The organism is Streptomyces sp. NPDC002032 (genome assembly GCF_042890765.1).
Taxonomy (GTDB): Bacteria; Actinomycetota; Actinomycetes; order Streptomycetales; family Streptomycetaceae; genus Streptomyces.
On the sequence record NZ_JBIASM010000030.1, the window covers coordinates 1 to 56,997 of the forward strand.

The following is a 56,997-nucleotide window of genomic DNA, read 5'->3' on the forward strand; positions in this document are numbered from 1 at the left end:
ATGTCGGTGCCGGGGATGAGCACGGCGTTCTGGATGGCGGACGACAAGGATCTGCCGGGCTGGATCCGGGATTCGCGGACGGCGGTGAAGGAGACCGGCAAGGCGCTGGTCGCGTGGGACGAGTGGGGCAAGAACCCGGCGCGGGCGGCGGGCGCGGTCACCTTCAACGTCCTGACCACCGTTTTCACGGGTGGCGCGGGGACGGCGGCGAAGGCGGGCACGGTCGCGAAGGTCATCAGCGTCGCGGGCAAGGCCGGCCGCCTCATCGACCCGATGACGTACATCGGCAAGGCCGGATCGCTGGCGAAGGTCAAGATCGGTGACCTGTTCGCGAACCTCGGCAAGGCCGACGGGGCCTTCCCCAAGCTCGATGACGTGGTGTGGAAGGACCTCCCCAAGGCGGACGCCCCCGGGATCACCTTCCCGCACCCGGACGACACGGTCCGGCTCCCGGACGACGCGCTGGGCCGGCCGCAGTACTTCGACAAGACCTCGAACCAGCTCCTGGACCACAACGGCGTCCCCAAGCAGGACCTGAGCTCGGTCCCCAAGGGCCCCGACCACCCCCTGGCCGAAATCCCCAAGCACGAACCGGTCCCGGCCACCGTCGGCGCCCACACGGCGGACGCCACCGCCCACACCCCGGGCCACACCCCGGGCGGCATCGCCGAACACACCCCGGGCGGAGTGGCCGACCACGGCGCCCACAACACCCACACCGAACCCGGCGGCGGAGGCACCACCCACCACGGCGGCACGGACACCACCCACACCGGCGCCAGCCACGACACCCCCACCACAGGCGGCGGCGGCCACGACGGCCCCACCACAGGCGGCGGCCACACGGACACCCCCTCCACGGGCGGCCACGGCGACGAACCGGGCGTCCCACACCAGGGTGGCGAGCCCGGTCACGGGGACGGTCATGGTTCTGACGACAGCCCCCGCGTCCCTCGTGAGGATGGCGGCACTCCGTCGGTCGGCGGCGACGGTTCGAGCCCCTCGCACGAGCTTTCTCCGGATGAGAAGGTCGCACTCAACGAGCATCACAGCGATTTGGAACAGCGGTACGCCGACGACTTCGACGAGTTGAAGCACGACCCTGATCACAAGGGCAAAGTGGCACCCTCTGAGATGGATGAGGCACGAGTGGCTCTCGATCTCCGTGAGAGAGGGGCGCTTCCTGCGGACATTCAGCGCCCTCCGGGGAACAATCAGGGCGACCTCTATGCTCCGGGAACGGGGGAGTTCTACGACATCAAGGGCGTGCACTCCGACTGGCCGCCTCTGAACGACGCGCGCAACAAATCCATGCCCTTCAAGAACGCGTACGATCCTGCGAACAATCAGCGATGGGTGGATACGCTCAACAAGCAGATCGTGACGAGGAAGCGCATCGTCATCCTTGATATGAGAAATGCCAATCAAGCAGCCATTGACGACCTGAAGGCGATCGTCGATCGGCACGGGTGGAGTGATCGAGTTGTCTGGTATCCGTAACGAGGGCCGAGTCGTGAGGAGCTGGCCCGCTGATGCGGAAGCAGTGGCGGTATTGAGGGACTGGGTTGCGGAGGACGTTGGCCTGCTCGATGCTGCCGGGCTTGACCTGTCTCATGTCGACTTGTCCCATGCAGACTTGGCCGACAGTCTCCTCACCGAGACCGCCCTCCAAGGAGCCCGTCTCGTCCGTGTGGATCTCTATCGCGCGCACCTTGAGGGTGCCAATCTGGACGAAGCGGACCTCTCGGGTGCGTCGTTGGTGAAAGCTGAGCTGGACCAGGCCTCGCTGCGCGGCGCGGTGCTGAACGGAGCCGATCTCGGGAGTGTCGAAATGCGCGACGTGGATGGCAGGGGGGCCTCCTTTCGGCAGGCATCGCTGCACGGTGCGTCACTGACCAATGTCGACCTGCGGAGTGCTGACCTGACCGACGTGTCCGTGTCGGAGACGTTCATGCAGACGGTCTTCGATGACCAGACAGTGGTATCCGGCCTCTCGGGCACGATCTTCGGTCCTGCCGAAGTGGTGGCGGGTGAGGGGCGAAACACGCTGGCCGGGGTCGCATTGGAGTCATGGCTGAACAGCCGAGGCGCGAGGGTTCGAGTCCTCCCCTCTTGATCGGGCCGCTCCCCGAGTTCACCGGTGATTGCTCCATGCAGGCAGTACCACCCATCGTTGCCTGTGTGCTCGCGGAGGCCTTCCGCCGTCTTCCGAGGACCGCTCCGGTCGGCCGCGCACAGGAGAGAAGTCGGTGATCACGTCCGAGCCCGTCGGTGAATGGTTCTGGGAGCCCGTCCCGCCGGCGGATCCTGCCGACGGCTGTGCCTGGAGGGCTCGCGGCGGGGGGACATGGGCGGGCCGTTGTTCGCCCGCAGTGGCATTCCGCCGGGAACGCCCCGCGCCTCGCCGCCGCGGATCTCCGGGGTGACGGGGGCCCCGGTCGACCCCGGCGACCCGACCCGGTACGCGGATCCCACCGCCGAGGGGTTCGCAGAGCCGGGGGAGGCGGGCGCGGAACACGACGACGTGTGGGGCATGTTCGAGGTACCGACGCGGTGGCGGCGGCTGACGGCCCTGCTTCCCGGTGGCCCCGACCGCCGAGACTACGGGAGCACCACCGAACTGCCGGTCCGCTACGCCCGAGTACGGTGCGGGGAGCAGGTGCTCGGCTGCCTCATGGCATCGGCCGACGGGGCGGCGGGCTATGAACCCCGGAGCGCGGCCGGTGACGCGGCCTTCGAGGCCGGGGCTGTGCGGCTGGCGCGCCTGCGTTCCGCCCGCCTGCGGGGCCTCGGCGCGCCGGAGGCGCTGGACGGACTGCTCGGCGCGTCGGCGGACGGGGGCCCGGACGGCTCCGCCGTCGGGACCGTGGCGCGGGAGACGGCTTCCCTGGACGCGTTGGAGGAACTGTCGGGACGGTACCGCGGCGGAAGGCTTCCAGAAGGCGGGCATGTCGTTGCAGACGGAGCTGCCGGAGGCGGCCAAGCACGCCGGCACGGTCACTCCGGGCGGCGGCACGGGCGGTGAAGGCGGGGGAATGGGTCCGATCGCCGGCGCGCTGGGTGAGCTCATGAACTCCCACCAGTACCGGCTCGCGTACATCTCGGCGCGTACGGAGGCCTCGCTCGACGGCGCGATCAAGGCGACGACGGCGTACGTGCAGGGCAACCTGGAGCAGGCGGCGAACGCGCAGGCCGAGGCGCTGAAGGAGCCGAAGGTCGACCTCCCGGGGGCGGGGCAGAAGTGACTGATCACGTACCGATCAATCCCGGACGACGCGCTGGGCCGGCCGCAGTACTTCGACAAGACCTCGAACCAGCTCCTGGACCACAACGGCGTCCCCAAGCAGGACCTCACCTCGGTCCCCAAGGGCCCCGACCACCCCCTGGCCGAAGTCCCCAAGCACGAACCGGTCCCGGCCACCGTCGGCGCCCACACGGCGGACGTCACCGCCCACACCCCGGGCCACACCCCCGGCGGCATCGCCGAACACACCCCGGGCGGCATCGCGGACAACGGCGCCCACAACGCCCACACCGAACCCGGCGGCGGAGGCACCACCCACCACGGCGGCACGGACACCACCCACACCGGCGCCAGCCACGACACCCCCACCACAGGCGGCGGCGGCCACGACGGCCCGACCATCCCCCACCAGGGCGATCACGGACCCGGCGGCGGAACCCCGGGGGCTGGTGCTGAAAACGCCGAGCCCCCCGCCAAGGTGAGGAAGCCCGAGGAGTCCTGGCCGGCCAAGGAAGACATCGTCGGCACCGCCAGGGGCAAGGACCTGATGTACCCCAACTCCCGCCACAACCTGAGCGGCATCAGGGGCGGGCAGGTGGACACGAAGAACACCATCATCCTGCCGGAAACGAAGGAGCTGGTTAAGCAGGACATCTCGGAGATCGCGGCCGGGCGCGCCGAGTACGACCCTCTGACCCAGAAGTACACGGTCAACGGTCGTACCTACGGTGTAGAGCACACCGGCCGTACATTTCCCGTCTCGGGTCCCGAGTGAATTCGATGACCGGAACTGGGACGCGACCGTCACCTGTGACTACGAGATCCTCGCGGGCCAGCTGAGCGTGTACGGCGCCGAGGAAGTGCCGGATCAGCCCTCTGAGGAGGACCTCGCCGGCGCGCTGGCGCGAGCGCTGGACACATCCGTCCTCGCATCCTGGGGAAGCGTTCCGTCGATTCACCGGGTGGTGACGCCCGGAGGCCTCATCACCTTCGCCCGGGTCGAGGAGCTGGAGGACGAGGAAGCAGGCTGCACGGTGTCCGCCACGCAGGTGGCGGTACCGGACTTTCCCGGCGCGACGGTGGAGGGACTCCCCGAGGTTCCCCGGGAGGTTCCTGTGCCCACTCCGGTGACGGACGCGCTCCTGCCTGACGTGGACCGGCACAGTGCGGCCGGTGAGGCCCGTACGCTCGTTTGGCTGTGGGAGACGTTCATCGCGCGGATGACGGCAGGGTGGCCGCCCGTGGGGTGGTACGGGGCCTCCATGTACCGGGAGGGGCTGGAAGACCGCGATCGGCTGAGCGCGGCGATCGAGGCGCTCACCGCCGATGAGCGGGTAGTCGTAGCCGCGTCGCTGGAGTTGCTGGATACCGCGTATCGAGAGCACACGGTGGAGGACGGCGGCCAGGCGCTGGCGGCGGCGCTCGAAAAGGATGCCGCGGACATGGCCCCTGCGGCTTGGTACTGGCACCGCCGCCCGGCGACCCTTCCGTGGGGCTGAGCCGCTGCGGCTGATGCGAGGGTTCGAGACCTCGCAAGAGCCGTGGCTGGTGCAGCTGCGGGCGGCCCGTCGGCGCGGCTCCGGCGCCCCGGCGGCGCTGTCCGGTGCTCCTCGGCCGGACGCATCCGGGCCCGGCCGGGGTCGACCGTGGAGGTCGTGGTGTACGGGTCTCCTACGCTGGACGCGCCGAGCGAGCAGTCTGGCCGTTGCTGAGGGCGTAGGAGAGGTGTGCAGCGTTGGAACCCGAAGTCCCGACCGTGCTGGAGCGGTTGCGTTTATGAAGGACAGGGTGACGGGCGAAATCGGCGGTGGCGCCCCCTTCTCGGTGCGACGTGTCGATGCTGACGATCCCGATGTCGACATTGATATGGGGAACCGGATGCTCTATCGAGACGAGTTGTTCACGGGGGAGGTGGCCGAGTATCAGGATGGACAAATCGCCTGCCTTGACGTCTATCTTGACGGAGTCCGGAACGGCTTGTCTCGGATGTGGCACCTGGGCGGCGCGCTGAAGCTTCAGGGAACCGTTGTCAACGGGGCTGCGGTGGGTGAATTCTTGGAGTGGCATCCCAACGGTGTTCTCAAATCGCGAAAGTTCTTCGACGACGACATTTTCTCCCTCAAGGAGGAGAGCGTCTGGGACGAACAGGGCAACCTCGTCCGCGAATGGCGTCGCGAAGCCGGGTGAGCCACAGGCCCTGCGGGGCGGTACGTCCACGGCGTTCAAGCGTGCCGCCGGGTGAGCGGAGAGGGCCGGCATTCTGTGGCGACTGCCTACCGGAGGGGGATCTGATGCTGATGCGCGCGCCGAAGGAGAGCGGCTCGTGGTTCTGGGACCTGGACGAGGTGAGTGAGCCCGGGCTGGAGCCGGCGCTGGCGACGGCCGCGCGGATGACCGCCGTGCTGTCCGCGCACGGTCTGCTGGAACCGCACGCCCTGAAGTGGAGCTGGTTCGAAGTCGGCAAGGGGGGCCTGGGCATCGACAGCGGGCTCAGCCTCCTGCGGAGGTCCCTCACCGACGAGAAGACGGCGGACGAGATCCGGGCCTGCCGGCCGGTGGGGCACCCGGGTGCGGAGATGACGGGCTTCGTCGTCATCGGTTCGGGGACGTGGTTCGACGCCGAAGGCGTCGCCCGCACGGAGGAACGGCTGGTGGAGCTGCTGGTGTCGCCCGACTCCATCGGACCGTCCGCGGAGCTGTCCGTGCACCACGACGTGTGGGGCACCTGCGACTTCCGCGGCAATCCGCACCCCGCCGTGTACGCCCGCAACGCCCCGCGCCTCGCCGCGGCGCTGCGGGAGCTGGACGCGCTGCTGGGCGTCGAGGCCGAGCCCGGGGAGCCCACCTACTTCGGTGTCTCCCAGGCCTACGGGGTGCAGGAAGCGGAACTGGTCGACGGCCGGGGCCCGGATCTCACCGACCTCATGTGATGGGGGGCGGGAACGTACCGCTGCCCGTGGCAGGCCGCGGACGAGGCGCCGCTCCACGGGATGAGGGCGCCCGGAGCTCTGGACGGACTGTAGGGAAGGTGCTGAGGATGCCGCAGTCGGCGGCCGCGCGGAGGCTGGAGCGGTTGCGCGGGGTGGAGTGGGACATGCGGTGGGATCTGGCGTTCGCGCGCGTAGGGTCCCGGCGGGTGCTGATGTGGGAGTACCTGCGGCGGGCCGCCGTGTGGGCGTCGGCCTGCGGGGCCGAGGAGGCGTGGCCCTTCTACGACGTCACGGCTTACCTGGCCCCGGAGTTCGGGCTGGGGCGGGAGCAGGAGGAGCGGCTCGCCGGGCTGTTGCGCGCCGTGCCCGGCGAGGAGCTGCGGCGCACCTGCGCGGGCGCCGTGCGGCTGGCGGACCTCGGGGAGCGCGCTCCGGCAGTGGTGGCCGGGCTGCCGGACCCGTACGAGCCCCTCGTCCTGTTCTACGAGCGCGGCGGCTCGTTCACCCGCGACTGCTCGGGAAGCTTCCTCGACCTGGTCGGCGCGCTGTACAAGCCCGGCCCGCTGCGGGGTTTCCTCGGCGCCCGGCCCGTCGGCCCGCTCGGCGCGGCCGTGCTCGACGCGCTGGACGCCGACGGGCGGGTCACGTACTACATGTCGGAGGACGGTCAGGGCCCCCTTCTGCGGCGGCGGGTGTTGCGGGACGAGCACACGGACGAGTTGTTCGGCCGTCACCTGCGCTGGGAGCCGACGGATCTGGTCCCCGGCTCCGAGCAGGAGGCCAAGGCGGCGGGCCTGGCCGAGCTCGACGAGCTCAAGGCGGCCAACCTCATCGGGACGATCGTGGCCGCCGCCCCGGGCTCCGGCCGCTGACCACCCGGCCACACGGGCAAGGAACAGGACGGCGCACGGACCTGTCTATGGGAGAGCCGGCCCGTTCGTCGCTCGGGGGCGAGGGCAGCGGAGGTGCTGGGGGCACGGATCGAGGAGGGCATCACGGCCGATGAAGATCGACATCGGCGATCCGGACGTGGACATGGACGATGCGCAGCGACTCCTCTATAAGAGCCAGCTGTATGCCGGAGAGGTGGTCGAGTACGCGGGCGGATCCCTGGTGAGTCAGGACAGCTATGTGTCCGGCCGCCAGGACGGCATTTCGCGGGAATGGTACAAGAATGGCGTCCTGCGGTCCGAGGGGGTCGTGCGTGCGGGGAAGCCGCAAGGAGAGTTTCGCGAGTGGCATTCAAGCGGGACGCTGAAATCGCGGCAGGTGTTCGACGACACCGGACTCCTCCGGGAAGAGGAGCTCTGGAACGAAGCAGGACACCGGACAAGGTCTTGGCGGCTGGCCGAGGACTGAGTGCTGCGCGCGCCGAGGGGGAGGGCTCGTGGTTGCGGGGACGGGGGCCGAGGTGCTCGGGGCCGGGCCGTGCCGGCTGCCCTCCGACCGCGGCCCCGGGGCCGCGGCGGGCTGGTGCGGATCGACGAGTTGGAGGCCGCCCGGCGGATCGGGCGCCGGGGTGCAACCGGGACCGCCGGTTTCGGCGTGGTGAGGGGGCGTACTAGCGTGCGGGGCGCAAGGGACGGGAAGGGAGGCCGGGATGGCGGCTGAGGATTACGACAGCCAGTTGCTGGAGTCCGTCGCGGTACGGCGGCGGCGGATGCGCGACGCCGTGCTGTTCGGGGCGCAGCGCGGGCGGCGGGTGGCCGACGAGCGGATCGGGAAGGCCGTCGCCGGGCTGGTCATCGCGGCCGTGCTGTGCGCGGGCTGCGTCGGCTGGTCGTTCATCTCGCACCGGCTGATCGGCAAGGTCGGGACGCCCGGACAGGTCCGTACTCGGTGATAGGTTCGGGCGCGTGGTGAGCATGGGGGCGGGAAGCGGGACGGCACTGAGCCGGGTCACCCTGGTCGGTGAGCGGCGGCGGATGGATCTCGTACTGCCTTCGCTGGAACCCGTCGGGCGGTTGCTGCCCGATGTCATACGGATGCTGGACGACCGGGTCGCCGCGCAGCCGATGCTGCGGCATCTGGTCACCGGTGACGGGTCGGTCATCGAACACGACACCTGCCTCGCGGACGCCGGCATCGCCGACGGCGCGGTGCTGCGGCTCGTGCGGGTGCAGGACGTACCGTCCGCGCCCGTCGTGCACGACGTGACGGACGAAGCCGCCGAGGACCTCGACGTACGCGCCTGGCGCTGGCGGCCGTCCGCGCGGCGGATCACCGCCGGGGCCGGACTCGTCGGATGGGCGCTGCTCGCCGGGTGGTTCGCGCGGCGGGAGTTCGCGCCGGGGGCCGTGGCCGGGGTGCTGCTCGCGGCCGCCGCCGTCTGCGGGGTCCTCGGGGCGCTCGCCGGGCGGCTGAAGCGGTCCGGGCTCGCGGCGGCGCTGCTGGCGAGCACCGGGGCCGTCGGGGTGCTCGGGGCGTGGACCCTGGGCGACGCGCAGCACTGGGGTCCGATGGGACGGCTCGCCGCCGTGGCGGGCGCCCTCGCGGTGGCGCTGGCCCTGCTGGGGTGGTTCACGCCGCTCGGGCGGGGCGGGTTCGTCGGGGCCGTCGCCGTGGTGGCGCTGACCGGGGGCTGGGAGGCCGTCGCCGTCGCGCAGGGCGGCTCGGGGGCCCGTACCGGAGCCGTGCTCGCCGTCGCGTCGGTGGTGCTGCTCGGGGTGCTGCCGCGGCTCGCGCTGGCCGCGGCCGGGCTGACCGGACTGGACGACCAGCGGGCGCGCGGGGCTTCGGTCAGCCGGTACAAGGTCGCGACCGCCCTCGGCGCCACCCACCGGGGCATGGCGCTGGCCACCCTCGCCACCGCCGTCTCGGCGGGCACGGCCGGGGTGCTCGCGCTGCGGGAGCCCGACGTCTGGACGGTGTCGCTGGCCGTCGCCGTCGCCGTCGTACTGTGGCTGCGCGCGCGGGCGTTCCCGCTCGTCGCGGAGGTGGTCGCGCTGCTGCTGGCCGGGGCCGCCGTCACCGTCGCCGCGCTGCTGGTGTGGGCGGACCGGGCCGGGGCGGCCGGCCCGCTGGCGACGCTGCTGGCGCTGGCGCTGGCGGCGCTCGGGGTGCTGGCCGTACAGCCGCCCGAGCACGTACGGGTCCGGCTGCGTCGATTCGGGGACACCGCCGAGTCGATCGGCGTCATCGTGCTGTTCCCGCTGCTCATCGGGGTGTTCGGCGTGTACGGGCGGCTGCTCGGCACCTTCGCGTAAGGGTTGCGACTCAGACATGTCAGACATGAGCCAGAGCCGGCGTGACGACTGGCAGGCCGGGGTCCTCGGCGAGCTGACGGGCACGGGGCGGCCCGCGGAGTCCCGCGGGGCGGCCCCCGCCCCGGGCCCGGCCCCCGCCGATCCCGGACCGCCCTCCATACCGGCGCCGGCCCCGCACCACCCCAGCGGCTCCGTCACGGCCGGGCGCCCCCAGCCGCGACCCCAGCCCCAGCCCCAGCCCCAGCCGTACCCCTACGCCGCCGCCCCCCAGGGCCGGCGGCTCGCGCCCGAGACCGTGCCGGTCCCCGGGACCGAGGCCGCCGGGCGGCCCCGGCACGGGGACCCCGCCGGGCGGCGGGTGCTGCGCGTGCTGCGCGGGGCGCTCGGCGGCTCCGCCGCGCGGGCCGTCGCCACCGAGAGCGGGCTCGCCGCCCAGGTGCAGCAGCCCGTCACCACCGGCCGCCACATCGTCGTCACCAGCATCCGCGGCGGCTCCGGCAAGACCACCGTCACCGCCCTCCTCAGCCGCACCTACAACCACTTCCGCCACGACCCGGTGCTCACCCTGGAGGCCGACGCCGCCCTCGGCACCCTGCCCGTCCGGCTCGGCGTCGAGGCCCTGCGCTGGACCTGCGGCGACCTCGCCCAGATCGTCCGCCCCTCCATGCAGCTCACCGACGTCACCGGCTACCTCGTCCCGCTCGCCGACGGCGGCTGGCTGCTGCCCGGCAGCCAGGGCCGCATCGGCGCCCAGGTCGACGTCGCCACCTACCGGACGGTGACCGTCGCCCTGCGCCGCTACTTCGGCGTCACCGTCGTCGACTGCGAGACCCTGCCCGGCGAGGTGGCCCGTACCGCCCTCGACACCGCGCACGCCCGCGTCCTGACCACGCCCGCCACCGCCGAGGGCCTCGTCTCCACCCACGCCGTCCTCGACTGGCTCGCCACCCTCCCCGTGCCCGTGCTGCCGCGCACCACCGTCGTGCTGACCTGCCAGTCCCCGCACCCCGCCATCGACCTCGGCAAGGCCGCCGAGAAGCTGGCCGCGACCGGCGCCGGGGTCGTCGTCCTCCCGTACGACCGCCACCTCGCCTCCGGCGGCGCCGTCCGCACCGAACTCCTCGGCGCCCAGACCCGGCAGGCCTCCGTACGCCTCGCCGCGGACGTGCTCCAGCGGGCCCTCGCGCTCCCGGCGGCGGGTGCGGCCCGGTGACCCAGCAACTCGTCCACCGGCCCGCCCGGGGCACCCTGCCCCCCGCCCCCGCCGAGGCGCGCAGCGTGGAGGCCCCGCCCAACCTGCCCGAAGGCAAGATCGGCAGCCCGGCCACCGCGCTCCTGCCGATGGCGGGCGTGATGGGCTCGGTCGTGATGATGACCGTCATACGCAACAGCCAGTTCGCCGCCGTCGGCGCGATCGTGCTGGTCTTCGCGCTGATCGGCGCCGTCGCCCTGTTCTGGTCCCAGCGCGGCAAGGCCCAGCGCACCCGCCGCTCCCAGCGCGAGCGCTACCTGGAGTACCTGGAGGAGCAGCGCGAGGAACTCGGCGCCCGCGAGAAGGAGCTCCGCGAGGAGGCCCGCCGGCTCAACCCGCCCCCCGAGGCCCTCTACGACCTCGTGCGCGACCCGGCCCGGCTGTGGGAACGCCGCCGCGCCGACCCCGACTTCCTGCGCCCCCGCCTCGGCACCGGCGAGGTCGCCGTCCAGCCGCTCGCCCTCGGCTCGGGCGGCGGCGGCGTCCTCACCCCGCCCGACCGGTTCATGCTCAACGAAGCGGGCGCGCTCATGTCCCGGTTCGCCCGCGCCAGCGACTTCCCGCTGACCGTGCCCCTGGACCGGGCCGGGAACATCAGCGTCGTCGGCGACCGCGAGGGCGTCCTGCGCGTCGCCCGCGCCCTGCTCGTGCACACCGCCGTCCTGCACGCCCCCGACGACGTCGCCATCGCCCTCGGCGTCCCCGGCGACCGGCTCGAAGCGGACTGGGAGTGGGCCAAGTGGCTCCCGCACGTCCTCGACCCGCAGGAACAGGACGGCCCGGTCGCCGCCCGCCGCATCGCCCCCAGCCTGCCCCAGCTCGCCGACGTCCTCGCCCCCGAGCTGCGCCGCCGCGCCTCCTACGCGGCCGAGGTCCGCCGCGGCCTGTCCGACCGGCGCGCGCTGGCCCTCGCCGCCCGGCTCCTCGTCGTCAGCGACGAGTACGGCGAGAACGCCGTCGAACTGCCCCGCCCCGACACCGCGGTGGGCCTGGCCGACATGAACACCACCGTGCTCCACCTGCTCGCCGAGCAGGTCCACGAGCCCGACGAGGTGACGATACGGATCACCGTGGACGGCCCGCGCGTCACCGTCAGGGACCTGCGCACCCCGCAGGCCCCCGCCGCCGAGGGCCTCTGCGACGACCTCGGCCCCGCCACCGCCGAGGGCCTGGCCCGGATGCTCGCCCCGCTGCGGCTGTCCGCCGAATCCGTCGCCGAGGGCACCCCCGTCTCCGGGCCCGTCGACTTCATGGGCCTGCTCGGCATCACCGACCCCGCCGCCCTCGACGTCCGGCGGATGTGGGCGCCGCGCGGGGAACGGGACTTCCTGCGCGTCCCCATCGGCATCGACGACCGCCACGGCCCCGTCCTGCTGGACCTCAAGGAGTCCTCGCAGCTCGGCATGGGCCCGCACGGGCTGTGCGTCGGCGCCACCGGCTCGGGCAAGAGCGAGCTCCTGCGCACGCTCGTCCTGGCCCTGGTCACCACGCACGCGCCCGAGGACCTCGCCATGGTCCTCGTCGACTACAAGGGCGGCGCCACCTTCGCCCCCTTCGAGAAGCTCCCGCACGTCGCCGGCGTCATCACCAACCTGGAGAACCAGGCCGGACTCGTCGAACGCGTCCACACCAGCCTCGCGGGCGAGGTCAAGCGTCGCCAACAGGTCCTCAAGGACGCCGGACACGTCGCCGACATCGGCCACTACGCCGTCCTGCGCGCCGAGAACCCCGAACTGGAGCCGCTGCCCCACCTCTTCGTCGTCATCGACGAGTTCGGCGAACTCCTCACCGCCAAGCCCGACTTCATCGACCTCTTCCTGTCCATCGGCCGCATCGGCCGCTCCATCGGCGTGCACCTGCTGCTCTCCAGCCAGCGCATCGAGGGCGGCAAGCTCAAGGGCCTGGACACCTACCTCTCCTACCGGCTCGGCCTGCGCACCTTCTCCGCCGACGAGTCCCGCACCGTCCTCGACACCACCGACGCCTTCCAGCTGCCGCCGCTGCCCGGCTTCGGCTACCTCAAGGTGGACACCTCCACCTACACCCGCTTCAAGGCCGGTTACGTCTCCGGCCGCTACCGGGGCCCCGCCACCGACCGCGACCCCGCCGCACAGGGCCCCCTCGCCCTGCCCTACCCGGCCTTCAACACCCTCCGCGACAGCGCCGGTTCCCCCGAGGACACCGAGGAGAAGCCCACCGCCACCGCCCGCGAGAGCGGCCCCAGCGTCCTCGGGGTCATCGTCGACCAGCTCGCCGCGGCCGCCCCGCCCGTACGCCGCATCTGGCTCCCGCCGCTGCCCGACGCGATCCCCCTCGACGCCGCCGCCGGACCGCTCTCCGTCACCGGACGCGGACTCCAGCTCGCCGCCGACCGCCGCCCGCCCCTGCGGGTACCGCTCGGGGTCCTCGACGACCCCGCCCGCCAGTGGCGCGGCCCCTGGGAACTGGACCTGAAGGTCGCCGGCGGGCACACCGCCGTCACCGGCGGCCCCCAGTCCGGCAAGACCACCCTGCTGCGCACCCTCGCCCTGTCCCTCGCGCTCACCCACACCCCGCAGGAAGTCGCCGTCTACGGCCTCGACCTCGCCGGGGGCGGCCTCGCCGCGCTCGCCGGACTCCCGCACGTCGGCGGGATCGCCGGACGCGCCGACCGCGAGCGGGCCGCCCGTACCGTCGCCGAGGTACGGGGCATGCTCGCCGCCCGTGAGGCCCTCTTCCGCGAGCACTCCGTCGACTCCGTCGAGCAGCTGCGCCGGCTCCGCGCCGACGGCGCGCTGCCCGAACTGGCCTCCACCGACATCGTGCTCCTCGTCGACGGGTACGGAGCCTTGCGCGAGGAGTTCTCCGACCTGGACGAGGCCGTCACCGACCTCCTCAAGCGCGGCGGCGGCTACGGCATCCACGTCGTCGCGGGCATGCTCCGCTGGAACGACGTGCGCATCGCCAACCAGTCCCTCTTCGGCAGCCGGATCGAACTGCGCCTCGGCGACCCCTCCGACTCCGCCATCGACCGCAAGCTCTCCGAGACCATCTCCCCCGACACCCCCGGCCGGGTCCTCACCGACGGCAAGCTCTTCGCGCAGACCGCCCTGCCCCGCATCGACTCCCGCAGCGGCACCACCGACCTCGCCGCCGCCCTGGAGGAAGCCGCCGGCACCGTCCTCGCCACCTGGCACGGCGACCTCGCCTCGCCGGTACGGGTCCTGCCCGCCCGGCTGCCCGCCGCCCGGCTGCCCTCCGCCGCCGAGGAGCCCCACCGCGTCCCCATCGGCGTGGACCAGGACGTCCTCGCGCCCGTCCTGCTGGACCTCTTCGGCCAGGACCAGCACCTGCTGATCCTCGGCGACACCGAATGCGGCAAGACCAACCTGCTCTCCCTGATCGCCCGCCAGCTCATCGCCCGGCACGGCGAGGAGGACCTCGTCTTCGCCGTCTACGACCCCCGCCGCGGCCTGCGCGGAGTCGTCCCCGAGCCCTATCGCGGCGGCTACGCGCACAACGCGAAGCTGGCCGCCGCGCTGTCGGCGGGCATCGTCGGGGAACTCGACAAGCGGCTCCCCGAGGACGGCTTCGACCCCGACGCCGAACCCGGCGACGGCCCCGGCTTCGCGGGCCCGCGCATCGTGGTCCTCGTCGACGACTACGACATCCTCACCACCGCCGGACAGCAGCCGCTCCAGGCGTTCGTGCCCTACCTGCCGTCCGCCCAGGACATCGGCCTGCACTTCGTCATCGCCCGGCGGGTGGCCGGCTCCTCCCGGGCCCTGTACGAACCGCTGCTGACCACCCTGCGCGAATCCGGCACCACCGCCCTCGTCATGAACGGCGAACGCTCCGAGGGCCAGCTCTTCCCGCAGCTCTACGCGAGCGCCCAGCCGCCGGGCCGCGGCACCCTCGTCCGGCGCGGGCGCCCGCACCAGATCGTGCAGACCGCGCTGGCCGCCCCCCTCACCCAGGAAGCTCCGTGACACCGTGACCAAGGACGTCATCGCCCTCACCCCGAACATGCCCGACACGGCCGCGCTGCTCGTGGCCCTCGCGGCGGGCGGCACCGACCTGGACGCCACGGCCGTCGCCGACGGGGCCGTCATCCAGCTGCTGGGCGCGGGCGGCAGGCCGCTGGTCTCGGTGGAGGCGCCCGTCCTGGTCCAGGTGCCCGGCGAGGTGGAACGGCTCCTCGGCACCCCCGCGCGCACCCCCGTCTGGTGGACGGAGACCCGCGCCTCCACCGCCGTCCCCGAGGCGGCCGACCTGGCCGGAGGCGTGGCCGGGCGGCTCGCCGAAGTCCTGGGCGGCACGGTCTGGCCCCCCGGCGCCGGACGGATCACCGAGGTCCCGGTCGGCTCCGAGGCCGCGGCGGCGCCCGCGCCGGTGGGGGCCCTGCCCACCGTCGACGTGGTCACCGAGTCCACCGCCGTCGTCCTCGCCGACCGGCCCGTGGTCCCGCTGACGGCCTGGCTGTCGGACGTCCTGCGCACCACGGCCGGCTTCGGCGCGGCCCTGCACATCGTCACCCCCGCCCACTGCCGGCTCAGCCTGCCGCTGCGCGCCGCGCTGACCGGCGCGCCCAACCGGTGGGTCGTCCAGGACCCCGACTGCGGCTACTACGACGGCCTCTCCGGGGCGGTCCTGAGCTGGCAGGAGGGCACCTTCGCGCCCGTCCGCGACGCAGCCGGCCAGACCCGGGCCGCGGCCGCCTTCACGCGGGCCGACGCCGACGCGGCGGGGGAACGCCGGCTGACCGTCTCGTTCCGTACGGAGCACCCCGCCGAGGAGGAGACCCTGCTCGGCCGCTCCGTCGAAGCCGCCTGGCGGGCCCTGACCGGGGAGGCGCCGGCGGGCTGGGGCACCGCCGAGCCGGTGAACCTGCCCTGGTCGCCGCGCCAGCTCACCGGGCTGGCCCGGGGGCGGGCGCCGGAGCCGACCCTGCTCACGGTGGTGGGGCCGGACGCGCTGGCCGTCGTACGGGTGAGCCGCACGGCCGGCGGGGTCGAGGAGGACGTCACCCTGACCCTGGGCCGGGGCCCCGCCGACCCGCTGCCGCTGGACGCCCTCGCGGGACTCGCCGGGACGCTGGTCGCCGAACACGGCCTGGTCAGCATGCTGGCCTCCGTCGGGCCGGGCCGCCGCGACCTCGCGGTGGTGCCGAGGTTCGGCGCGGCGCCGCTGCCGGTGTCGTTCACCCTGGGCGGGGCGGGCGTCGCCGGGGCCACGCTGACCCACGCCCGTCGCCCGCCGCTGGCCCTGCGGCCGTCCACGGTCGGCCCCGCCCACCGGCCGGGCCTGCACTACCCCCTCGGCGACGGCACCGACCCGGCCGCCTGGGACACCCTCTCCACGCTGCTGGCCCACCTGCGCACGACGGTCTGACGGCGGCCCGCTGCGGCCCTCCGCGCTGGCCCGCCGCCCCGGCCCGCCGCCCGGCCGGCGGCCGCGCGCTACAGACCGCCCGCGCGGACCAGGCCCGTCTCGTAGGCCAGGACCACGACCTGGACCCGGTCCCGCAGGTCCAGCTTGGTCAGGATGCGGCCCACGTGCGTCTTCACCGTGGCCTCGGAGAGGACCAGCCGGGCCGCGATCTCGCCGTTCGACAGGCCCTGGGCCACCAGCAGCATGACCTCGCGCTCCCGGTCCGTCAGCCGCTCGACCTGCTTGTTCTGCGGCTCCTCCGTCGTCGACGGCAGCAGCGGCGCGAACCGGTCCAGCAGCCGCCGCGTCGTCGACGGCGCCACGACCGCGTCCCCGCTGTGCACGGACCGGATCGCGGCCAGCAGCTCGGCCGGCGGCACGTCCTTCAGCATGAACCCGCTCGCTCCCGCCTTCAGCCCGGAGAAGGCGTACTCGTCCAGGTCGAAGGTGGTCAGGATGATCACCTTCGGGTGCTCCTCCGGCTCACAGATCCGCCGCGTCGCCTCCACCCCGTCGAGCTTCGGCATGCGCACGTCCATCAGCACCACGTCCACCTTCGTGGCCCGCAGCACCTCCAGCGCCTCCAGGCCGTTCCCCGCCTCGGCGACGACCTCCATGTCCGGCTGGGCGGCGAGCACCATACGGAAGCCCGTGCGCAGCAGCACCTGGTCGTCGACGAGCATCACGCGAATGGACATCAGTTACCTCGACCTCGTCATCTCTTCTTGAGCGGGAGCAGCGCGCTGATGCGGAAGCCGCCTCCCGGCCGCGGGCCCGCGTCCAGGGTTCCCCCGACCATACCGATGCGCTCGCGCATGCCGATCAGGCCGTGGCCGGCGCCGTCGGCGCCGCCGTCCTCGTACAGTTCGTGCGCCGCGCCCCGGCCGTCGTCCTCGACCAACAGGCCGAGCCCGTCGTCGAAGTAGACCAGGCGGACGCTCGCCCGGGCCTTCGGGCCCCCGTGCTTGCGGGTGTTCGTCAGGGCTTCCTGCACGATCCGGTACGCGGTCAGCTCGACCCCGCTCGGCAGCTTGCGGGGGGCGCCCTCGACCTCGAAGTCCACCGTCAGCCCGGCCGCCCGCACCTGCTCGACCAGCACCTCGATCTGCTCGACGTCGGGCTGCGGCACGTAGTCCTCGGACTCCTGCGGCTCGCCCGTGCGCAGCACGCCCAGCAGCCGCCGCATCTCCGCGAGCGCCTGCCGGCCCGTCCCCGAGATCGTCTGGAGGGCCTCCTTGGCCTGCTCGGGCGCCACGTCCATGACGTACGCGGCCCCGTCGGCCTGGACCACCATCACCGACACGTTGTGCGCGACGACGTCGTGCAGCTCGCGGGCGATCCGGGCGCGCTCGGCGGCCACCGCCACCTTGGCCTGCGCCTCGCGCTCCTTCTCCAGCCGCTGGTTGCGCTCGACGAGCTGCGCGTAATAGGCGCGGCGGGTGCGCAGGGAATCGCCCATCACCCAGGCCAGGGCGAAGGGGACCATCATGAACAGGGTGAACAGGACGACCTCGGACGTACTGGTGCCGGGGCCCTTGTCCACGCCGTGGCGCGCGAAGTACAGCGGCGAGGCCAGCAGCCCGACGCCCAGCGCGGTCCGGGAAACCCATCGCGGGACGTCCCCGGCGGCCACGGTGAACAGGACCACCAGCATCGCGAAGTCGAAGAGGTTGGCCTCCGGGCCCAGCACCAGCTGGCAGACGCCCGCCCCGACCGTCAGCCAGAACATCGGCACGGTCCACTTGCGGCGCAGCGCGACGGCGGTGCACAGCGCGACCACGACCGGCACGGCCAGCAGCCGGTGCAGGGTATCCGCGCCGGTCGCGCCCGAGTCGCTCGCGACGATCAGCATGGACAGCCCGAAGAGGAGGACAGCCCAGAAGCTGTCGACGCCCGTCGGGTGTCTGCGGATGAAGTCGTAGAGGCGCTGCACGTAACCCAGAGTAGGGAAAGGAGATAGGTGCTGGAGTCAACCACAGGTGCGATCCCTGGGGCGGGGGAGTACTCCCCAAGGTGGAGGGTGACCTTAGCCTTTGTCGGATGAGCGCTGAGGATGCAGTCAGGGGGCCGGTCCGCTGGCGGGCAGCGATGGAGGCCGCGCTGTACGGTCCGGGCGGTTTCTACGTGCGCCCCGGCGGCCCCGGGCCCGCCGGGCACTTCCGCACCTCCGTGCACGCCTCGCCCCTCTACGCGGGAGCCGTGGCCCGGCTGCTGCGCACGGTGGACGAGGCCCTCGGGCACCCGGCGCGGCTGGACCTGGTCGACGTCGGGGCCGGGCGCGGCGAGCTGCTGACCGGGGTGCTGGCGGCGCTGGAGCCCGGGGTGGCGGCGCGGGTGCGCCCGTACGCCGTGGAGCGCGCGGCGCGGCCGGCCGGGCTGGACCCGCGGATCCGCTGGGTGGCCGAGCCCCCGGCGGGGTCGGTGGGGCTGCTGTTCGCGAACGAGTGGCTGGACAACGTACCCCTCGACGTCGTGGAGGACGGCCGCTACGTCCTGGTCGCCCCCGACGGTACGGAGACCCCCGGCGGCCCCCCGGATCCGGCGGACCGGGCCTGGCTGGAGCGGTGGTGGCCCGGCGCGGCGGCCGGGGAGGGCCGGGCGGAGGTCGGCCGGACCCGCGACGAGGCCTGGGCGGCGGCCGTCGCCACCCTGGAGCGGGGCCTGGCGGTGGCGGTGGACTACGCCCACACCCGCGCGGCCCGGCCCCCGTACGGCACCCTGACGGGGTTCCGGGCGGGCCGGGAGGTGGCGGCGGTCCCGGACGGCGCCCGCGACGTCACCGCGCACGTCGCGCTCGACGCCTGCGCGGGGCCGGGCGCCGCCCTGCTCACCCAGCGCGAGGCGCTGACCGCGCTCGGCGTCTTCGGCGGCCGCCCCCCGCTGGCCCTGGCCTCCACCAACCCGGCGGCGTACGTCCGGGCCCTGTCGGCGGCGGGCGAGGCGGCGGAACTCACGGCCCGCGGGGGCCTCGGCGACTTCGGCTGGCTGGTCCAGCCGGTCGGCGTCCCGCCCTGGCCGCCGGCGTAGGCCGGGGACGGCGGGGGGCCGCCACCCCGGCGGGATGACGGCCCCTGCGACGGCTGTCGCGTGCGCATGTGTGCGCGCGGCGTACGACTACTGCGAGACGGTGTGGTCGTGGTCGTGACCCGGGCGCAGACCGCCGCCGTTGCCCGAACCGGTGGTCGGCTTGGAGACGACCGGCTGCGTCAGCGGGGCCAGGTCGTAGGCGTAGTGGCCGACCGCGTTCGCGATGACGTCGACATTGATGTCGAGCGCCTTCTGGTCGATGTTGGTGATGTCGTCGCCCTTGCCGTGGTAGTTCACGTCGTAGGCGACACCCGCCTGGCCACCGAACTTCGCCGCCTGCTCGGGCGTCTTGATGCCCTCGGCGCCGGTGTCCGTACCACCGGACGGGATGCCCGCCTCGATGAACGGGCCGTAGTCCGAGCGGCCGGTGAAGTCACTGCCCTCGTGCGGGATCTTCTGCGCGTCGAGGAAGTCGGTGATCTGCTTCTCCAGCTGCGCCGAGCCCTCGGGGCCGGGGCCCGAGCCGACCTTGTCGGAGTCGTCGCCGTCGTAGACGAAGTACGCGGCGTTCGGCGAGGCGATCATGTCGAAGTTGAGGTAGAGCTTGATCTGCTTCTTCTGCTCCGGGGTCAGCGAGGCGACGTATGCCTCGGAACCGAGCAGGCCGAACTCCTCAGCCGACCACCAGGCGAACTTGACCTTGTTCTTGACCTTCGTCTGGCTGCTCGCCAGGCGCTGCGCGACCTGGAGGATGCCCGCCGAGCCGGAGCCGTTGTCGTTGATGCCGGGACCGGCCGCGACCGAGTCCAGGTGCGCGCCGAGGAAGACGGTGTTGTTCTCGTCGCCGCCCTTGGTCTCCGCGACCACGTTGAAGGTCTTGCGGTTCTCGCGCAGCTCCCGGATGTCGAGGGTGAGCTCGACCGGGCCGGCGGCCGCCTCGGCGGCCAGCTTCTCGCCCTCCGCCTGGGAGACGCCGCCGGTGGGGACCTTGCCCGCGGCGGGGTCGCCGAGGGTGCCATTGAGGGTGCCCGCCGTGTTGTTGTAGATGACCGCGCCCACCGCGCCGGCCGCCGCCGCGTTCTGCTGCTTCACCGCGAAGGTGCAGCCGCCCCGCTTGACCAGCGCGATCTTGCCGGTGAAGGTGCCGGGCGCGAAGTCGCCGGGCTCGCAGCCGTTGGAGCCGTCGGCGTCGACCGGGGCGACCGCGAGCTGCGCGGTGACGCCGTCCGCGGGGCCGCTGGCCGTGTACGTCATCAGGTTGATCGGGACGTCGCGCTCGTTGGCGCCGTTGACCTTCAGCGTTTCCGCGACGGTCTCGACGTACACGAACTCGAACTCGTTGCGCGTGACCTTGTACCCGGCCGCCTTCAGCACGCCCTCGACGTACGTGGCGGACTGGACGTGGCCCTTGGAGCCGGCGACGCGCGTGCCCTTGTTGTAGTCGGCGATCGACTGGAAGACCTTCAGGTGGTTGTTGGCACCCTTGCCGGTCGACTCCCGGACCAGCTTCCTGGCCAGCGCGTCACCCTTCGCGGCGTCGCTCTCGGGGCTTGCGGTGGCGCCCGCCGGGCCGGCGAGGAGGAGCGGGGAGACGAGGGCCGCGGCCGCCAGAGCGGCGGTGGCTGCGGCTATACGGCGAGAGGGCATGAAGGTCCTTTCACGGCACGCGGGCAGTGGGGTGGGGCAGGTGAGTGGTGGACGCACGTTAGGCATCAACAGACCGCTCTCGCCAGACTTTTAACTGCTTCCGGTTTGTGAAATCCGCATATCGGTGAGTCTGCGCCGATCGAATTCGGCCACCGTCCGCAGAAGGGTCACCGCGGAAGTCACCGCGGAAGTCACCGCCGAAGTACCGCGGAAGTCACCGCAGGATCCCCTCGATGAAATCGGAACCTATGCGGGCCACCACCGCCAGATCCAACTGATGCTGGACATAACGCCCTTGGCGGCGCGTGTGCAGCAGCCCCGCCTTCTTCAGCACCGCCAGGTGCCGGGACACCTCCGGCGGCGTGATCCCGTACACCCGCGCCAGCTCGCTCGTCGTGTACGGGGCCCGCGCCAGGCTCCGGCACAGCATCATCCGCATCGGGTGCGCCAGTGCCTCCATCCGGCGGGTGAGCAGCTCCACCGAGCCCGGCGGGGAGCCCAGCTCGGGCGAATCCAGCGGGTAGTGCACCACCGGACGCCAGCCGGGAGCGTGCAGTACGAGCAGGTGCGGCCAGCCGAAGTTCGTCGGTACGAAGAGCAGCCCGGCCCCGATCCGCGGATCGGTGGCCGTCGCCTGGCCGTTGACCATCTTGTCGGCGGTGATCGTGGTGAGCCCCTCGTCCACGCTCAGCGCCGCCGACACCTCCCGCAGCACCGCGGGCAGCCCCTTGCGGCGCAGCACCTCCGTCTTGTGCCGGGTGTCCGCCGTCTGCCGGGACTCCAGGCGCCCCCAGGTCTCGGCGAAGAAGGCCTCCTCGCAGTCCTCCAGCATCCGGCGCAGCCAGACGCGGACCGCGTCGGTGTCGTCGAGCAGCCGGACCGAGAACGCCAGCTGGCGGGGGCCGCGCGCGGCGGCCGTCTCCAGCGCCTTGGCCCGGGCCCCCGCGTCCTTCAGCGGGGAGGGCCCGCCGCCCTCGTTGTAGAGCGAGAGCCAGCAGTGCTCCAGGGCGGCCATCACGAACCGCTCGTCGTCCATCCGGTCGAGCGTGTCCAGGTCCTCGGCCAGGGTCGCCCCGGGACGGCCGCTGCCGCCGGGGATCCCGGCGAAGGGCATGAAGATGTCCGAGAAGGAGCTGCGCCACATGAAGTCGGCGTCCAGCAGCCGGTCCGCCAGGCAGGGGTCCAGCGCGGCCCGGGTGGCCGTCGTCCAGGACTGCAGGCGGGGATGGTGGGTGGGCTGCGACAGCGCGTGCAGCGCCATGCAGAGCTCGGCCAGCGGGGCCGGCGCGAAGCCGATCCGCTCCGCGGGGAGCCCGGCGATGTCGATGGTGACGCTCATCGCCCCATTCTGGCCGGTGAGCGCCCTCCGCCGATGCCCGGGGTACGCCATCCGGCCCGGCCCCCGCGCCCCTGCGGCGGGGGGCTCCGGTGCAGGTGGGAGGCCACGATTGACGGGGAGCGTCAATCGTCGCGCGGGTTGCCGCCGACGGGGTGAGGGTGGATGCATGAGCGCCATCGAGCAGTACCTCCTCGACACCTACAGGGCCGCCCAGCACGGCACCCCGCCGCCCCCGCCGCCCGGCCGGGACGACGTGGCCGTCCTGCGCGAGGCCCGTACGCGGGCCCAGTTCAACGCCGTCCTCGACGGCCGCCCCGCCACCCACCCCTGGCTCCACACCCTCCGCCGCCTGCGGCGCTGGGGCGCGGGGGCGGGGGCGGGCGCGGGGACGTGCTGAGGGGGGCGGGAAGGGGGAGCGGGGTCTGGGGGGCGGGGTTCCAGCTGGGCGGTGTCAGGGAGGGTTTGGTGGTCTCCCGTCAGTCTCATCGTCCTTCCGTGTCGTGCCGGTCCCTCAAGGGCGCTCCTTCGTCGCGTCGCTTCGCGATGGCCTTCGGCCACCCTTGACCGACCGTCCCGCCACGGAAAAACGAAGACTGCCGGGAAACCCCCAAAAGAACGTTCACGGGGCAGTGAGCCTGGCCGATCCTTCTCAGGGAGCCAAGACCCCTCCCGCCGAGGGACCAGGTGGGCCCGACATCCGGCCCTCCCAGACCAGATTCCGGGCCGGGGGCGGCCAGACCACACGAGACAGCGATACGACGAGCCTGCGGCTCCAGCAGAGGCCCCCGCGCATCAGATCGCTACGCGCTTCGCCCGGCATAGCGTCCGCCGGCCGTCTGTGGCTGGACATAAGCCGCCCAAGGCGAAGAAATGGCCTTACTTGACGGGCGACCGCCCCCCGGCGGACGGAGAGCGGCGGACGGAGATCGGCAGATGACGATCCCCAGCCGACGATCGGCAGACGACGATCGTCAGATGGCGCTCGGCAGGCGACGATCGCCCTCAACCCGCATCGATCGCCCTCAACCCGCATGAAAAGTCACTCTGGTCGCTCTCTCACTCCATCACGGCCGCAGACGCCTGACTGCCCGCCCTCAATCGCCCCTTGGGCGGCTTATTCCCAGCCACAGACGGCCGGCGGACGCTATGCCGGGAGAAGCGCGTAGCGATCTGATGCGCCGGATGTTCCGCCCGGTTGTTCTGGTCGCTGTTTGGTGTGGTCTGGCTGCCCCGGGCCCGGAGTGGCAGCACGCGGGCCTGACGGCGGGCCCACCTGGGGTCCCTTGCGGTGGGGGTCTCGGCTCCCTGATGAGGACAGGACTGTCAGTCGTGCCCCGTGAACGTTCTTTTGGGGGTTTCCCGGCAGTCTTCGTTTTTCCGTGGCGGGACGGTCGGTCAAGGGTGGCCGAAGGCCATCGCGAAGCGACGCGACGAAGGAGCGCCCTTGAGGGACCGGCCCGACGCGGAAGGACGATGAGACTGACGGGAAACCCCCAAACCCTCCCTGATGCCGATCAACTGACACCCCGCCCCCCGGACCCCGACCCGCCCCGACCCGCCCCCACCCCCCTACAGCCGCTCCAGGAACCCCTTCACCGCCGTCGCGATGTCGTCCCGCGTCCACGTCAGCGCCGGCTCCGTGATCTCCAGTTCCGTCATCGACAGGCCCGGCGGGCTCTGGTCCGTCCAGCGGCGGAACAGGACCGTTCCCGTCTCCTCCGCCAGGCGGACCCCCGCCTCCGTCAGCCGGTCCGCCCCGTACGGGAGCCAGACCTGGAACTGGTGCGTGTGCGGCGCCTCCGGGTGGATGCGGAACCACGGCAGGCCGGCCCCGGCGAAGCCCTCCCGCAGGGCCTCGGCGACGACCTTCGCCCGGTCCACGTACGAAGGCAGCCGGGGCAGCTCGCGGTCCAGGCCGGCCAGGGCCGCCAGGGCCTGTGGGAACTGCCGGAACACCTGGCCCCCGTAGCGGTGGCGCCAGACGCGGGTCTCCTCCACGAAGCTCCGGGTCCCGGCCAGGCAGGCCCCGCTCAGCCCGCCGAGGGACTTGTAGAAGGAGACGTAGACGGAGTCCGCGAGGGCGGCGACCTCCGCGAGGGGCCGGCCGAAGTGGGCGGTGGACTCCCACAGCCGGGCCCCGTCGAAGTGCACCACCGCGTCCCGCTCCCGGGCGGCGTCCACCAGTTCCTCCAACTCCTCCCAGGTCGGCAGCAGGAAGCCCGCGTCGCGCAGCGGCAGCTCCACCATCAGCGTGCCGAAGGGTTCCGGGAGGGCGGCGACCTCGTCGCCGGTGGGCTGGCGCGGTTCCGTGGTCGGGTGGACCGTGCGCAGCCCCGACACCGCCGACAGCGCGCCGCCCTCCCAGCGCTCCGGGTGGCTCAGCGGGTGCAGGGCGACCACGGGGCTGCCGGTGCGGCCGGCCCAGCAGCGCAGGGCGATCTGCTGGGCCATCGTCCCGGTCGGGAAGAACGCCGCGTCCTCGGTGCCGAGCAGGTCGGCGACGCGCCGTTCCAGCTCGGCGACGACCCCGTCGCCGTACACGTCGGCCGGCTCGTCCAGGTCGTAGGGGGCCTGCGGCAGGTCGGCGAGGAGCTCGCGGACCGTCATTTCGTGGGCGGCCCGCGTGAGCACCCGCCCGGCCCCCCGCCAGGCCGCCAGCTGCCGCTCCGTCCGTTCCGTCTCCTCGTCGGGGCCGTCCGCCGCGCCCTGCCCCGGGCCCTGCCCCGCGGCCTGCCCCGAGCCGTCCGCCCAGCCGTCCGCCGCGTCACCCGTCGTGTGATCCGTCATGGGCCGATCATGCCCGCTGCCGCCGCCGACCGGCCCGTCCCCCAGGGGCTAGCATGGCGGCGTATCGTCCGGTACCCCCCGCGGACTGGAACGGAAGGCCTTCCCCGCGTGAACGCACCCCATCAGACGGAGCCCCGGGATCCGTCCGACCGCCCTGCCCGGCTCACGGTCGGAGTCGTCGGCGCGGGCCGGGTCGGCCCCGCACTGGCCCGTGCCCTGCGGCAGGCCGGGCACCGCCCCGTCGCCGTCTCCGGCGTCTCCGACGCCTCCCGGCGGCGCGCCGCGCGGATGCTGCCCGACGTGCCGCTGGTCAGCCCGGCGCAGGTGATGGAGCGCGCCGAGCTGGTGCTGCTGACCGTCCCCGACGACGCGCTGCCCGGTCTGGTCGAGGGCCTCGCCGAGACGGGCGCCGTCCGCCCCGGACAGCTCCTCGTGCACACCTCCGGGCGCTACGGGACCTCCGTGCTCGACCCCGCGCGCCGCGCGGGCGCCCTGCCGCTGGCCCTGCACCCCGCGATGACCTTCACCGGCACCGAGGTGGACGTGCAGCGCCTGGGCGGCTGCTCCTTCGGCGTGACGGCCCCCGAGGAGCTGCGGCTGGCCGCGGAGGCGCTGGTCATCGAGATGGGCGGGGAGCCCGAGTGGATCGCGGAGGACAGCCGTCCGCTCTACCACGCCGCCCTCGCGCTGGGGGCGAACCACCTGGTCACCCTGGTCGCCCAGTCGATGGAGCTGCTCCGTACGGCCGGCGTCGAGCACCCCGACCGGATGCTCGGCCCGCTGCTGGGCGCGGCCCTCGACAACGCCCTGCGCTCCGGCGACGCCGCGCTGACGGGGCCGGTGGCCCGCGGTGACGCCGGTACGGTCGCCGCGCACGTGTCGGAGCTGCGCAAGCACGCCCCGGCTGCGGTGGCCGGGTACCTCGCGATGGCCCGCACCACCGCCGACCGCGCCCTGGCGCACGGCCTGCTCAAGCCCGAACTCGCCGCGGACCTGCTGGACGTTCTGGCGGACGGCGCCGAACCGACCGCCGAACCGGAGGGTGGCGAGCGATGACCGGCCCGCTCCTGCTGCTGAACACCGCCGCCGAGCTGCACGGGCTGCCGCGCTCCGGGCGCCGCGCCGTCGTGATGACGATGGGCGCCCTGCACGAGGGCCACGCCACCCTCGTGCGCACGGCCCGCGCCCAGGCCGGCCCGGACGGGCAGGTCGTGGTCACCGTCTTCGTCAACCCCCTCCAGTTCGGGGAGAACGAGGACCTCGACCGCTACCCGCGCACCCTGGAAGCCGATCTGCGCATCGCCGCGGAGGCGGGCGCCGACGCCGTGTTCGCCCCGGCCGCCGACGAGGTCTACCCCGGCGGCGCCCCCCAGGTGCGGATCACCGCCGGCCCGATGGGCGGCCGCCTCGAAGGCGCCACCCGGCCCGGTCACTTCGACGGGATGCTCACCGTCGTCGCGAAGCTGCTCCACCTGACCCGCCCCGACCTGGCGCTGTTCGGGCAGAAGGACGCCCAGCAGCTGGCCCTGATCCGGCGCATGGTGACCGACCTCAACTTCCCCGTCGAGGTGGCCGGCGTCCCGACGGTCCGGGAGGACGACGGGCTCGCCCTGTCCTCCCGCAACCGCTATCTGGACCCGGCCGAGCGGCGCACCGCCCTCGCCCTGTCCCGCGCCCTGTTCGCGGGCCGGGACCGGCTCGCCGCCCAGGCGGCCCTGCGCGCCCGCGCCGAGGCCGCCCCCGCCAGCGACGAGCGCGCGGCGGGCCTGGCCCGGCTCGGCGAGATCCGCGCCTCCGCCGACGCGCACGCCGTCTCCGCGGCCGGCGCGGGCCTGCCGGAGGCCGTACGGTCCGCCGCCCGGCACGTCCTGGAGGAGGCGGCCCGCCACGATCCGCCGCTGGCCCTGGACTACCTGGCCCTGGTGGACCCGAAGGACTTCACCGAGGTGGGCCCCGACTTCACCGGGGAGGCCGTCCTGGCCGTCGCGGCGAAGGTCGGCGCGACCCGGCTGATCGACAACATCCCATTGGAGTTCGGAGCACACGCGTGAGCACCACAGGCAGAGCCATCCCGGCGGGCGGTACCGGAGGCACCGGCATACGGCTGCACGCCCCCGCCCCCGGCTGGGCCGTCGACGCGGACGTCGTGGTCGTGGGATCGGGCGTCGCGGGCCTGACCGCCGCGCTGCGCTGCGCCGCCGCGGGCCGCCGTACGGTCGTGGTCACCAAGGCGCGCCTCGACGACGGCTCCACCCGCTGGGCGCAGGGCGGCATCGCCGCGGCCCTGGGCGACGGCGACACCCCCGAGCAGCACCTGGACGACACGCTCGTCGCGGGCGCGGGCCTGTGCGACGAGGCGGCCGTCCGGCTCCTGGTCACCGAGGGCCCCGGCGCGGTCCGCCGGCTGATCGCCACCGGCGCCGTCTTCGACACCTCCGCGGACACCGGCGAGATAGAGCTGACCCGGGAGGGCGGCCACCACCGCCGCCGCATCGCGCACGCGGGCGGTGACGCCACGGGCGCCGAGATCTCCCGCGCCCTGGTGGAGGCCGTCCACGAGGCGGGCATCGAGACGGTCGAGAACGCGCTGGTCCTGGACCTCCTCCAGGACGCCGAGGGCCGTACCGCGGGCGTCACCCTGCACGTCATGGGCGAGGGCCAGCACGACGGGGTCGGCGCCGTCCACGCGCCCGCCGTGATCCTCGCGACCGGCGGCATGGGCCAGGTCTTCTCCGCCACCACCAACCCGTCGGTGTCCACCGGCGACGGCGTGGCCCTGGCCCTGCGCGCCGGGGCGGAGGTCTCCGACCTGGAGTTCGTCCAGTTCCACCCCACCGTCCTCTTCCTCGGGCCCGACGCCGAGGGCCAGCAGCCGCTGGTGTCGGAGGCGGTCCGCGGCGAGGGCGCGCACCTGGTCGACGCGGACGGGGTCCGCTTCATGGTGGGCCAGCACGAGCTCGCCGAGCTGGCCCCGCGGGACATCGTCGCCAAGGGCATCATGCGCCGCATGCAGGAGCAGGGCGCGCGGCACATGTACCTGGACGCCCGGCACTTCGGCGCCGAGATGTGGGAGAGCCGCTTCCCGACGATCCTCGCCGCCTGCCGCTCCCACGGCATCGACCCGGTGACCGAGCCGATTCCGGTCGCGCCGGCCGCGCACTACGCCTCCGGCGGCGTCCGTACGGACCTGCTGGGCCGTACCACCGTCCCCGGCCTGTACGCCTGCGGGGAGGTGGCCTGCACCGGCGTGCACGGCGCGAACCGGCTCGCGTCCAACTCCCTGCTGGAGGGCCTGGTCTTCGCCGAGCGCATCGCGGACCACATCGTCGCCCACGCCCCCGCGGGCGGCGGCCCGGGCATCCCCGTCCCCGCGACGGGCCCCCTCCAGCCCGCCGAGGCGCGCTACGAGATCCAGCGCATCATGACGGACGGCGCGGGCGTGCTCCGCTCCGCCCGCTCGCTGGACACGGCCGCCGCCGCGCTGGAGACCCTCTACGCGACGGCCCTGGGCGAGCTGGAGGCCCACGGCAAGACCGCCGTCCCGGGCGTGGAGACCTGGGAGGCGACCAACCTGCTGTGCGTGGCCCGCGTCCTGGTGGCCGCCGCCCAGCGGCGCGCCGAGACCCGCGGCTGCCACTGGCGCGAGGACCACCCCGACCGGGACGACGCCGCCTGGCGCCGTCACCTCGTGGTCCGGCTGTCGGCGACCGAGCGGCGGGCCCTGGTCGTCACCCCCACCGACTCCGCGGACTTCCCGTCCGTGGACGTCCCCCTCACCCCCCAGAGCCTGGAGCAGCGACCGTGAGCACCCCCGAACTCCCCCTGATCGACCAGAACGAAGGCGGCTGCGGCGACGACTGCGGCTGCGGCGAGGGCGAGGAGACCGGTCTCGACCCGGCGCTGGCCCAGCTGCTGGTGGACGCGGGCCTCGACCCGATCGAGGTCGAGGACATCGCGCACATGGCGCTGTCCGAGGACCTGGACGGCGGCGTGGACGTGACCACGGTGGCCACCGTCCCCGAGGACGCCGAGGCCGTCGCGGACTTCGTGGCCCGCGAGGCCGGCGTGGTGGCCGGCCTGCGCATCGCCGAGGCCGTGTTCTCCGTGGTCTGCACCGAGGCCTTCGAGGTGGAGCGGCACGCCGAGGACGGCGACACGGTCGAGGCCGGCCAGCTGCTGCTGTCGGTGCGCTCGCGCACCCGCGACCTGCTGACCGCCGAGCGCAGCGCCCTGAACATCGTGTGCCGCCTCTCCGGCATCGCGACGGCGACCCGCCGCTGGGCCGACGTCCTGGAGGGCACGTCCGCGAAGGTCCGGGACACCCGCAAGACCACTCCGGGCCTGCGTTCGCTGGAGAAGTACGCGGTCCGCTGCGGCGGCGGGGTCAACCACCGGATGTCCCTGTCGGACGCGGCGCTGGTCAAGGACAACCACGTCATCGCCGCCGGTGGCGTCGCCCAGGCCTTCAAGGCCGTCCGCGAGACCTTCCCGGACGTCCCCGTCGAGGTCGAGGTCGACACGATGCACCAGGTCCGCGAGGCCGTGGACGCGGGCGCCGATCTGATCCTGCTGGACAACTTCACCGTCCCGGAGACGGAGGAGGCCGTCACGATCGTCGCGGGCCGCGCCACCCTGGAGTCCTCGGGCCGCCTGACCCTGGAGAGCGCCCGCGCCTACGCCGAGACCGGTGTGGACTTCCTGGCGGTCGGCGCCCTGACGCACTCCTCGCCGATCCTGGACATCGGCCTCGACCTGCGCGAGGCGGTGTAAGCGGTGCTGCTCACCATCGACGTGGGGAACACCCACACGGTCCTGGGTCTGTTCGACGGTGCCGAGATCGTCGAGCACTGGCGGGTCTCCACCGACCCGCGCCGGACGGCCGACGAGCTGGCCGTCCTGATGCAGGGCCTGATGGGGATGCACCCGATGCTCGGCAGCGAGCTGGGCGACGGGATCCACGGCATCGCGATCTGCGCGACGGTGCCGTCGGTCCTGCACGAGCTGCGCGAGGTGACCCGCCGCTACTACGGCGACGTGCCGTCGATCCTGGTGGAGCCCGGCGTCAAGACGGGCGTGCCGATCCTGATGGACAACCCGAAGGAGGTCGGCGCGGACCGCATCGTCAACGCGGTCGCGGCCGTCGAGCTGTACGGGGGTCCGGCGATCGTCGCGGACTTCGGCACGGCGACCACCTTCGACGCGGTCTCCGCGAAGGGCGAGTACGCGGGCGGGGTGATCTCCCCGGGCATCGAGATCTCGATGGAGGCGCTCGGTGCGCGCAGTGCCCAGCTCCACAAGATCGAGCTGGCCCGGCCGCGCAACGTGATCGGCAAGTCCACGGTCGAGGCGATGCGCTCGGGCGTGGTCTACGGCTTCGCGGGCCAGGTCGACGGGATCGTCACCCGCATGGCCAAGGAGCTGGTGGGCCCGGGCGGCGACCCGGCCGACGTGCGCGTCATCGCCACCGGCGGCCTGGCCCCGGTCGTCCTCGGCGAGTCCGCGGTGATCGACGAGCACGAGCCGTGGCTGACCCTGATCGGCCTGCGGCTGGTCTACGAGCGCAACGCGCCGAACTTCGTGTGACGGGGGCGGCCTGTGCCCGGGCGGCCCCCCGCCCGGGCACAGGCACGCACCGTCAGGCCGAATCCTCAGCTTGAACCTGATCGGTTAGCTTGTCGGCGTCGCACGCACATGCTCCGAGGCGGCACCGCCGAGACGGCACAGGACGGCCCAAATGCCCCGTGTTTCACCGTACTTGCAGGTGGTCGACTCGCTCCGGGCCCGCATAGAGGCGGGCGAATGGGCGATCGGTGACAAGCTCCCCTCCCGCGCCCGCTTCGCCGACGAGTACGCCGTCGGACAGAGCGTCACGCAGCGCGCGATGGAACAGCTGATCATCGAGGGGTTCCTCGAAGGCCGCGCCGGCTCGGGCACCTACGTGCGCACCCCGCGCCGCCGCATGCGGATGCTCCGCACCCGCCGCCGCGTCCCCGGGGCCGGCCACACCTTCCGTTCCGAGGCCGCCGCCCACGGCATCGCCGCGTCCTGGGACTCCCGGACCGTCCCCGAGGCCCCGGCCCCCGCCCGCATCGCCGCCCGCCTCGCGATCGAGACCGGCGCCCCGTGCGTGGTGACCCGCTACGAGTTCATGGCCGACGGCAGCCCCGCCGAACTCTCCGAGTCCTGGGAGCCGTTGGCGATCACCTCCGGCACCCCCGTCGTGCTGCCGGAGGCGGGTGAGCTGCGCGGGGCCGGAGTGGTGGCCCGGATGCGGTCCATCGGCATCACCGTGGCCTCCGTGGTGGAGATCCCCCGGCCCTCCCGGGCCAACCAGGACCAGGCCAACCTCCTCGGGATCAGCCTCGGTTCGATGATCACCGAGATCGAGCGCACCTATCTCGACACCGACGGCCGGCCGGTCGAAACCGCCGACCTCGTGATCCCCGACTCCCGCTACGAGATCGCGTACGCCTTCCCCGTGGACTGAGAACCGGCGGTATTCCCCGGACGATTTTTCACGGAAATGGCCGGAGTACGCCTCCGGCGGGGATAGCGTCGCGGTGGAAAGACACCGCAGCCCCGGAAGGGCGGCGACCCCGTCCACGGCGGAGGAGACACCCCATGACCGCGAACACCCGGCCCGACTGGCGCAAATCGTCCCACTGCGGCCCCGGGCAGGACGCCTGCGTCTACGTGGCCGCCGCGCCCGGCACGCTCGTCCGGGTGGCCGACCGGGCCGACCCGGCGCACCTGGTGATGGCCACCACGCACGCCGCCTGGGCCGACTTCGTGCGCTCGGTGAAGGAATCCGGCTGACGGGCGCGGCGCGGCCCCGCCGCGCCGCGATCCCGCACCCTCAGGGGATTTTGTCCGATTAGCGCGTATCTTCGGCCCATGCCCACGCCCTACGGATCCCGCGGCGGCATGGCGTTCAGCGCCGCCGAGCTGCTCGTGCTCAGGCGCCTCCTCGCCCACGCCCTCCAGCCCTCGACGGCCCCCCTGACGCCCGCGGAGGTGCAGGACTGCCTGCGCCTCGCGGGGTCGGTGGACGAAGCGGTCCTGGAGGCGGGCCGGCTCAGAGCCTTCCTGCTCGACGACCTGGCCCGCTACCGCCGGGCCCTGCCGGGCAGCCTCTCCGGCTACCTGGAGCTCCTCCAGGACGCCCTGGCCGCCGGGTACGAGCCGCAGCCAGACGACCTCGCCGCCCTGCGCGCGCTGCGGGCCAACCCGCTCGCGGCCACCGTGCTGGAACGCGCCCAGGCCGTCGCGGAGCGCTCCGTACGCCGCCGCCTGTCGGCCACGCCCGCGCCCCGCACCCGGCTGCTGGCCCTGGCCGGCGGCCGCGGCGCCCCCCGCCCCGCCCCGGAGGCGGGGGAGCGCCCCCGGACCGCCGCGGACGCCGACCCGCGCCCCGAGCGGCCCCGCCCGGAGCCCGCCCCGGCCCCCGCGCCCGCCCCGGCCCCGGCGCCCGCCCCGGCCCCGGCGCCGAAGCCCGGGCAGTCCCCGCGGCCCGACCGCCCGGCGCGGCCCGTCCCGACCCCGGGCGAGGCCTTCCCGCCGCGCCGCAAGCCCACCCCGCCCCCGGCGGCCGGGCGGGCGGCGGGGTAGCTAGGCTGGGGGCATGGACTACGTCTCCGCGCTCGTGCCCCCCATCGTGATGGCCGCGTTCTTCATCGTCCTCGTGAAGACGATCGTCAAGAGCCAGGGCGGCGCCAACAAGGCCAAGGAGGACGCGGCCGTCGACGCCGTCCTCGCCCGCGCGGACGCCGCCCAGCAGGCACGCAAGTAACCGCCCGCGCGGGTTCCACCGCGCGTTGCCGTCGAATAGTCGGGCAATTCATCCCATCCCGCACTATCGTGCTGTTGTGCCTCGCCCCTTGGGAGAACTCGAAGACGCAGTGATGACACGGGTGTGGCAGTGGAACCGCCCGGTCACCGTCCGGGAAGTCCTGGAAGACCTCCAGCAGGAACGGTCCATCGCGTACACCACGGTCATGACCGTTATGGACAATCTCCATCAGAAGGGCTGGGTCCGCCGGGAAGCCGAAGGCCGCGCCTATCGGTATACGGCGGTTTCCACCCGCCCCGCCTACTCGGCCGCGCTGATGAACGAAGCCTGGTCGACCAGCGACAACCCCGCGGCCGCCCTCGTGGCCTTCTTCGGCATGATGTCCACGGAACAGCGGGAAGCCCTGCGCGCGGCCATCCGGATCGTCCAGCACGACGAACCCGAAGACACCGGCACCGCCGCCTCCGGCGCGGCCCCCGCGGAACCCGAGGAACCCGAGGGGGACTCCGCCGCGCCCCGGCCCGAGCCGGGGCGATAGCGTCCGGGTATGGGAGAGCTTTCCACCGCAGACGCGAAAACAGTGACCATCCGCCGCGCGCGCACCCGTGATGTTCCGGCGCTGCGCCACCTGCTCGACCAGTACGTGCAGCAGCGGATCCTCCTCGACAAAGCCCCCGTGGTCCTTTACGAGGACATCCAGGAGTTCTGGGTCGCGGAACGCGACTCCGACGGCCGCGTCGTCGGCTGCGGCGCTCTCCACGTCATGTGGGAAGACCTCGCCGAAGTGCGCACTCTCGCCGTCGACCGGGAGCTGAAGGGCGCCGGTGTGGGGCATCAGGTGCTCGCCAAGTTGTTGGAGACGGCCCGCCGGCTCGGGGTCAGCCGGGTATTCTGCCTGACCTTCGAAGTGGACTTCTTCGCGAAGCACGGCTTCGTCGAGATCGGCGAGACCCCGCTGGAGACCGATGTCTACATGGAGCTCCTGCGTTCCTATGACGAGGGAGTCGCGGAGTTCCTCGGTCTCGAACGAGTGAAGCCGAACACCTTGGGCAACAGTCGGATGCTTCTGCACCTCTGACCGATCGCGGCGGCTTTTCAGGGCCCCGGCGGGCCTGTGGCCTATGTCCGAATCGCGTACGTTTCCCGCCTTGTTGCGGCCCTGAACCTCTCACCGGGGGTTTGTGTTTTCCAGGCAAAAGCGGTTTCCTTTCCGCGTACTGCATTTTCGATGAAAGGAAATCCGGTGGCACAGAAGGTTCAGGTCCTTCTTGTCGACGACCTCGACGGTGGCGAGGCGGACGAGACCGTGACGTTCGCTCTGGATGGCAAGACCTACGAGATCGACCTCACCACCGCCAACGCTGAAAAGCTCCGCGGGCTGCTCGACCCGTACACCAAGGGCGGCCGCCGCACCGGCGGACGCGTTTCCGCGGGCCGCGCCAAGGGTGGTCGTGCCGCCGCGTCGGCCGGCAACCCGGACACCGCCGAGATCCGCGCGTGGGCGAAGGAGAACGGCTACAACGTGAACGACCGCGGCCGCGTGCCCGCGGACATCCGCGAGGCCTACGAGAAGGCCAAGGGCTGAGGCGTACGCCTTCGCAGCCGTGTCCGGTGGCATTCCGTCGCCGCCGCGGCCACCAGGCGTACGAGGTCGGGCCCGCTGGCCCGTTGTCCGGGACAGGTGCCCTGCCCCGGACCGGGCAGGGCCGGCAGTGACGCCTCGCACCCCAGCTCGGGGGGCCGCAGCCACACGGCGGCCCCCCGAGGGCTTTCCCCCGGCGGTACGGGAGCGGTGATCCTGCCCCCCGCGCCCAGGGCGATCAGGTCCAGCCCCACCCCGCCCCACTCCAGCCAGTCGAGGAGCCCGTCCAGCTCCTCCGCGCTGCCCGGGGCCACCAGGAACCGCATCCCGCGTCCCCCGGCGGCCACCGGACCGGTGACCGCGAACCGGCGCAGCAGCGCGGCTCCGGCCTCGTGGGGCAGCTCCAGCACGTCGAACCGGACCCCGGTGACCAGCTGGACGGGCGGTCCGCCGGCGACGGGCCAGCCGAGCACCCGCTCGTACCAGGAGCGGGTGTCCCGCTCCGGCGGGACTCGGGGCGAGGGGACGGCGCTCGCGGGGGTGACGGCCATGACCGGAGCAACTCCGCACGGCACCGCGGGGTTACGCACCGCGCTCGTCGTGTCGCGCAGGGTAAACGTTCGCGGAGTGGAGTCCCGCATTCGGGACACAAGCGTGTTCGCCCGTAGCGGAGGGAACCGTGCCCACCGGCATGGAGTGTCCGTCCTTACGGGTAAGACATTCCTAGTGGATCGGGGCGACACGCTGATTTGACGGGCTCCCGTTCGCCATCGGCGTACACGCCTGACGGGTATCTGCCTGGCCTGCGGGAACATCGTCTCTCACTATCGGGTTGGAGCAGGTGTCGGCTCTTCAAGCCGGTTTTCCTCACCGACGTGGGGGTGAGCCGCGGACGGATGTCGGCAGTTGGAATGAGCTGTCCCGCCCCGCGGGACTAGCATGCGGAAGGACAGGGCGGGGACCGACCCCGAACTGCCCGACCGCTCTGAGGAGCGATAAACGATGTTCGAGAGGTTCACCGACCGCGCGCGGCGGGTTGTCGTCCTGGCTCAGGAAGAAGCCCGGATGCTCAACCACAACTACATCGGCACCGAGCACATCCTCCTGGGCTTGATCCACGAGGGTGAGGGTGTCGCCGCTAAGGCCCTGGAGAGCCTCGGGATTTCGCTCGAGGCTGTTCGTCAGCAGGTTGAGGAGATCATCGGTCAGGGCCAGCAGGCCCCGTCCGGCCACATCCCCTTCACCCCGCGGGCGAAGAAGGTCCTGGAGCTTTCGCTCCGAGAGGCCCTCCAGCTCGGCCACAACTACATCGGCACCGAGCACATCCTGCTCGGCCTGATCCGCGAGGGCGAGGGCGTCGCCGCCCAGGTCCTCGTGAAGCTGGGCGCCGATCTCAACAGGGTCCGGCAGCAGGTCATCCAGCTGCTCTCCGGTTACACCGGGGGCGGCAAGGAGTCGGCCACCGCAGGTGGCCCGGCCGAGGGCACCCCCTCGACCTCCCTGGTCCTCGACCAGTTCGGCCGCAACCTCACCCAGGCTGCCCGCGAATCCAAGCTCGACCCGGTCATCGGGCGCGAGAAGGAGATCGAGCGGGTCATGCAGGTGCTGTCCCGCCGGACCAAGAACAACCCGGTCCTCATCGGCGAGCCCGGCGTCGGCAAGACCGCCGTCGTCGAGGGCCTCGCCCAGGCGATCGTCAAGGGCGAGGTGCCCGAGACCCTCAAGGACAAGCACCTCTACACCCTGGACCTGGGTGCCCTGGTCGCCGGTTCCCGCTACCGCGGTGACTTCGAGGAGCGCCTGAAGAAGGTCCTCAAGGAGATCCGCACCCGCGGCGACATCATCCTGTTCATCGACGAGCTCCACACCCTCGTGGGTGCGGGCGCCGCCGAGGGCGCGATCGACGCCGCGAGCATCCTGAAGCCCATGCTGGCCCGTGGTGAGCTCCAGACCATCGGTGCCACGACGCTCGACGAGTACCGCAAGCACCTTGAGAAGGACGCGGCGCTGGAGCGCCGTTTCCAGCCGATCCAGGTGGCGGAGCCTTCCCTCCCCCACACGATCGAGATCCTCAAGGGCCTGCGCGACCGCTACGAGGCCCACCACCGCGTCTCCATCACGGACGAGGCCCTCGTCCAGGCGGCGACGCTGGCGGACCGGTACATCTCGGACCGCTTCCTGCCGGACAAGGCGATCGACCTGATCGACGAGGCCGGTTCCCGGATGCGCATCCGCCGGATGACCGCACCGCCGGACCTCCGCGAGTTCGACGAGAAGATCGCGGCCGTGCGCCGCGACAAGGAGTCGGCCATCGACTCCCAGGACTTCGAGAAGGCGGCTTCGCTCCGTGATTCGGAGAAGCAGCTGCTGGCCGGGAAGTCCAAGCGCGAGAAGGAATGGAAGGCCGGCGACATGGACGTCGTCGCCGAGGTCGACGGCGAGCTCATCGCCGAAGTCCTCGCGACCGCGACCGGCATTCCCGTCTTCAAGCTCACGGAGGAGGAGTCTTCCCGCCTCCTGCGCATGGAGGACGAGCTCCACAAGCGCGTCATCGGCCAGAAGGACGCCATCAAGGCGCTCTCCCAGGCCATCCGCCGCACCCGTGCGGGTCTGAAGGACCCGAAGCGTCCCGGTGGCTCGTTCATCTTCGCCGGTCCGTCCGGTGTCGGTAAGACGGAGCTGTCCAAGACGCTCGCCGAATTCCTCTTCGGCGACGAGGACGCGCTGATCTCCCTCGACATGTCGGAGTTCAGCGAGAAGCACACGGTTTCCCGCCTCTTCGGTTCGCCCCCCGGCTACGTGGGCTACGAAGAGGGCGGCCAGCTGACCGAGAAGGTCCGCCGGAAGCCGTTCTCCGTCGTCCTCTTCGACGAGGTCGAGAAGGCGCACCCGGATATCTTCAATTCCCTTCTCCAGATCCTGGAGGACGGTCGTCTGACCGACTCCCAGGGCCGGGTCGTGGACTTCAAGAACACGGTCATCATCATGACGACCAACCTGGGTACGCGGGACATCTCCAAGGGCTTCAACCTGGGCTTCGCGGCCCAGGGCGACGTCAAGACCGGTTACGACCGGATGAAGGCGAAGGTCAACGAAGAGCTCAAGCAGCACTTCCGGCCCGAGTTCCTGAACCGTGTCGACGACACGGTCGTCTTCCACCAGCTCAGCCAGGAAGACATCATCCAGATCGTCGACCTGATGATCGCCAAGGTGGACGAGCGCCTCAAGGACCGCGACATGGGCATCGAGCTCAGCGGTGACGCGAAGCAGCTCCTGGCCAAGCGCGGCTACGACCCGATCATGGGTGCGCGCCCGCTGCGCCGGACCATCCAGCGCGAGATCGAGGACCTGCTGTCGGAGAAGATCCTCTTCGGCGAGCTGCGCCCCGGTCACATCGTGGTCGTCGGCGTGGAGGGTGAGGGCGAAGCCGCCAAGTTCACCTTCCGCGGCGAGGAGAAGTCGGCCCTGCCGGACCTCCCCCCGATCGAGGCCACGGGCTCCGGCCCGGACCTGTCCAAGGGCGCGTAAGGCCCCGAGGACGGCAGTACGAAGGGGCGGCCCCGGAACCGAAAGGTTCCGGGGCCGCCCCTTTTCCGTGTGAGCGGGGCCACTTGAGGGTTCTGTGGCCGGTGACAAGCCGCACAGGGCAAATCGGACCTACTAGGACCTCTCGTAGGTTTTCTCGCCCGTTTTGTCCCCACGTCCGCCCAGCAGGGGCGCCGTCAACAGGACGGAAAGCCCTCGTGCGGCTACGAGGCGGGGTAGTAACCGGGACATTTGGGGATGCCCGGGCGCCCGGGTTACCAAGGATGGGCAAGCCCGGCACCGACGGCCCGACGGCCGCAGCGCCGGGTCCTTTCTTGCCCGATTCACGTCCTTGTCCCCGGCCCCGGAGGTCTCCGCATGTCCGCGAAGCGCGTCAGCACCCGTCGTACCCGTATCGCCCTCGCCGCCACCGCCCTCGGCGCGGCCCTGGCACTCGGGGCCGGGACGACCGCCGCCTTCGCCGACGAGGCCCCCGCGGCGCTCCCCGCCGCCGCCGAGCAGGTCGCCCTCCAGGCGCAGGCGCAGGCCCAGGCCGCCGCCGCGAAGACCGGGCTGTGGACCAAGCCGGTGAAGAGCTACACGCTGTCCGCGACCTTCGGCAAGGGCGGCACCATGTGGTCGCACAAGCACTCCGGCCAGGACTTCGCCGTCCCCGTCGGCACCCCCGTCAAGGCCGCGGCCACCGGCACCGTCGTGAAGGCCGGCCCCAACGGCGGCGGTGACGGCCCCGCGTACGGCAACGCCGTCGTGATCAAGCACGCGAACAACACGTACTCGCAGTACGCGCACCTCTGGAAGATCCAGGTCCGGATCGGCCAGAAGGTCTCCTCGAACCAGCAGATCGCGCTGTCCGGCAACACCGGCAACTCCAGCGGTCCGCACCTGCACTTCGAGATCCGCACCACCCCGAACTACGGCTCCGCGATCAACCCGGTGGCCTTCCTGCGCTCCGTCGGCGTCTCCGTCTGACGGACCGCCGCCCCCGCCCCGGGGATCCGGGGCGGGATCAGATCAGCCACTGGTGCGTGGCCCTGGTCTTCTTGTCGGGCTTGTTGTTCTTCAGCCCGGTGATCTGCTCCTTGCCCAGCACCTGGTCGTAGATCCGGATGTGGTCGAGCGGACCGTCCCACGCGGCGCTCCAGATCCCGTGGTGGCGGGCCCGGCCCAGCTGGAGCGGGCCGGGGCCGGCCCAGATGCCGGAGACCTGCGCCTGACCGCCCGGCTTGTCGTCCACCCAGAGCGCGATGGTCTTCTTCTCCGCGTCGTAGGTGCCCGTCAGCAGGGCCCACGTCCGCGTCGTGTCGACGTTGTCCACGACCACCTGCTGGGCCGTCGCCGCCTGGCCCTTGTCGCCGGTCTGCACCCGGAAGACCCAGGCCTTCTTCCCGTTCACGACCTCGAAGCCCAGCTCGAACGAGTACGAGTCCCCGTCGCCCTGGCTGACCGCCATCCGCGAGCCGGTCTCGGCCACGTTGTAGGCGCGGGCGGAGACGCTGAAGCTCTTCGTGACGTCCACGGCCGCCTCGGCGCCCTGTGCGTACGAGTCCGCCGTCCCCTTGAACCGCACCTCGGTCCGCTTGGCCAGCTCGCCCAGCGAGGCGCCCGGACCCAGCGCGATGCCCATCTTGCCGCTGCGGTCGCGCAGCAGGTTCGGCTCGCCCGGCACGGTCGGGGAGTCGTCCTCCGGGGTCTTGGGATCCGGGGACTGCGCCGGGCCCGAAGGGCTGGGGGAGCCCGAGGAGGCCGTCACGGGCTTGTCCGCCGGATCGCCCGACCCGTTCAGTACGAAGAAGGCGGCGCCGCCCGCCACCAGGACCACCGCCAGCGCCCCGATCCCGATGGTCAGCATCCGGCGCTTGCGCCGCTGCGCCTCGGTGCGGTCGGCCATCGCCTGCCAGTCGGGCTGGGCGGCGGCGCCGAGGGCGCCGAGGGCGTCGGGGGCGGCCGGAGCGGGGGGGAACGGTTCCGCGCCCAGCGGAGGCTGTGCCTGCGGCGGGCCGAAGCCCTGCGCGCCGGAGCCCTGTCCGGTCGGCGGCTCCGGCTGGTAGGGGTTGGTGGCCGGGTGGGGGCCGCTCTGCCCCGGCTGCGGATAGCCGTACCCGCCGGGTATCCGCCCCGGCGGGAATCCGTAGCCGCCGCCGCTCCCGGAGGCGGGGTCGGGCTGGGGGCTGTGGGGGCGATCCGTACCGTCAGTCATGGCACGGATGCTAAAACATCGCGGTGTCAGCCCGGGAGCTGGATGACCGGGAAGCTGCCCGTCGCCGTCGGGGCGTGCTCCGGCAGCCACAGCACCGCCACCGCCCCGGCCGCCGTGCCCTCGCCGGTGGCGCCGCCCGGGGCCGCCACGTTGCGGAACGTCAGCCGGGCGCCCAGGACCCGCGCCTGGCCCTCCGCGATGGTCAGCCCGAGCCCGTGCCCGACCCCGGCCCGGTCCGTCGACCCCGTCCGGAACCGGCTCGGCCCCTCCAGCAGCAGCGCCTCGGGGAAACCCGGCCCGTGGTCGCGCACGCGCACGACCCGGCCCTCGATGTCGACCTGGATCGGCGGCTGCCCGTAGCGGGCGGCGTTGGCCAGCAGGTTGCCGAGGATCCGCTCCAGGCGGCGCGGATCGGTGCTCACGATCTCGTCGGCGACCACCCGTACCGAGGCCTCCGGCATCAGCGAGGACACGCGCCGGCTCACGAACTCGCCCAGCGCCACGTCCTGGAGCTCGGCCCGCTCCGACGCGCTGTCCAGCCGGGCCACCTCCAGTACGTCCTCCACCAGGGCCCGCATGGCCTGCGCCCGGTCGCGCACCAGCTCCGTCGGCCGGCCCGGGGGCAGCAGTTCCGCGGCGGTGAGCAGGCCCGTCACCGGGGTCCGCAGCTCGTGGGCGATGTCCGCCGTCACCCGCCGCTCCGCCTCCAGCCGCTGCTGGAGGGCGTCGGCCATGGCATCCACGGCCCGCGCGAGGTCGTCCGTCTCGTCCCGTACGACGCCGCCCACCGCGTCGCGCACCCGTACGTCCGGATCCCCGTGCGCCACCCGCTGCGCGGCGGCCGCGGCCTTGCGCAGCCGGCGGGAGATCTGGCCGCCGATCAGCACCCCGAGGGCCGATCCGCCGATCACCACGGCGAGGGAGCCGACCACCAGGGCCCGGTCCAGGTCACGCACCATGTTCGCGCTCTCACGGAACTGGTGGTTGAGCGAGAGCACCTGCCCGTTGCCGAGCGGGACCGCGGCCCACACCACCGGCGCCTTGCGGGACTCCTGGACGTAGGTGCCGCGCCGCCCCGAGCGGGCCTTGTCCCGCAGCTCCGCGGGCATCTCGGGGTCGTTGAGCTTGGCGCCCCAGTTGGGCTTGCGGCCGGCCTCGGCGGTGCGGGCGATGAACTGCACCCGCTCCAGCTCCTGGTCGCGGGCGCTCTCCAGCATCGACACGCGGGCAGCGCTGTGCACCACCAGGCTCAGCGCCAGCGCGGTGAGCGCGCCGACGGCGGCGATGGCGAGCGTGATCTTCCAGCGGATCCCCGTGCGCAGGGTGAAGCGCCTCATGCGGTCGCGGTCCTCATGGTCCTCAGGGGCCTCATGCGGTCGCGTCCCCCATGACCTTCGCCTTCCTCATCCCTGTGCCCGTGCCTATGCCTTGAGTTTGTAGCCGAAGCCGCGGACCGTCTCGATCCGGTCCTGCCCGATCTTGGTGCGCAGCCGCTGGACGTGGACGTCCACGACCCGGGTGTCGCCGCCCCAGTCGTAGTCCCAGACGCGTTCCAGGAGCCGGTCGCGCGAGAGGACGGTCCCGGGCGCGGAGGAGAACTCCAGCAGCAGCCGCATCTCGGTGGGGGTCAGGGCCACGGCGGCGCCCGCCTTGCGGACCTCCATGCCCTCGGTGTCGACCTCCAGGTCGCCGAAGGACAGTACCCCGCGCTCGTCGGAGCCGTCCGTCTCGGAGCCGTTCGAGGCGCCGTTCTGCGGGCCGCCCGCGTGCCCGAAGCGGCGCAGCACGGCGCGGATGCGGGCGACGAGCACGGAGCCGTCGAAGGGCTTGGTGACGTAGTCGTCGGCGCCCGCCTCCAGGCCCAGGACCACGTCGATGGAGTCGGCCCGCGCCGACAGCATGATCACGGGGACGGTCGACTCGTCACGGATGCGGCGGCACAGGCTCACGCCGTCCATGCCGGGCACCATCACGTCCAGCAGGGCGATGTCGGGCCGGTCCGCCCGGAAGGACTCCAGCCCCGACAGGCCGTCGGGCATGGCGGTGACCACGAACCCGTCGCGTTCCAGCGCCAGTGTCGTGGCCTCGCGGATGACGTCGTCGTCCTCCACGAACAGCACATGGGTCTCGGCCATGCCCAGCCTCACTTCGTCAGCTCTTCTGCGAGATGGCCGGGGCGGGCTGGCTGCCGCCGTCGACCACATTGCTGTAATCGGTGTGCACGCGGTCCTGTTCGGCGAACCGTTCACCGTTCCAGCGGTACGTGATCACGTCCTCGCCGGACGGGTAGGAGAGCGTGTCGCTCTTGCCGTACACGGGCTTGTTGAGGACCAGGTCGCCGCGGTCGATCTCCGCGTAGACGGGCGGCTGCTCGTCCGCGAAGACGTTCTCGTACTTCTCGCCCTCGGCCCGGTACACGTACGAACCGCGGCCCATCGCGTCCGCGCAGGACAGCACGTTCACGACGATGTCGGCGGCGGAGTTCCCGGTGACCTTCCCGTAGCTCACGTCGATCGGGTACTCCTTGCCGGAGCAGGGCTTGAGGTCACGTTTGACCGCGGCGCTCACCTTCGGGTCCGCCTTGAGGAGCGCCACCGGGTCGACCCGCTTGACCTGCCCGCCGGTGGACGCGGCGGGGGAGTGGCCGGAGGCGGCCGGTCCGGTGTCCGCGCCGGCGGTCGGCGGGTTGCTGCGGGCCACGGTCTCGGTGTGGGCCGGGCCGCCGTCCTTGAGCCCGGCGCCCGCGGTGGAGCAGCCGGCCGCGAACAGCACGGTGCCGGCGAGGACGACCGTCCCCGCCGACATCAGTGCCAGAGAGCTTTTCCCGCTCAGTTCTTGGCCCGTCAGGCCGCGCACCGCTCCCGCCCCTCGTACCGGATGGTGTGGTCGCCGCGTTCGAGCGCACGCATGTCCAGGTCCCGGCTCTCCAGCTCCTGACGGAGCCGGGCCAGGGCGCGGTGGAGTGTGCTCTTCACGGTTCCCGCCGACATACCGAGCGCCGCGGCCGTTTCCTCGGTGCTCATCTGCTCCCAGTGTCGCAGGACCACCACACTGCGCTGCTTGGGCGCGAGCACCTTGAGGATGTCCATGAGCAGGGCGCGGTCGGCGCGCTGGTCGGAGCCGTCCTCGACGGAGGCGTCCGGGAGCTGCTCGGTGGGGACCTCGTCGAGCTTGCGGGCCCGCCACCACTCGGTCCGGGTGTTGATCATGACGCGCCGCAGGTAGGCGTCGGCCAGCGATTTGTCGGCGATGCCCTCCCAGCGGCCGTAGGTGCGCACGAGGGCGGTCTGGAGAAGGTCCTGGGCATCGGTGGGGTCCGGAACCAGGCGCCGGGCACTGCGCAGCAGGGCGTCCTGCCGGGTGCGTACGTACTCTTCGAATTCGAGTACCTCGCCGTGCGCCATCTCAGACCGCCTCCGTTCCGACCAACCGCTCATCCGCTGGCTTACGGATCCGAAGGTACGGACGGCTTGTCACGGCACTGTGCGGACCAGCCTTCGGTGGACGCACGGACACCCGTAGGTTGTGTAACAGTGCCTGTGAGCTGCGGTTTCCCGGCCCGAAGCGGAATGTTGTCGTCAACTTCGAGCCGGGTACGAGGCTCCCGCGATCAGGACCGCGCGGTCTGCGGCAGCCGGTACATGCCGTGCGCCAGCGGCTCCACGAGGCCGTCGGACACCAGCCCGTCCAGCGCCCGCGCCCGCTGCACCGGTTCGTCCCAGACGGTGTCCAGCACCGACTGCGGAACCGGCCCGACCGCCTCGCGCAGCACGGCCAGCAGCTTCCCGCGCACCTGCCGGTCCGTGCCCGCGTACGTCTGACCGCGCCGCGGCGGCCCGTCGTGCGCGGGCTTGCCCGCCAGCCGCCACGCGCACAGGCCCGCCACCGGGCAGCGCGCGCAGTCCGGGCTCTTGGCCGTGCACACCAGCGCGCCCAGCTCCATGGACGCCGCCGCCCAGCGCGCCGCCGTCGCCTCGTCCTCGGGCAGCAGCTCCCGGGCCAGGCGCCGCTCGGCGGCGGTGGTCGCGTTCGGGGGGTACTCGACCCCGGTGGAGGTACGGGCGAAGACCCGGCGCACATTGGTGTCCAGCACCGCGTGCCGCTGCCCGTACGCGAAGGAGGCCACCGCGGCGGCCGTGTACTCGCCGATCCCCGGCAGCGACAGCAGCTGCGCGTGGTCGCGCGGTACGTCGCCGCCGTGCCGTTCCGTTATCGCGACGGCGGCGCCGTGCAGGCGCAGCGCCCGGCGCGGGTAGCCCAGGCGCCCCCAGGCCCGTACGGCCTCGCCCGGCGCCTCGGCGGCCAGGTCGGCGGGGCGGGGCCAGCGGGCGAGCCACTGCTCGTACACCGGCAGGACCCGGCTGACGGGGGTCTGCTGGAGCATGAACTCGCTGACCATCACCCCCCAGGGGCCCGCCTCGGGACGGCGCCAGGGCAGATCGCGGGCGTGCTCGTCGAACCACGCGATGACGGGGGAGTGCAGCGCGCGGGCGGCCTGCGGAGGACCGGCGGCGCGGCCGGCGGCGGGGCCGGCGGTGGATGCGGACGCGGATGCGGGAGATGCAGTCATGGCAATCGGCATCCTGGCACGTTTCACCCCTGCCGTGCCCGGGCCCGACCGGTGAACCAGACGGCCGCGGGGTTGCCGCTCGCCCGTACGGCGGCCGTCACCCGGGCCAGCGGGGAGGCGAGCGCCAGCACGGTCAGCGTGCCCAGGGAGGCGCCCAGCAGCAGCCCCATGGCCGCGTCGTGCGGGTAGTGCACCCCGACGAAGACCCGGGAGAAGGCCATGAGCAGCGCGACCGGCACGGTGAGCAGCGCCAGCCGGGGCACGGCGAGCGCCAGCGCGACGGCGGCCGCGCCGGCTATCGCGGAGTGGTTGCTGGGGAAGGACCAGTCCCCGTACGGGGGGCAGGGCACCAGCGGGGGGAGCGCCCCGGCCACCGCCCGGCAGGGGCGCTCCTCGTCGACGGTCGACTTCACCAGTTCGGAGGCGACGTAGACGAGCGCGGTGGCCAGCGGCGCGAGGACGGCCAGGGCCATGGCCCGGGGGTCGGCCCGCCCGCGCGCCCGCCACCAGACGGATATGAAGAGCAGACCGAAGAGCAGCAGCCCGTATTCGGTCCACGCCTCGAACACCGCGCGCACCCAGGGCGGCGTGGTGTGGGCGAAGTCGGTGACGGTGCGGTAGAGGGCGGAGCTGTCCATGGTCACTGACGGTACTGGGCGTCAGGTCGCGTCCGTGTCAGCCGGTTGGCCGGTTACCGGCGCTCGCGCGTAGGCCCGCAGGATGATCATCGGCAAAACCCGCCGCGCGGGCGGCATGGGGCGCACTGATCGCGGCGGGAGTTCTCGTAAGGTTCGGTGCGTGGGATCTCTGCGCAATCCGGTCGGGCCGCTCCCCTCCTCCATTTACTGGCGACGGAGGGCCGTTCTGGCGTCCGTAGCGGCGCTGTTGGCGCTGCTCGCCGTATGGACCGTCACTTCCGGCGGGGGGAAGTCGAGTACGAACGGCAAGGGCGGCGACGGCTCCGGACCCGTGCGCACGATCACCCCCGGGCCCTCCGGGTCCGGGCCGGCGATCAGTCAGGCGCCGGGCGGGCGGGGCGACTCGGGCACCGGCGCGGGCGGCTCCGGCGGTGGCGGGGGCGGCGCCGGCAAGAACGGCGAACCCGGCGGCGGCAGCGGCTCGGGCTCCGGCTCCGGTTCGGGGGGCGGCTCCGGCTCCTCGGCGGGCTCGAACGGCTCATCGGCGCAGGTCCCGGCGGACTCGCCGCTGCCGACGTGCCCGGCGACCGCGTTGCAGTGGGAGGTCAAGAGTGTCAAGAACGAGTACGAGACGAACGAGAAGCCCCGTCTCGAACTGATCGTCCGCAACATCTCCGCGAGCACCTGCAAGTTCGGGCTCGGGCCGAAGCAGGCGGTGGTGACGATCTTCCAGACGCAGGGCGCGAAGGCGGTGTGGTCCTCCGCGGACTGCCCGACGGGCGCGGCCGAGGCGTTCTTCCGGCTGCCGGCGCAGGGGGAGACCAAGCAGCCGGTGGAGTGGGACCGCAGGCCGAGTGCGGCGGACCAGTGCCAGACGCCTCCGGCGGGCACCCCGGCCCCCGACACGTACGTGGTCGAGGTCAAGGCCCCGGGTCTGCCGGTGGCCCGCACCTCCTTCGTTCTGAAGCAGGACTGAGCGCCCGTCGAAGCGCCCGGCTGCCCGCCGGGCGGGGCCGCAGGGTCAGACGTAGCGTTCCAGGATGGACGATTCCGCCAGGCGGGACAGGCCTTCGCGGACGCTGCGCGCGCGGGCCTCGCCGACGCCGTCCACCGTCTGGAGGTCGTCCACGCTCGCCGCGAGCAGCTTCTGCAGGCCGCCGAAGTGCTCGACGAGCCGCTCGATGATCGCCCCCGGCAGCCTCGGCACCTTCGCCAGCAGCCGGTACCCGCGCGGCGACACCGCCGAGTCCAGGGTCTCCGGCGAGCCGGTGTAGCCCAGCGCCTTCGCCACGATCCCCAGCTCCAGCAGTTCCGGATGCGTCAGCGCGTCCAGCGCCGGCAGCGCCTCCTCCACCGTGCGGGAACGCTTCGCCGTGGGTTCCGGAACGTAGTCCCGGACCACCAGCTCCCGTTCCTGCTCGATGCCGACCGTCAGCTCGTCCAGCTGGAGCGACAGCAGTCGCCCGTCCGTGCCCAGTTCGACCACGTACTCGGCGATTTCCGTCGCGATCCGGCGGACCATTTCCAGCCGCTGGGCGACCGCCGTCACGTCGCGCACCGTGACCAGGTCCTCGATCTCCAGCGCGGACAGCGTCCCCGCGACCTCGTCCAGGCGCAGCTTGTACCGCTCCAGGGTGGCCAGCGCCTGGTTCGCCCGGGACAGGATCGCCCCGGACTCCTCCAGGACCCGCCGCTCCCCGTCCACGTACAGGGCGATCAGCCGCATCGACTGGGAGACGGACACCACCGGGAAGCCGCACTGCTTCGAGACGCGGTCCGCGGTGCGGTGCCGGGTGCCGGTCTCCTCCGTCGGGATCGACGCGTCGGGCACCAGCTGTACGCCGGCCCGCAGGATCTTGGTGATGTCCTTGTCGAGGATGAGCGCCCCGTCGAGCTTGCACAGCTCGCGCAGCCGGGTCGCGGTGAACTCCACGTCCAGGACGAAGCCGCCGGTGCACATCGACTCGACGCTCTTGTCCATGCCGAGGACGATGAGCCCGCCGGTGTTGCCGCGGACGATCCGCTCCAGACCGTCACGCAGGGGCTGACCAGGTGCGACCGCGCTCAGTGAGGCGCGCATCATGGCCTCCTGCTTGGAGCTCGCGCCCGACTTGCCGGATGCTGCTGCCCCGTCCTTGGCTGCCACTGCACTCCTCCGGTCGCGGGTTGCGCCGCCTGCGTACAGCCGGGCGGACCAGCACAAAGTCTACCGGCGCGGGCTGTGCGCCCGCCGTGCCTTGGCGCGCATCGCCCGGACCGGGGCCCGTACGGGGGTCCGTGGGGGCCCTCTGACCTGCCGCCGGACCGTCCCGGCCCCCTTCGGCGGAGCCCGTTATTCCGCTGCGCGCTCCTTCGCCGGGGTGCGCGAGCGCCCGCGCGGCAGGACCCGTAGGGCGTCCCCCACGTCCGCGACCTCGGTCACCTTCATGCCCGCCGGAACCTTCCCCGGATCCGATGGCACCAGCGCGTGCGTGAAGCCGAGCCGGTGCGCCTCGGCGAGGCGGCGCTGTACGCCGGTCACCCGCCGGACCTCGCCCGCCAGGCCGACCTCGCCGATGGCCACCAGGTTCTTCGGGAGGGGCACGTCGCTGGCGGCGGAGGCCAGGGCCAGCGCGATGGCCAGGTCCGCGGCCGGCTCGGTGAGCTTCACGCCGCCCACGGTCGCGGAGTAGATGTCCCGCTTGCCCAGGGCGGTGATCCGGCCGCGCTGCTCCAGCACCGCCAGCATCATCGAGACGCGCGAGGTCTCCAGGCCGGAGGTGGTGCGGCGCGGCGAGGGGATCTGCGAGTCGACGGTGAGCGCCTGCACCTCGGCGACCAGCGGGCGCTTGCCCTCCAGGGTCACGGTCAGGCAGGTGCCCGGCACCGCCTCGGCCCGCCGGGTCAGGAACAGCCCGCTCGGGTCGGCGAGTCCGGTGATGCCCTCGTCGTGCAGTTCGAAGCAGCCGACCTCGTCGGTGGCGCCGTAGCGGTTCTTCACGCCGCGCACCAGGCGCAGCCGCGCGTGCCGGTCGCCCTCGAAGCTGAGGACCACGTCCACGAGGTGCTCCAGCAGGCGGGGGCCCGCGATGGCGCCGTCCTTGGTGACGTGGCCGACGAGCAGGGTGGCCATGCCCCGCTCCTTGGAGGCGCGGATCAGCGCCCCGGCCACCTCGCGGACCTGGGCCATGCCGCCGGGCGCGCCGTCGATCTCGGGGGAGGCGATGGTCTGTACGGAGTCCAGCACGAGCAGGGACGGCTTCACCGCGTCGAGGTGGCCCAGTACGGCGGACAGGTCGGTCTCGGCGGCGAGGTAGAGGTGGTCGTCGATGGCGTTGATCCGGTCGGCCCGCAGCCGCACCTGGCTCGCCGACTCCTCGCCGGTCACGTAGAGGGTGGGGTGGTCCCCGGAAGCCGCCTTCGCCGCGACATCGAGCAGCAGCGTCGACTTGCCGACGCCAGGCTCGCCCGCCAGCAGGACGACCGCGCCCGGCACCAGGCCGCCGCCCAGGACGCGGTCCAGCTCGTCGACACCGGTGCTGCGGGCCGTCGCGGTGCGGCCGTCGACCTGGCCGATGGGCAGCGCGGGCGCGGAGACCCGGCCGGCCGCGGTGGTCCGTACGGCGGGCGCGCCGCCCATCTCCTCCACGGTGCCCCAGGCCTGGCACTCGGGGCACCGGCCGAGCCATTTCGCGGTCGTGTACCCGCACTCGGAGCAGCGGTAGGACGGCCGGTCCTTGGCGGATGAACGAGATGTACGGGCAGCCATGCGGCCACGGTAGCCGCCCGCACCGACAACGCCGGCCGCCGTCGGCCCGCCCCGGGGCCCCGGCCCTCCTCCGCGCCTCCCCGCGTGCCTCCCTCCGCGTCTCCCCCCGTGCCCGCCGTCAGGGCCGGTGTCAGCACAGTGGCGATCTGTTCACCCGTAAGGACTAAAACTGCTGAAGGCTTCCGGGCCGTCAGCGGCGTGCCGCCTACGGTCGCCAGGTGAACAGCAGCAACCAGCCAGACCCCGCATCGCGCACCGGCGCACACCGGGCGCACGGGCGCACGCCCCCCGCGGATCCGGCGGGACACCGGGCGTCCCCGGACGAGCAGCCGCCGCCCTCCCGGCACGAGCCCTACCTCGACGGCCTGTTCACCTACTGCCTGTCCGTCCTCTGCGACCACGACACCGCCACCGAGGTGCTCGGAGACGTGCTCGCCGTCGCCGAACGCCATCCGGGCCGGTGCCCCGACGAGGGGGACCGGCGGGCCTGGCTGTACGCGCTCGCCCGCTGGGCCTGCCTGCGCAGGCTCGCCGAACGGCGGCGCGCACGCCTCGGGGCGCATTCCGCCCGGCGCGCGCCGGAGCACACGGACTCCGTCCATGCGCCGTCCGGGACGTCCGGGCCCTCCGGGACGTCCGGGCCGGCCGAACCGTCCGGGCCGTCTACGGGGCCCGGACCCGACGTGAGCGCCTACCGCCGCACCGAGCTGGCCCGGCTCGCCTGGCCCGAGGCCGCCGGGACCACCCCCGAGCAGCGCGAGGCCCTCGAACTCGCCGTTCGCCACCGCCTCGGCGTCACCGAGCTCGCCGCCGTCATCGGCGCCCCGCCCGCCGCCGCGCGCGAGCTGCTGTCCGGCGCGGCCTGCGAGGTGGAGCGCACCCGCGCCGCCCTCGCCGTCGTGGAGAGCGGGAACTGCCCCGCCGTGGCCCGGCTCACCGGCGAGGAGGGCGACGGCGGCGACGGCAACGTGCTGCTGTCCAGCACCCTGCGCGCCGAGCTCGTGCGCCACGTCGACGACTGCCCGCGCTGCCGCCGCGCCGCCGAACGCGTCGGCGCCGGCTCCCCCTGGCCCGGCACCGGCGGCGTCCACGCCGCGCTCCCCCTGGTCCCCGCCCCGCGCCGCGCCGTCCACGCGGCCATGCTGCGCTCCGGCCGGCGGCGCGGTGGCCGTCCCGGCCCGCGCTTCGACCGCACCGGCTTCCCCATGGACCCCAGGGACCGCGCCGCCCGCCGCGACCGGCTCCGGGCGCGGGCCGTGACCACCACCGTCGTCGCCACCGTCGTCGCCGCGCCCGTCCTCGCGCTGTGGGCGGCGTACCGGGGCGCCCCCAGCACCGGCGAACCCGTCGGGGGCGACGGCACCCGCATCTCCGCCAGCGAATCGCGGATCCCGCCGCCGTACGCCGCCGAGGGACGCCCCCTGACCGCGTACGAGAACACCGGCAACACCGCCCGCACCACCGGCGAGCCCGGCTTCGCCCCCGGCGACGAGGTCCCCGACGTCTCCGTCGAGGTCATCAGCGCGGGCGCCCCCGCCGGCCCGGAAGCGGGCGGCCCCGGCGCCCCCGGCCACCTCACGGTCGCCGCCACCACCCACGGCGGCACCACCCTGCTCACCCTCACCGCCTCCGGCGGCGCCCCCGTCGACTGGCGGCTCTGGTCGGACGCGCCCTGGCTGCGCGCGAGCCAGACCGCCGGGAGGCTGGCGCCCGGAGAATCGGTCACCCTGCGCATCACGGTGGACACCCTCGCGCAGCCCGTCGGCGCCTGGAGCGCCCGGGTCGGCGTGGACCCGGCGGGCGCGGTGATCTCCATCCAGGGGCGCGGCCGCCCGGCCCCCGTCCCGGACCCCCCGCAGCCCACCCCGACCCCGACGCCCACACCGCCCGACCCGACGCCGGACCCCACGCCGCCGCCGACTCCCACACCGACGCCCACGCCGACCCCGACCCCGACCCCCACGCCCACCGCGACCCCGGCCCCGACGGACCCGCCGTCCCCGGAGCCCTCCTCAGGAGGAACGGTTACCCCGGACCCGGCCCCGCCGACGCCCTAGGAGGCCGCGCCCGCGTTCCCCGGGCCCGCTAGGCGGGGTCCGCCGGGTGCGGGGCCATCGGCAGCAGGGAGGACAGCCGCGCCTCGCACAGTGCCACCAGCGCCTCGTACCCCTCCCTGCCCATCAGCTCCGTCAGCTCGGCCCGGTACGACACGTACACCGGCTGCCCGGCCCCGTGCGCGGAGGTCGCCGACGTGCACCACCAGTGCAGGTCGTGGCCGCCCGGCCCCCAGCCCCGCCGGTCGTACTCGCCGATCGACACCTGGAGCACCCGCGTGTCGTCGGGGCGCTCGATCCAGTCGTACGTACGCCGGATCGGCAGCTGCCAGCACACGTCCGGCTTGGTCTCCAGCGGCTCCTGGCCCCCCTTGAGGGCCAGGATGTGCAGCGAACAGCCGGCCCCGGCCGGGAAGCCGGGCCGGTTCAGGAAGATGCAGGCCCCGTCCCAGCGACGGGTCTGCTTCTCCCCGTCGTCGTCGAACTGCGTCCACCCGGACTCGCTGCCCTCGTCGTGGAACTGCCACAGCTCGGGCGTCAGCCGCGCCACGTGCTCGGCGACCCGCTTCTCGTCGTCCTCGTCGGAGAAGTGCGCGCCGAGCGTGCAGCAGCCGTCGTCCGCCCGGCCGGCCTGGATGCCCTGGCAGCCGCTGCCGAAGATGCAGGTCCAGCGGGAGGTCAGCCAGGTCAGGTCACAGCGGAAGACCTGTTCCTCGTCGGCGGGGTCGGGGAATTCCACCCAGGCGCGGGGGAAGTCGAGCCCCTTCTCGTCCGGCTCCTTGCCCTTGTCCTTCTTCGACCGGGTCTTGTTGGCCTTCTTCGTATTTGGCACATTCCCCAGCCTAAGGGCCCCTTGGGTCACCCCCGCGCGTTGCGCCCAGTAGCGTTTCCCGCATGAGACTCGGTGTCCTCGATGTGGGTTCGAACACGGTGCATCTGCTGGTGGTGGACGCGCACCCCGGCGCGCGACCGCTGCCCGCGCACTCGCACAAGGTGCAACTGCGCCTCGCGCAGCTGCTCGACGAGCGCGGCGCCGTCACCCCCGAGGGCGTCGAGCGGCTCGTCTCGGTGATCGGCGGGGCCGTGCAGGCCGCCGAGGACAAGGGCTGCGAGGACCTGCTGCCCTTCGCGACGAGCGCGGTGCGCGAGGCCACCAACGCCGACGAGGTCCTGGCCCGGGTCAAGGCCGAGACCGGGCTGGAGCTGCCCGTGCTCAGCGGGCAGGACGAGGCCCGGCTGACGTTCCTCGCGGTCCGCCGCTGGTTCGGCTGGTCGGCGGGCAAGCTGCTGGTCCTCGACATCGGCGGCGGCTCGCTGGAGATCGCGTACGGGATCGACGAGGAGCCGGACAAGGCCGTGTCCCTCCCGCTCGGCGCGGGCCGCCTCACCTCGGGCTGGCTCCCGGGCGACCCCCCGGACCCGGCGGACGTGAAGGCCCTGCGGCGGCACGTGCGGACCCAGATCGCCCGGACGGTCGGCGAGTTCAGCCGGTTCGGGGCGCCGGACCACGTGGTGGCCACCTCCAAGACCTTCAAGCAGCTCGCCCGGATCGGGGGCGCGGCCCGGGAGGCGGACGGCCTGTACGTGCAGCGCGACCTGACCCGCAAATCCCTGGCGGAGTGGGTCCCGCGCCTCGCGGACATGACCATCGCCGAACGCGGCGCCCTCCCCGGCGTCTCCGAGGGCCGGGCCGCGCAGCTGCTGGCGGGCGCCCTGGTGGCCGAGGCCACGATGGACCTCTTCGGCGTGGAGGAACTGGAGATCTGCCCGTGGGCGCTGCGCGAAGGCGTGATCCTCCGCCGCCTGGACCACCTGCCCTAGCGGAGCCCGCAAGCGGGTGTCCGGCGGGCGTGGCACCGGCATGGAGACGGGTTCGGGGGCCGGGCCGCCCCGGCGGGGCGGGTGCCCCGTAACCTGTCCCCGTGGCAGAACCAGTCCGTCCCCCGACCACCACCGCCCCGAAAGTCGCCCTCTCCACCGCCTCCGTCTACCCGGAGTCCACGGCGACCGCCTTCGAGATCGCCGCCCGCCTCGGCTACGACGGCGTCGAGGTCATGGTCTGGACGGACCCGGTCAGTCAGGACGTCGACGCCCTGCGCCGCCTGTCGGACCACCACGGCGTGCCGATCCTGGCCATCCACGCCCCCTGCCTCCTCATCACCCAGCGCGTCTGGTCCACCGACCCCTGGACCAAGCTCCAGCGGGCCCAGACCGCGGCCGAGAAGCTCGGCGCCGGCACGGTCGTCGTCCACCCGCCGTTCCGCTGGCAGCGCCAGTACGCGCGGGACTTCGTCTCCGGGATCTGGCGGATGGCCGACGAGACCGACGTCCGGTTCGCCGTCGAGAACATGTACCCCTGGCGCTACCGCGACCGCGAGATGCTCGCCTACGCACCCGAGTGGGACGTCACGAAGGACGACTACCGGCACTTCACCCTCGACCTGTCGCACACCGCGACCGCCCGCACGGACGCCGGCGCGATGATCGACCGGATGGGCGACCGGCTGGCCCACGTCCACCTCGCCGACGGGAACGGCTCGGCGAAGGACGAGCACCTCGTCCCCGGCCGCGGCACCCAGCCCTGTGCCGAGCTGCTGGGCGGGCTCGCCCGGTCCTCCTTCGACGGGCACGTCGTCATCGAGGTCAACACCCGCCGGGCCATGTCCGCCGCCGAGCGCGAGGCCGACCTCGCCGAGGCGCTGGCCTTCACCCGCCTCCACCTGGCGAAGCCGGCCCGGCGGCGGCCATGACGGACCCCGCGGACCCCGCAGACCCCACCGGACCCGCAGAACCCACCGGCCCCGCCGGCCCCGTCAAGCGGCGCCGCGGTCCCGGCCGCCCCCGCCAGGACGAGGCCGACGACGGCCCCGGCACCCAGGAGCGGATCCGTCTCGCCGCCCGCGAGGTCTTCGCCGAACGCGGCTACGACAAGACCTCCGTACGCGGCATCGCGAAGGTCGCCGGCGTGGACCCGGCCCTGGTGCACCACTACTTCGGGAGCAAGGACGACCTCTTCGCCGCCGCCATCGAGGTGAGCATGGAGCCCGCCCTGGTGGTCCCGGCGATCATCGGCGAGGGTCCCGACGGCATCGGGGAGCGCCTGGCCCGCTACTTCCTCGGCATCTGGGAGAACCCCCTCACCCGGGCCCCGCTGCTCGCCGTCATGCGCTCCGCCCTCACCCACGAGGCCGCGGCGAAGGTGCTGCGCGGCCTGATCCTGCGCCGGGTGCTGGAGCGGGTCGCCGCCGACCTCGACGTACCCGACCCGACCTTCCGGGCCGAACTGGCCGCCTCGCACATGATCGGCATCGCGATGCTGCGCTACGTCGTCCAGGTGGAGCCCATGGCGTCCGCGGACCCGGAGCGGATCATCGCCCTCGTGGCGCCCGCGCTCCAGCGCTACCTGACCGAAGAATGAGCCCGCCGTCCCGGCATCCGGACGACCTGTCCGGATCGCGGGCGGTGGGCGTAGCCTCGTAACCGAGCCATATCCGCAGTCGCGGCTGACCGTACAGCCGCACTCATGGGGAGTGAACGCATGCCCGAGCTGAGGTCCCGCACCGTCACCCACGGCCGCAACATGGCAGGCGCTCGTGCGCTGATGCGCGCGTCGGGCGTAGCGAGCGAGGACATCGGCAAGCCGATCATCGCGGTCGCCAACTCGTTCACCGAGTTCGTCCCGGGCCACACCCACCTGGCGCCGGTCGGCCGCATCGTCTCGGACGCGATCCGCGCCGCGGGCGCGATCCCCCGCGAGTTCAACACCATCGCGGTCGACGACGGCATCGCCATGGGCCACGCCGGCATGCTCTACTCCCTGCCCTCCCGCGACCTCATCGCGGACAGCGTGGAGTACATGGTCGAGGCGCACTGCGCCGACGCCCTGATCTGCATCTCCAACTGCGACAAGATCACCCCCGGCATGCTGATGGCCGCCCTGCGCCTCAACATCCCGGTCGTCTTCGTCTCCGGCGGCCCGATGGAGGCCGGCCAGGCCACCCTCGTCGACGGCACCGTCCGCAAGCTCGACCTGATCGACGCCATGGTCGACGCCTCGAACGAGAACGTCTCCGACGAGGACGTCCTGCGCATCGAGGAGAACGCCTGTCCCACCTGCGGCTCCTGTAGCGGCATGTTCACCGCCAACTCGATGAACTGCCTCGCCGAGGCCATCGGCCTGGCCCTCCCCGGCAACGGCTCGGTCCTCGCCACGCACACCGCCCGCCGCGCCCTGTACGAGGACGCCGGCCGCACGGTCGTGGAGATCACCAAGCGCTACTACGAGGACGGCGACGCGTCCGTCCTGCCCCGCAACATCGCCACCCGCGAGGCCTTCGAGAACGCCATGGCCCTCGACATCGCGATGGGCGGCTCCACGAACACGATCCTGCACCTCCTCGCGGCGGCGCAGGAGGCGGGCCTGGAGTACGACCTCACCGACATCGACGCCGTCTCGCGCCGCGTCCCGTGCCTGTCCAAGGTCGCGCCGAACGTGGCGCCCGGCGGCACGTACTACATGGAGGACATCCACCGCGCCGGCGGCATCCCCGCCATCCTCGGCGAGCTGCACCGCGGCGGCCTCCTCAACAAGGACGTCAACACGGTCCACTCCGACGGCCTGGAGGACTGGCTGGCGAAGTGGGACGCCCGCTCCGGCACGGCCACCGACACGGCCATGGAGCTGTGGCACGCGGCCCCCGGCTGCAAGCGCTCCGCCACCGCCTTCTCGCAGTCCGAGCGCTGGGAGACCCTGGACCTCGACGCCGAGGGCGGCTGCATCCGCTCGGTGCAGCACGCGTACTCCAAGGACGGCGGCCTCGCCGTCCTGCGCGGCAACATCGCGGCCGACGGCTGCGTCGTCAAGACGGCCGGCGTCGACGAGTCGATCTGGACCTTCGAGGGCCCGGCCGTCGTCTGCGAGTCGCAGGACGAGGCCGTCGACAAGATCCTCCGCAAGGAGATCAAGGCGGGCGACGTCGTCGTCATCCGCTACGAGGGCCCGCGCGGCGGCCCCGGCATGCAGGAGATGCTCTACCCGACCTCCTTCCTCAAGGGCCGCGGCCTCGGCAAGGTCTGCGCCCTGGTGACGGACGGCCGCTTCTCCGGCGGCACCTCGGGCCTGTCCATCGGCCACGCCTCCCCCGAGGCGGCCTCGGGCGGCGACATCGCGATCGTCGAGGACGGCGACCGGATCCGCATCGACATCCCGAACCGCTCCATCGAGCTCCTCGTCGACGAGGCCACCGTCGCCGCCCGGCACGAGGCCCTCGGCGGCGTCTACGCGCCGAAGAACCGCGAGCGCAAGGTCTCCGCGGCCCTGCGCGCCTACGCGGCGATGGCGACCAGCGCCGACAAGGGCGCGGTCCGCGACGTCAGCCGCCTGGGCTGACCCGTACCTCCCCCGCCCCGCCGGGCCTCACCACCCGGCGGGGTCCCGCGTCCCGACGGCGAACACGCTCCCGTCGGGCGCGGACCCGTACACCCGGCCGTCGGCGACGACGGGCGCGGGCAGGGTCGCGCTGAAGGTGTCGTGCCCGGTGCCCATCCGGGGCCTGGTCTGCCCGGCCAGCCGCCCGGCGGCCGCGTCGACGGCCAGCAGCCGGCCGTCCGCCGCGCTGAGGAACACCCGGCCGTCGCCGACGACGGGCTGCGAGGACAGGGCCGTACCCGTCTCCAGCCGCCAGCTCTCCCGGGCCGCCCCGACGGCCGCCAGCCCGCCCGACGTACCGACCGCGTACACGGTCCCGTCGGGCCCCACCGCCGCCTGCGCGTCGAAGAGCGGGGACGCCAGCCGGGTGCGGACCACGGCCCGGGTCGTCAGGTCCACGCGGACGACCTCGGTCGTCTTGGACTCCGCGTCCTTGTCCAGCAGGTGCAGCGCCCCGTGCGCCGTCCCCACGGGCCGCAGCCGCCCCTCGGCCTGGACCCGCCAGTCCTCCGCACCCGTCCGCGGGTCCACGGCGGCCAGCTGGGTCGAGGCCGTGCCGGTCCCCGACGTCGCCAGGTACAGCACCGCCGGCCGCGCGTCCGCC

General features: G+C 73.1%; 52 protein-coding genes and 1 pseudogene (1 of these 53 only partly in view). 36 read left to right on the forward strand and 17 right to left on the reverse strand.

Translation table 11 applies throughout. From position 1 onward, the window contains the following. The 14 genes and pseudogenes from ACFYYT_RS34980 to ACFYYT_RS35045 form a co-directional block, all read left to right on the forward strand. Window positions 1-1,500 (forward strand): annotated as a pseudogene (locus ACFYYT_RS34980) (hypothetical protein); the annotation flags it as partial. Window positions 1,501-1,543: 43 nt separating this feature from the next. Continuing rightward, on the forward strand, window positions 1,544-2,116 hold the full coding sequence (locus ACFYYT_RS34985) for a pentapeptide repeat-containing protein (RefSeq protein WP_351829084.1): 573 nt from the start codon (window positions 1,544-1,546) through the stop codon (window positions 2,114-2,116). Window positions 2,117-2,948: 832 nt separating this feature from the next. Next, the gene (locus ACFYYT_RS34990; RefSeq protein WP_351829043.1) at window positions 2,949-3,245 is read left to right on the forward strand and encodes a DUF6507 family protein; all 297 of its coding nucleotides are present in this window, start codon (window positions 2,949-2,951) and stop codon (window positions 3,243-3,245) included. A 477-nt stretch (window positions 3,246-3,722) separates the two neighbouring features. Then, window positions 3,723-4,019: a hypothetical protein gene (locus ACFYYT_RS34995; RefSeq protein WP_351829046.1), complete on the forward strand. Its 297-nt coding sequence runs from the start codon at window positions 3,723-3,725 to the stop codon at window positions 4,017-4,019. A 67-nt stretch (window positions 4,020-4,086) separates the two neighbouring features. Beyond that, entirely contained in the window at window positions 4,087-4,743 is a 657-nt protein-coding gene (locus ACFYYT_RS35000; protein WP_351829049.1) for a hypothetical protein, read from the forward strand. A gap of 289 nt (window positions 4,744-5,032) precedes the next feature. Beyond that, window positions 5,033-5,431 (forward strand): hypothetical protein, encoded by a 399-nt coding sequence (locus ACFYYT_RS35005; protein WP_351829052.1) that lies wholly within the window; start codon window positions 5,033-5,035, stop codon window positions 5,429-5,431. Window positions 5,432-5,535: 104 nt separating this feature from the next. Beyond that, on the forward strand, window positions 5,536-6,174 hold the full coding sequence (locus ACFYYT_RS35010; protein ID WP_351829055.1) for a hypothetical protein: 639 nt from the start codon (window positions 5,536-5,538) through the stop codon (window positions 6,172-6,174). 107 nt (window positions 6,175-6,281) lie between these two features. Next, window positions 6,282-7,046 carry a hypothetical protein gene (locus ACFYYT_RS35015; protein WP_351829058.1) on the forward strand — a complete coding sequence of 255 codons (765 nt, stop codon included), beginning with the start codon at window positions 6,282-6,284 and terminating at the stop codon, window positions 7,044-7,046. Window positions 7,047-7,176: 130 nt separating this feature from the next. Beyond that, on the forward strand, window positions 7,177-7,533 hold the full coding sequence (locus tag ACFYYT_RS35020) for a hypothetical protein (protein ID WP_351829060.1): 357 nt from the start codon (window positions 7,177-7,179) through the stop codon (window positions 7,531-7,533). A 241-nt stretch (window positions 7,534-7,774) separates the two neighbouring features. Next, entirely contained in the window at window positions 7,775-8,017 is a 243-nt protein-coding gene (locus ACFYYT_RS35025; protein WP_351829062.1) for a hypothetical protein, read from the forward strand. A 13-nt stretch (window positions 8,018-8,030) separates the two neighbouring features. Then, complete coding sequence (gene eccD, locus ACFYYT_RS35030) at window positions 8,031-9,380, forward strand: type VII secretion integral membrane protein EccD (RefSeq protein ID WP_385319077.1); 1,350 nt, start codon at window positions 8,031-8,033, stop codon at window positions 9,378-9,380. Between the two features lie 25 nt (window positions 9,381-9,405). Further along, a complete protein-coding gene (locus ACFYYT_RS35035; protein WP_351829065.1) occupies window positions 9,406-10,593 on the forward strand; it encodes a hypothetical protein in 1,188 nt (395 codons plus the stop codon). After that, window positions 10,590-14,600, forward strand: a complete 4,011-nt coding sequence (gene eccCa, locus ACFYYT_RS35040; protein ID WP_351829067.1) for a type VII secretion protein EccCa — start codon at window positions 10,590-10,592, stop codon at window positions 14,598-14,600. The genes ACFYYT_RS35035 and eccCa overlap by 4 nt, the downstream gene beginning before the upstream one ends. 4 nt (window positions 14,601-14,604) lie before the next feature. Further along, window positions 14,605-16,002 (forward strand): DUF6177 family protein, encoded by a 1,398-nt coding sequence (locus tag ACFYYT_RS35045; protein ID WP_351829069.1) that lies wholly within the window; start codon window positions 14,605-14,607, stop codon window positions 16,000-16,002. Between the two features lie 68 nt (window positions 16,003-16,070). Here ACFYYT_RS35045 and ACFYYT_RS35050 read toward each other — a convergent pair whose 3' ends face one another. Beyond that, entirely contained in the window at window positions 16,071-16,739 is a 669-nt protein-coding gene (locus ACFYYT_RS35050) for a response regulator transcription factor (protein WP_351829071.1), read from the reverse strand. 17 nt (window positions 16,740-16,756) lie between these two features. After that, window positions 16,757-17,974 carry a sensor histidine kinase gene (locus tag ACFYYT_RS35055; protein WP_351829073.1) on the reverse strand — a complete coding sequence of 406 codons (1,218 nt, stop codon included), beginning with the start codon at window positions 17,972-17,974 and terminating at the stop codon, window positions 16,757-16,759. Window positions 17,975-18,081: 107 nt separating this feature from the next. On the opposite strand from ACFYYT_RS35055, the gene ACFYYT_RS35060 reads away from it, so the two are divergent. Beyond that, window positions 18,082-19,068, forward strand: a complete 987-nt coding sequence (locus ACFYYT_RS35060; RefSeq protein ID WP_351829075.1) for an SAM-dependent methyltransferase — start codon at window positions 18,082-18,084, stop codon at window positions 19,066-19,068. Between the two features lie 87 nt (window positions 19,069-19,155). Here ACFYYT_RS35060 and ACFYYT_RS35065 read toward each other — a convergent pair whose 3' ends face one another. Beyond that, window positions 19,156-20,715 carry a M28 family metallopeptidase gene (locus ACFYYT_RS35065; RefSeq protein ID WP_351829078.1) on the reverse strand — a complete coding sequence of 520 codons (1,560 nt, stop codon included), beginning with the start codon at window positions 20,713-20,715 and terminating at the stop codon, window positions 19,156-19,158. A gap of 214 nt (window positions 20,716-20,929) precedes the next feature. Further along, window positions 20,930-22,054, reverse strand: a complete 1,125-nt coding sequence (locus ACFYYT_RS35070) for a DUF5937 family protein (protein ID WP_351829081.1) — start codon at window positions 22,052-22,054, stop codon at window positions 20,930-20,932. Between the two features lie 166 nt (window positions 22,055-22,220). Here ACFYYT_RS35070 and ACFYYT_RS35075 point away from each other — a divergent pair, with 166 nt between their 5' ends. Beyond that, entirely contained in the window at window positions 22,221-22,451 is a 231-nt protein-coding gene (locus ACFYYT_RS35075) for a hypothetical protein (protein WP_351829082.1), read from the forward strand. A 1,172-nt stretch (window positions 22,452-23,623) separates the two neighbouring features. On the opposite strand, the gene ACFYYT_RS35080 is transcribed toward ACFYYT_RS35075, so the two are convergent. Continuing rightward, window positions 23,624-24,841 (reverse strand): beta-eliminating lyase-related protein, encoded by a 1,218-nt coding sequence (locus tag ACFYYT_RS35080; protein WP_351831112.1) that lies wholly within the window; start codon window positions 24,839-24,841, stop codon window positions 23,624-23,626. A 108-nt stretch (window positions 24,842-24,949) separates the two neighbouring features. Between ACFYYT_RS35080 and ACFYYT_RS35085 the strand changes: the two genes are divergently transcribed. The 12 genes from ACFYYT_RS35085 to ACFYYT_RS35140 all read left to right on the forward strand — a co-directional run bounded on the left by ACFYYT_RS35085 (window position 24,950) and on the right by ACFYYT_RS35140 (window position 34,215). Continuing rightward, the gene (locus ACFYYT_RS35085) at window positions 24,950-25,897 is read left to right on the forward strand and encodes a DUF2520 domain-containing protein (RefSeq protein WP_351831110.1); all 948 of its coding nucleotides are present in this window, start codon (window positions 24,950-24,952) and stop codon (window positions 25,895-25,897) included. Further along, entirely contained in the window at window positions 25,894-26,892 is a 999-nt protein-coding gene (panC, locus tag ACFYYT_RS35090; RefSeq protein ID WP_351831108.1) for a pantoate--beta-alanine ligase, read from the forward strand. The genes ACFYYT_RS35085 and panC overlap by 4 nt, the downstream gene beginning before the upstream one ends. Beyond that, window positions 26,889-28,646, forward strand: a complete 1,758-nt coding sequence (locus ACFYYT_RS35095; RefSeq protein ID WP_351831107.1) for an L-aspartate oxidase — start codon at window positions 26,889-26,891, stop codon at window positions 28,644-28,646. Before panC ends, ACFYYT_RS35095 begins: the two co-directional genes overlap by 4 nt. Next, window positions 28,643-29,611, forward strand: coding sequence for a carboxylating nicotinate-nucleotide diphosphorylase (nadC, locus tag ACFYYT_RS35100; RefSeq protein WP_351831104.1), 969 nt, complete (start codon window positions 28,643-28,645; stop codon window positions 29,609-29,611). The genes ACFYYT_RS35095 and nadC overlap by 4 nt, the downstream gene beginning before the upstream one ends. A gap of 3 nt (window positions 29,612-29,614) precedes the next feature. After that, entirely contained in the window at window positions 29,615-30,424 is an 810-nt protein-coding gene (locus tag ACFYYT_RS35105; protein ID WP_351831101.1) for a type III pantothenate kinase, read from the forward strand. Between the two features lie 151 nt (window positions 30,425-30,575). After that, complete coding sequence (locus tag ACFYYT_RS35110; RefSeq protein ID WP_351831098.1) at window positions 30,576-31,328, forward strand: GntR family transcriptional regulator; 753 nt, start codon at window positions 30,576-30,578, stop codon at window positions 31,326-31,328. 134 nt (window positions 31,329-31,462) lie between these two features. Then, window positions 31,463-31,657, forward strand: coding sequence for a DUF397 domain-containing protein (locus tag ACFYYT_RS35115; RefSeq protein ID WP_351831097.1), 195 nt, complete (start codon window positions 31,463-31,465; stop codon window positions 31,655-31,657). Between the two features lie 108 nt (window positions 31,658-31,765). Further along, on the forward strand, window positions 31,766-32,449 hold the full coding sequence (locus ACFYYT_RS35120) for a hypothetical protein (RefSeq protein ID WP_362861640.1): 684 nt from the start codon (window positions 31,766-31,768) through the stop codon (window positions 32,447-32,449). A gap of 13 nt (window positions 32,450-32,462) precedes the next feature. Then, window positions 32,463-32,630 carry a hypothetical protein gene (locus ACFYYT_RS35125; RefSeq protein WP_351828811.1) on the forward strand — a complete coding sequence of 56 codons (168 nt, stop codon included), beginning with the start codon at window positions 32,463-32,465 and terminating at the stop codon, window positions 32,628-32,630. Between the two features lie 76 nt (window positions 32,631-32,706). After that, on the forward strand, window positions 32,707-33,168 hold the full coding sequence (locus ACFYYT_RS35130; protein WP_351828809.1) for a BlaI/MecI/CopY family transcriptional regulator: 462 nt from the start codon (window positions 32,707-32,709) through the stop codon (window positions 33,166-33,168). Window positions 33,169-33,177: 9 nt separating this feature from the next. Beyond that, on the forward strand, window positions 33,178-33,708 hold the full coding sequence (locus ACFYYT_RS35135; protein WP_351828808.1) for an amino-acid N-acetyltransferase: 531 nt from the start codon (window positions 33,178-33,180) through the stop codon (window positions 33,706-33,708). Between the two features lie 165 nt (window positions 33,709-33,873). Then, window positions 33,874-34,215, forward strand: coding sequence for an Lsr2 family protein (locus ACFYYT_RS35140; RefSeq protein ID WP_030236840.1), 342 nt, complete (start codon window positions 33,874-33,876; stop codon window positions 34,213-34,215). Here the strand turns inward: ACFYYT_RS35140 and ACFYYT_RS35145 are convergent. Continuing rightward, the gene (locus ACFYYT_RS35145; RefSeq protein ID WP_351828805.1) at window positions 34,194-34,763 is read right to left on the reverse strand and encodes an SCO3374 family protein; all 570 of its coding nucleotides are present in this window, start codon (window positions 34,761-34,763) and stop codon (window positions 34,194-34,196) included. The two genes, ACFYYT_RS35140 and ACFYYT_RS35145, sit on opposite strands and share 22 nt — an antisense overlap. A gap of 451 nt (window positions 34,764-35,214) precedes the next feature. On the opposite strand from ACFYYT_RS35145, the gene ACFYYT_RS35150 reads away from it, so the two are divergent. Beyond that, window positions 35,215-37,740, forward strand: coding sequence for an ATP-dependent Clp protease ATP-binding subunit (locus ACFYYT_RS35150; RefSeq protein WP_351828803.1), 2,526 nt, complete (start codon window positions 35,215-35,217; stop codon window positions 37,738-37,740). 375 nt (window positions 37,741-38,115) lie between these two features. Beyond that, complete coding sequence (locus tag ACFYYT_RS35155) at window positions 38,116-38,727, forward strand: M23 family metallopeptidase (protein ID WP_351828801.1); 612 nt, start codon at window positions 38,116-38,118, stop codon at window positions 38,725-38,727. A gap of 37 nt (window positions 38,728-38,764) precedes the next feature. Here ACFYYT_RS35155 and ACFYYT_RS35160 read toward each other — a convergent pair whose 3' ends face one another. From ACFYYT_RS35160 to ACFYYT_RS35190, 7 genes are all read right to left on the reverse strand, one after another. Beyond that, complete coding sequence (locus ACFYYT_RS35160) at window positions 38,765-39,955, reverse strand: LamG-like jellyroll fold domain-containing protein (protein ID WP_351828798.1); 1,191 nt, start codon at window positions 39,953-39,955, stop codon at window positions 38,765-38,767. 26 nt (window positions 39,956-39,981) lie between these two features. Beyond that, window positions 39,982-41,292 (reverse strand): two-component system sensor histidine kinase CseC, encoded by a 1,311-nt coding sequence (gene cseC / locus ACFYYT_RS35165; protein ID WP_351828796.1) that lies wholly within the window; start codon window positions 41,290-41,292, stop codon window positions 39,982-39,984. Window positions 41,293-41,376: 84 nt separating this feature from the next. Then, a complete protein-coding gene (gene cseB, locus ACFYYT_RS35170; RefSeq protein ID WP_351828794.1) occupies window positions 41,377-42,090 on the reverse strand; it encodes a two-component system response regulator CseB in 714 nt (237 codons plus the stop codon). A 16-nt stretch (window positions 42,091-42,106) separates the two neighbouring features. Continuing rightward, window positions 42,107-42,760 (reverse strand): hypothetical protein, encoded by a 654-nt coding sequence (locus ACFYYT_RS35175; RefSeq protein WP_351828792.1) that lies wholly within the window; start codon window positions 42,758-42,760, stop codon window positions 42,107-42,109. 38 nt (window positions 42,761-42,798) lie between these two features. Continuing rightward, window positions 42,799-43,359, reverse strand: a complete 561-nt coding sequence (locus ACFYYT_RS35180) for a SigE family RNA polymerase sigma factor (protein WP_267088344.1) — start codon at window positions 43,357-43,359, stop codon at window positions 42,799-42,801. A 206-nt stretch (window positions 43,360-43,565) separates the two neighbouring features. Next, on the reverse strand, window positions 43,566-44,525 hold the full coding sequence (locus ACFYYT_RS35185) for an A/G-specific adenine glycosylase (RefSeq protein ID WP_351828791.1): 960 nt from the start codon (window positions 44,523-44,525) through the stop codon (window positions 43,566-43,568). Between the two features lie 23 nt (window positions 44,526-44,548). Next, the gene (locus ACFYYT_RS35190) at window positions 44,549-45,163 is read right to left on the reverse strand and encodes a phosphatase PAP2 family protein (protein ID WP_351828789.1); all 615 of its coding nucleotides are present in this window, start codon (window positions 45,161-45,163) and stop codon (window positions 44,549-44,551) included. Window positions 45,164-45,323: 160 nt separating this feature from the next. On the opposite strand from ACFYYT_RS35190, the gene ACFYYT_RS35195 reads away from it, so the two are divergent. After that, window positions 45,324-46,139 carry a hypothetical protein gene (locus tag ACFYYT_RS35195; protein ID WP_351828786.1) on the forward strand — a complete coding sequence of 272 codons (816 nt, stop codon included), beginning with the start codon at window positions 45,324-45,326 and terminating at the stop codon, window positions 46,137-46,139. 45 nt (window positions 46,140-46,184) lie between these two features. Here ACFYYT_RS35195 and disA read toward each other — a convergent pair whose 3' ends face one another. After that, window positions 46,185-47,309 carry a DNA integrity scanning diadenylate cyclase DisA gene (disA, locus tag ACFYYT_RS35200; protein ID WP_351828784.1) on the reverse strand — a complete coding sequence of 375 codons (1,125 nt, stop codon included), beginning with the start codon at window positions 47,307-47,309 and terminating at the stop codon, window positions 46,185-46,187. Window positions 47,310-47,495: 186 nt separating this feature from the next. Then, window positions 47,496-48,911: a DNA repair protein RadA gene (radA, locus tag ACFYYT_RS35205; protein WP_351828781.1), complete on the reverse strand. Its 1,416-nt coding sequence runs from the start codon at window positions 48,909-48,911 to the stop codon at window positions 47,496-47,498. Between the two features lie 218 nt (window positions 48,912-49,129). Between radA and ACFYYT_RS35210 the strand changes: the two genes are divergently transcribed. After that, window positions 49,130-50,968: a hypothetical protein gene (locus ACFYYT_RS35210; protein WP_351828780.1), complete on the forward strand. Its 1,839-nt coding sequence runs from the start codon at window positions 49,130-49,132 to the stop codon at window positions 50,966-50,968. Window positions 50,969-50,996: 28 nt separating this feature from the next. On the opposite strand, the gene ACFYYT_RS35215 is transcribed toward ACFYYT_RS35210, so the two are convergent. Next, a complete protein-coding gene (locus ACFYYT_RS35215) occupies window positions 50,997-51,797 on the reverse strand; it encodes a hypothetical protein (RefSeq protein ID WP_351828778.1) in 801 nt (266 codons plus the stop codon). Window positions 51,798-51,859: 62 nt separating this feature from the next. Between ACFYYT_RS35215 and ACFYYT_RS35220 the strand changes: the two genes are divergently transcribed. The 4 genes from ACFYYT_RS35220 to ilvD all read left to right on the forward strand — a co-directional run bounded on the left by ACFYYT_RS35220 (window position 51,860) and on the right by ilvD (window position 56,354). Further along, window positions 51,860-52,786, forward strand: coding sequence for a Ppx/GppA phosphatase family protein (locus ACFYYT_RS35220; RefSeq protein WP_351828776.1), 927 nt, complete (start codon window positions 51,860-51,862; stop codon window positions 52,784-52,786). Window positions 52,787-52,887: 101 nt separating this feature from the next. Further along, the gene (locus ACFYYT_RS35225) at window positions 52,888-53,715 is read left to right on the forward strand and encodes a sugar phosphate isomerase/epimerase (RefSeq protein WP_351828774.1); all 828 of its coding nucleotides are present in this window, start codon (window positions 52,888-52,890) and stop codon (window positions 53,713-53,715) included. Then, the gene (locus ACFYYT_RS35230) at window positions 53,712-54,383 is read left to right on the forward strand and encodes a TetR family transcriptional regulator (protein WP_351828771.1); all 672 of its coding nucleotides are present in this window, start codon (window positions 53,712-53,714) and stop codon (window positions 54,381-54,383) included. Before ACFYYT_RS35225 ends, ACFYYT_RS35230 begins: the two co-directional genes overlap by 4 nt. A 120-nt stretch (window positions 54,384-54,503) precedes the next feature. Beyond that, window positions 54,504-56,354: a dihydroxy-acid dehydratase gene (ilvD, locus tag ACFYYT_RS35235; RefSeq protein ID WP_351828769.1), complete on the forward strand. Its 1,851-nt coding sequence runs from the start codon at window positions 54,504-54,506 to the stop codon at window positions 56,352-56,354. 27 nt (window positions 56,355-56,381) lie between these two features. On the opposite strand, the gene ACFYYT_RS35240 is transcribed toward ilvD, so the two are convergent. After that, window positions 56,382-56,997: the final stretch of a serine/threonine-protein kinase gene (locus ACFYYT_RS35240; RefSeq protein WP_388610568.1), read on the reverse strand. The gene runs 1,544 nt beyond the window's last position; the window shows 616 of its 2,160 coding nt (coding positions 1,545-2,160); its start codon lies off the right edge, out of view; the stop codon is at window positions 56,382-56,384.

Coding starts and splice junctions, on each gene's coding strand:
- ACFYYT_RS34990 (WP_351829043.1), top strand. CDS start 2,949: ATGTCGTTGCAGACGGAGCTGCCGGAGGCGGCCAAGCACGCCGGCACG.
- ACFYYT_RS35010 (WP_351829055.1), top strand. CDS start 5,536: ATGCTGATGCGCGCGCCGAAGGAGAGCGGCTCGTGGTTCTGGGACCTG.
- ACFYYT_RS35015 (WP_351829058.1), top strand. CDS start 6,282: ATGCCGCAGTCGGCGGCCGCGCGGAGGCTGGAGCGGTTGCGCGGGGTG.
- ACFYYT_RS35020 (WP_351829060.1), top strand. CDS start 7,177: ATGAAGATCGACATCGGCGATCCGGACGTGGACATGGACGATGCGCAG.
- ACFYYT_RS35025 (WP_351829062.1), top strand. CDS start 7,775: ATGGCGGCTGAGGATTACGACAGCCAGTTGCTGGAGTCCGTCGCGGTA.
- ACFYYT_RS35035 (WP_351829065.1), top strand. CDS start 9,406: ATGAGCCAGAGCCGGCGTGACGACTGGCAGGCCGGGGTCCTCGGCGAG.
- ACFYYT_RS35050 (WP_351829071.1), bottom strand. CDS start 16,739: ATGTCCATTCGCGTGATGCTCGTCGACGACCAGGTGCTGCTGCGCACG.
- ACFYYT_RS35060 (WP_351829075.1), top strand. CDS start 18,082: ATGAGCGCTGAGGATGCAGTCAGGGGGCCGGTCCGCTGGCGGGCAGCG.
- ACFYYT_RS35065 (WP_351829078.1), bottom strand. CDS start 20,715: ATGCCCTCTCGCCGTATAGCCGCAGCCACCGCCGCTCTGGCGGCCGCG.
- ACFYYT_RS35070 (WP_351829081.1), bottom strand. CDS start 22,054: ATGAGCGTCACCATCGACATCGCCGGGCTCCCCGCGGAGCGGATCGGC.
- ACFYYT_RS35075 (WP_351829082.1), top strand. CDS start 22,221: ATGAGCGCCATCGAGCAGTACCTCCTCGACACCTACAGGGCCGCCCAG.
- ACFYYT_RS35080 (WP_351831112.1), bottom strand. CDS start 24,841: ATGACGGATCACACGACGGGTGACGCGGCGGACGGCTGGGCGGACGGC.
- panC (WP_351831108.1), top strand. CDS start 25,894: ATGACCGGCCCGCTCCTGCTGCTGAACACCGCCGCCGAGCTGCACGGG.
- ACFYYT_RS35110 (WP_351831098.1), top strand. CDS start 30,576: ATGCCCCGTGTTTCACCGTACTTGCAGGTGGTCGACTCGCTCCGGGCC.
- ACFYYT_RS35115 (WP_351831097.1), top strand. CDS start 31,463: ATGACCGCGAACACCCGGCCCGACTGGCGCAAATCGTCCCACTGCGGC.
- ACFYYT_RS35120 (WP_362861640.1), top strand. CDS start 31,766: ATGGCGTTCAGCGCCGCCGAGCTGCTCGTGCTCAGGCGCCTCCTCGCC.
- ACFYYT_RS35125 (WP_351828811.1), top strand. CDS start 32,463: ATGGACTACGTCTCCGCGCTCGTGCCCCCCATCGTGATGGCCGCGTTC.
- ACFYYT_RS35135 (WP_351828808.1), top strand. CDS start 33,178: ATGGGAGAGCTTTCCACCGCAGACGCGAAAACAGTGACCATCCGCCGC.
- ACFYYT_RS35145 (WP_351828805.1), bottom strand. CDS start 34,763: ATGGCCGTCACCCCCGCGAGCGCCGTCCCCTCGCCCCGAGTCCCGCCG.
- ACFYYT_RS35150 (WP_351828803.1), top strand. CDS start 35,215: ATGTTCGAGAGGTTCACCGACCGCGCGCGGCGGGTTGTCGTCCTGGCT.
- ACFYYT_RS35155 (WP_351828801.1), top strand. CDS start 38,116: ATGTCCGCGAAGCGCGTCAGCACCCGTCGTACCCGTATCGCCCTCGCC.
- ACFYYT_RS35160 (WP_351828798.1), bottom strand. CDS start 39,955: ATGACTGACGGTACGGATCGCCCCCACAGCCCCCAGCCCGACCCCGCC.
- cseC (WP_351828796.1), bottom strand. CDS start 41,292: ATGAGGCGCTTCACCCTGCGCACGGGGATCCGCTGGAAGATCACGCTC.
- cseB (WP_351828794.1), bottom strand. CDS start 42,090: ATGGCCGAGACCCATGTGCTGTTCGTGGAGGACGACGACGTCATCCGC.
- ACFYYT_RS35175 (WP_351828792.1), bottom strand. CDS start 42,760: ATGTCGGCGGGGACGGTCGTCCTCGCCGGCACCGTGCTGTTCGCGGCC.
- ACFYYT_RS35180 (WP_267088344.1), bottom strand. CDS start 43,359: ATGGCGCACGGCGAGGTACTCGAATTCGAAGAGTACGTACGCACCCGG.
- ACFYYT_RS35185 (WP_351828791.1), bottom strand. CDS start 44,525: ATGACTGCATCTCCCGCATCCGCGTCCGCATCCACCGCCGGCCCCGCC.
- ACFYYT_RS35190 (WP_351828789.1), bottom strand. CDS start 45,163: ATGGACAGCTCCGCCCTCTACCGCACCGTCACCGACTTCGCCCACACC.
- radA (WP_351828781.1), bottom strand. CDS start 48,911: ATGGCTGCCCGTACATCTCGTTCATCCGCCAAGGACCGGCCGTCCTAC.
- ACFYYT_RS35220 (WP_351828776.1), top strand. CDS start 51,860: ATGAGACTCGGTGTCCTCGATGTGGGTTCGAACACGGTGCATCTGCTG.
- ACFYYT_RS35230 (WP_351828771.1), top strand. CDS start 53,712: ATGACGGACCCCGCGGACCCCGCAGACCCCACCGGACCCGCAGAACCC.
- ilvD (WP_351828769.1), top strand. CDS start 54,504: ATGCCCGAGCTGAGGTCCCGCACCGTCACCCACGGCCGCAACATGGCA.